We start from the raw sequence: 56231 nt of genomic DNA on the forward strand, positions 1-56231 counted from the left end.
CCACCCTCCCCGAACGTCTCAAACGCTCGCTTGGCACTAACCTCTCAAACGCTCGTACGGCACTAAAGCGCCACTCGCGTGGGGCGAGGCCCCGAGCGCCGCTCGCGTGGGCCGACGGGCCCGGCAAGCCGGGGAGGGAAAATGTCTCGCCGGGAACTTTTTCCGATATCCGTCGTCTTGAGGAACATGAAGCGGCTGCTGGTTCTCGTCGCCCTCGCGCTGACGGCTTGCGGAACGGCGCAGGGCCCGCAAAGCCATGGGGGCGCGGTCCAAGATCAGGTCAGCCTGATTGACGCGCTCCGCAAGACCGTCACCGTCGACATCTCGGGCACAGTCTCGCAGCCGTTCCTCAACCCGCAGTCAGGGACGACCGTCCGCCTCAGCGGCGGCCCATTGACCATCCCGGCCGACCTGCAGCTGTTTGAATACGGGTCGGCTTCGGCGGCCAGCGCGGATGCGAATCGCATCCGCCGCGATGGCAGCGGAACGGCGACCACGCAGATCAGCTGGGTCGCACCGCCCCATTTCTTCCTCAAGGGGCGCGTCTTGGCCCTGTACGTCGGGGGCGATGCCGCCGTTGTGAGTCTCCTGACCAGCGTTCTCGGAACGCAGTTCGCGGGACGCTAGCTTGCGCGCTCGAGCCGGAAGGTCGGGAGGATGAGTCCCCCATCGCCGCCGCATGCGGCGAGCAGCCGCTCAACACCCGCAGCCGGCAGGGGACGCGAGAGGTAGTAGCCCTGCCCGGCCAGGCAGCCCATTTCCCGCAGCGCGGCGAGCTGATCGGCGCGCTCGATCCCGTCCGCGATCGTGATCATGCCCAGCTTGTTGCCCAGCTCGATGACCGCCTGGGCGACGGTGGCGTCGGTCGAGCTGGTGGTCATTCGAGCGACGAATGAATGATCCAGCTTGACGATGTCCACCGGCAGGTCACGCAGCGAGCTCAACGGCGCCGCGTGTGCGCCGAAGTCATCCAGCGCGACACTCACCCCGCGTTCGTGCAGCTCGAGCAGCCGCGATACCGTCGCTCTGCCCTCCAGCGTCGCGCCCTCCGTCAGTTCCAGGATGAGCCGCTCGGGTGGAAAGACGGCCGCGATGCAGGCGTTGGTGACGTCAGCCACGAGGTCGGCCTCCACCAGCCCGTGCTGGCTGATGTTGACACTGATCTGCAGCGCCGGCTCCACCGGATAGGTGAGCTGCCAGTGCTTTCCGTCGGCGCAGGCCTGTCCCAGCACCCACCGTTGCAGGGCGCTGATTATCCCCGTCTCCTCGGCCAGGCCGAGGAAGTCGCCGGGCGACAGCAACCCGCGGCGCGGATGATTCCACCGCACCAAGGCCTCGAAGCCGATGATCGTCCCATCGCCCAGCCGGACCGTCGGCTGGTAGTGGAGCACGAACTGCCGCCGCTCGAGCGCGTGACCCAGGTCCGACTCCAGCTCCATCCGATCGCTGACCGCGGCGTGCTGCTTCGGCTCGTATCGCTCGTACCTCCCTTTCCCGCGCGTCTTGGCAGCATTGAGAGCGAGGTCGGCATTGCGCATCAAATTCTCGGCCGTATCCTCGAGCGCCCCCTGCGCGACGATCCCAATGCTGAGGCGCATGACCATCTCGCGCTCCTCCACCTTGAAGGGAGCGCGGAAGTGCTGGAAGATGCGCTCCGCGAGGTGGGACGGCTGATCGTCGTTGAGAACGGTTTTCATCAAGATCCCGAACTCATCCGCGCCGATGCGCGCCACGACATCGCCCGCCGACACGATCTTTCCCAGGCGCCCCCCCACCATGCCCAGGACGTCGTCGCCGGCGCGGTGCCCGAGGGCATCGTTGACCAGCTTGAAGTCGTCGATGTCGAGGGCCAGCACGGCGATCGCACGTCCGGGTGCGCTTCGCTCGAGCGCCTCGTCGATGAGCTTGCGGAAGGCCATCCGGTTGGGCAGGTTCGTCACCGGGTCGTGGGCGCCCAGGTAGGCAAGGCGATCTTCCATCTCCTTGCGGTCGGTGACGTCGCGGATGTTCAAGACCAGGGCCTGTGAACTCGAACGGTGCAGCAGGTTCGTGATCGTGACCTCGCAGTGGGTCCAGCTCCCCAGCTTGTGCCGGAACCGGCAGTCCACCGCAACCGGGAGCGCCGACGCCGTCAGCGCCTTCTTCAGGCCGCCGGCGAACCCGGCCTGGTCGTCTGGATGCAACAGCGTGCTAAACGGTTGGCCCACCAGCTCGGTCGAGGTATAGGCGAAGAAGCGGTCGATCGACGTACTGACGAAGCGAACCACACCATCGGCATCGGCGAGGACCACGACGTCACCCGAGTTCTGCACCAGCGATCGAAAATGCTCCTCGCTGTCCCGCAACGCGGCCGTTTGCAGTGCCACCTTCTGGCTGAGGGTCTGGTTGTCCGCGATGACGATGAACTGGCGGACGATGACCAGCGCGACGACCACCATCAGGTCCCAGAGCAGCAGCGCCTCCGGCGGTCCGCTGACATTCTTGAGCACGGCGATCACGGCGGCCACCGACACCGGGACATAGGGAAGCACGATCGTCCAGCGGGCGGGCGGCCGATCGTCAGCCCGGGTTGCTGACCCGGCCAGCAGGGCGGCTCGAACTCCGCCGAGCGCCATCAAGAGAAAGCCGGCGACCCAGCCCGTCGCCATGATGGCGGGCGGAGCGTCTCCGGTCACGTTCGTCAGGTACACGGAAGCGCTGTCCGCCAGCAGGTTGGCGAAGATCCCGGTCATCACCAGCAGCAAGGGAAGGCGACCGGCGCCCGCGGTCCGACCCACGAGCAGCAGGGCCATGACCGCCATCACGATGTCGCTGATCGGATAGGCCAGGCCCGTCACGGCGGACGGCCCGACGCCAGTGTGGGCGTGGAAGACGCTCCCCAGCACGGTCGCCCAGCTGATCAGGACCAGGGCCCCGCTAAGGATTGCGCCGTCCAGCAGAAAGGCGAGTCGGGAGGCGGGCCGGTGACGCCCGGGGAACACCGCGATGCCAGCGACCGCGAGCGGCACGGCCGCGAGATGGCCGATGTCCGTGAGTGGCGGGTAGCGGAGCTGCTGTCCAATGAATTCGAAATAGGCGCCCACGCCCTCGCCCGTTGCCCAGGCCAGCGCCCCGGTCCCCAGCAACACCCATGCGAACCGCGAACGGCCGGAATGACGCGTGGCGGCGACCATGCAGGCCACCGCCGCGATCAGCGCGGCGCCAGCTTCCCCGAAGCGGCGGACGGCATCGCTCGCGAGGTCGCCATCGGGCCGCAGCGCCATCCACGCCCCAAAGCCAATCGTTAGCAGGGCAGCAAGGGCCGAGGCCACGAGGAAGTCACGGTTGGCGTGCTGAGCACCGTAGGGTCGCAGCAGGCGATGGCGTGCAGGCATGGATTGGGCCGAGCTCCTTCGGTGTGACGATCCTGTGAAGCAGTTCCTTCCGCCCCGCGCGTCACCACTCGGTGACTGCCGGGAATAGAAGGCGCCGGCTACCTAGGTGGCGGCGGGAATCGCCCCGTCGTTTGCGGGTGGAGGGGCAGAAAAAAACCCCCACCCTTCCTCCCTCCCCCGCATGCCGGGCCCGTCGGCCCACGCGAGCGGCGCTTTAGTGCCAAGCGAGCGTTTGAGACGTTCGGGGAGGATCGGGTGGGGGCTTGGTCTTCTAGTTAGACCTCGGCGCGAACGTTGGTCGCTCGCGGACCCTTGGCACTGGGCTCAGTCGTAAAACTGACCTTGGCGCCGGTATCCAAACGATCGAAATCAACGCTGCCGCTGCGGTGGAAGAAGTAGTCGTTGCCGTCTTCCGCGGTGATAAACCCGAATCCGCGCTCGGCGACGAGCTTCTTGATGGTTCCAGACATTTGGTGTGGACCTCCTTTCCCGAACGTACTGCCTCGCGCTGTCGAGGCCTGTTCGAGCGGGGCCCACGGCGAGCGCACCCCGGACGGATGCACCCTGTCTTCTACCCCGACAACCATCAGTTGAAACTCGCTTTAGGATTTCCCCGGGGCTACAGTCGACTGATGATCACGAATTTCCCCGCATTTGTCGGCATCGCCCTCCTGGTGATCCTCTCGCCTGGCCCGGACACGGCGCTCACGATTCGGAACACGCTCGTCGGCGGCCGCGCCGGGGGGATTGCGACCGCCGCGGGTGTGGTCAGCGGCCTGGCCGCTTGGACCGTCGCCTCCAGTGCGGGGTTGGCCGCCCTCCTGGTCGCGTCGCAACCCCTCTTTCTGGCGATTCGGTTGATCGGCGCTGCCTACCTTATCTTTCTCGGGCTGCAGGCCTTACGGGCTGCCATCTTCCAGCGCCCGCGGCAAGCGGATGGGACGACCGTCGCCCCCCGGGCGCGGCTGCGGCGGATGGTCGCCTACCGGCAGGGGCTGCTCAGCAACCTGAGCAATCCCAAGATCGTCGTCTTCTTCCTCAGCCTGTTTCCCCAGTTCGTGACCCGCGGCCAGGGCGCCTTCGTCAGCCTCCTCCTGCTGGGGCTGATCTTCTGCTCAATCACGCTCGCGTGGCTGACGCTCTACGCGATCGTGGTGGCACGCATCGGCGACTTCCTTCGGCGCGATCGGGTCCGGCGGGCTCTCGAGGCGACCACCGGGCTGGTCCTGGTCGGCCTTGGCTTGAGGCTCGCGACCGAACGGCGCTGATCACGAGCCGTCGCCAGCGCTTACGGTTACGGGAACGGCTTGACAACCATCATGAAGACGATGAGGAGCACGATCACGACGCTGATGATGCCGTACAGTCGCGCCTGGCCCTCAACCTGCCGGTAGGCTGGCGATGATGCGCCTTCTGCCTCGAGCAGCTGGATCTGCCGGTTCGTGACCCGTGAGTAGAAGCCCACGGCGACAACGATCAGGATGACGAAGAGGATCAGTGCGAAAACGATCCAACCCTTGAAGCCCCACTGCCCCACGGCGACGAGGGTTAGGCCGGTTATCAACAAGAGTCCGTAGGCGGGGTTCGCCACCCGGTTATCGATGAACTTGATCCCTCGCAGCGCGAAGGACAGGTGCTGCGGTTCCATCGCGCCCCGCGCGTTCCAGGCCGCATAGGTGATGTTGCTCCCGACGGCGGTGATCGCCAGCAGGACATGAACGAACTTCAGCAGGCTGTACCAGCTCATGATTCCCTCCCTGACTTCGTCTCCGGCCAGTATCCAGCCTCGGCCCCCACCCTGCCCTCCCCCAAAAGGGGAGGGAATAGCCTAGGCGACTCACGCTCGGCCTCCGCCAGAGGGCCCTTTCCCCCTTTCCGAGCGGTGTGCTAAAGTACAGCCGTTCGCCCGGCCTTCGGGTGATCTCGCGTGCGGCCGGCATTCTTCTCTCTCGAACAGGGCCGATGCGTTCAATTCGGTGTTCGAGAGGAGGAGAACGGGCAATGCCAAAAGGCACCGTAAAGAAAATCGTGTCCGACCGCGGATTTGGGTTCATCGCCGCCGATGATGGCAAGGAATACTTCTTCCATCAGAGTGGCGTGGACACCTCGCTGAACTTCGACAGCCTGCGCGGTGGCGAGGCCGTCAGCTTCGACATCGAGCAGAGCCAGAAGGGACCGCGGGCGAATCACGTCCGCGCCGCCTAGCCGGAGCTCGACGTTCGACAGGGGCGCCCTGCGGGGCGCCCTTTTTTTGTGGGATCTGTTGGAAGCTGGTTCTAGGAGGCTATCGCGGAGTCGCGCTGCCGCCACCACACCTCGTTCCGTCGGTACCAATCCACTGTCAGGCGGATCCCGTCGGCGAACGTGATCTGCGGGTCCCAGCCAAGCGGCCGCATCCTTTTCGTGTCCATCGCGTACGACCGGTCAGGTCCGTCCTTCGAGAGGCGCTTGAGGGAGGAGGGCTTGCCGCAGCTCTCGAAGATCGCGTCGGCCAGCTGGCTGTTGCTGACCTGGACCCCGGCTCCGATGTTGTAGACGTTTCCCGGCTCGCCCTTCCACAACACACGCGCGATTCCCGCCACCTGGTCATCGACATGGAGGTAGTCCCGAGTCGCCGAGCCGTGGCCGTCGACGACGACGGGGTGGCCGGTTAGCGCGCTCGTGATTTGGCTGGCAACCGGCTGGGTCACCGGCTGCCGTGGGCCATAGGCCGCGGCACCGCGCGTGATCAGGACCGGGACGCCATAGCCGGCGTAATAGGCGCTGGCCAGGGTCTCGGCGGCGGCCCTTGCCCCGGCCGCCAGAGTTCGCGGGGCGGTCCGATCTACCTCCCGGCTGGGCGCCGACTTGAGGGGCCCGTAGACCTCGCCGGAACTGACCAGCAGAAACCGCTGGTGTTGGAATTTGCGGGCCGCATCGAGCAGCACGGCCGTTCCCTCGATATCCGTACGGGCGAGCGCCGGCCCGTCCGACGCGCTACTCTCGGTGAACTCCTCGCTGGCAACGTTGACGATGGCGTCGGCCGCCTCCGCCAGCCGGTCGACCATCGCCCGATCCCGGACATCGCCCCTGACCAGTTTGAACCGCCGGTCATCGGCGAGGTCGGCCAGGTCCGCCCCGGCACCCGGCCGGCGGACGGCGTCCAGGACGGTGATCAGGATCTCAGGGTCGGCGCGGAGCCGGTCACGCACGAACGTCGACCCGAGGAACCCGGCGCCACCAGCGACCAGGAGGTGGCGGATCCGGAGCTTGCCCACTGCGGGAAAAACGTCGGCGTATCCTCGATCTTGTCCCTCGGGGCCTCCTTCGCGAACCTCCTTCGTTACACTCTCGAAGACATGAGCGCCATCGCGGTTATTGGCACCGGCTACGTTGGATTGACCACCGCCGTCTGCCTGGCGAAGCTGGGTCACCAGGTGGTCGGCGTCGACATCGACGAGGCCAAAGTGGCGCGGCTCCGTTCCGGCGAGCCGACGATCTACGAGCCCGGCCTCGCCGACTTGATGACCGAGACCCTGAAGGGTGGCGGGCTGGTATTTACCAGCGACTACAACGCTGGCATCCCGCACGCCGATTTCGTCTTCATCGCGGTCGGCACGCCGCCGGGCCGTCGGGGCGAGGCCGATCTCGTCTACGTCAAGCAGGCGGCCAAGGCCATCGCGGGCGCGATGAAAAAGACGGTGGTCATCGTCAACAAGAGCACCGTGCCGATTGGAACGGGAAATATCGTCGCCCGGATCGTGGGCGAAAATCTGGGGGACGAGATCCCCTTCAATGTCGTCTCCAACCCCGAGTTTCTTCGTGAAGGCAGTGCCATCCACGACTTCATGCATCCGGATCGGCTGGTCTTTGGCTCCCATGATGAGGGAGCCGCTCGATCGGTCGCCGCCCTCTACAGCAAGCTCGACACCAAGATCCTGATCACGGATCTCCACACCGCCGAGATGATCAAGTACGCGTCGAACGCCTTCCTCGCCACCCGCATCTCCTTCATCAACGAGATGGCCCGCATCTGTGAGCGCGTTGACGCCGATGTCAAGGTGGTCTCCGAGGGGATGGGCATGGACCGCCGCATCGGTCCGCTCTTTCTCGACGCGGGCATCGGCTACGGCGGCTCCTGCTTCCCCAAGGACGTCAAGGCCCTGGCCCGGATGGCCGAGACGATGGGCTACCACCCCGAGCTGCTCGACGCCGTGATGGAGATCAATCTGGACCAGCGGACGCTCGTTGTCGAGAAGCTGCGCGAAGTGCTCGGCGGACTGCGTGGCCAGGTGATCGGCATCCTTGGCCTCGCCTACAAACCGAATACCGACGACGTGCGGGAGGCGCCCGCGATCGATGTCATCGAGAACCTATTGCAGAAAGGGGCCGAGGTCCGCGCCTACGATCCCAAGGCGATGCCTGTCCTGAAGGCCCAGATGAACTCGATCCAGTACTGCAAAGACCCCTATGCCGTGGCGGCGGGCGCCGATGCCTTACTGATCGTGACCGAGTGGGATGAGTTTCGCCAGCTCGACCTCGATCGCATCAAGGGTCTGATGCGACGTCCCGTGATCGTCGACGGCCGCAACATCTTCGACCCGAAGACCATGCGGGATCGCGGCTTCGTCTACCGCGGCGTCGGCCGCTCCTAAGTTGCGTGCGGTCGTCACCGGCGGGGCAGGCTTCCTGGGGTCGCACCTTTGCGAGCGGCTGCTGGCCGACGGGTGGAAGGTCGTCTGCGTCGACAACCTGGTTACCGGCGCAGCTCACAACATTGCGCCCCTCCGCCACCACGCGTCGTTCGAGTTTCTCCAGCACAACGTCAGTGAGCCGCTTTACGTCGAAGGCCCGCTGGACGCAGTGCTGCACTTCGCCTCACCCGCCTCACCGATCGACTACGCCGACCATCCGATTGCGACCTTGAAGGTCGGCACCCTCGGCACCCATAACATGCTGGGGCTGGCGCGGGCTAAGGGTTCGGTCTTCTTCCTGGCCTCCACCTCTGAGGTCTACGGCGACCCCATGGTTCATCCTCAGCCCGAAACCTACTGGGGGAACGTCAACCCGGTCGGCCCGCGCGCAGTCTATGACGAGGCCAAGCGAGCGTCGGAAGCCTTCACGATGGCGTATCACCGCGCCCACGGGATGGACACCCGCATCGTGCGCATCTTCAATACGTACGGGCCTCGTATCCGAATCGACGATGGGCGCGCGGTCCCTAACTTCTTGACCCAAGCGCTGCGCAACCAACCCCTGACGGTCTATGGCGATGGCTCGCAGACCCGCAGCCTCTGCTACGTCGAGGACCTCATCGAGGGCATCGTGCGCCTGCTGGCGACTGACTACGCGCAGCCCGTCAACCTTGGGACCGACCACGAGGTCACGATGCTCCAGCTCGCCACCCGCATCCGGGACTTGAGCGGCAGCTCGAGTCAGGTCGTGTTTAAGCCACTCCCTGAAGACGATCCAAAGCAGCGCCGCCCCGATTTGACCCGCGCCCGCGAGCTCCTCGGCTGGGAACCGCGAACGTCGCTCGACGCCGGCCTCGTCAAGACGATCGCCTACTTCCGCGAACGCCTGGCCAAGGCCTAGCCCTCAGGGAACCGATCCGGGCCCCCAGATGTATAGGGTCTGGAGGTGTGCCGATGAGCCGTCGCCTGATCGTCCTCGTGATCCTCACCGTTTCCATCCTGGCCGCCTGCGGCCGCATCAGTTCCAGCCACCCGGCTGCCGGCGGATACCGGATCTTCCTCGAGAGTGGCTTCTCGAACAATGTTGAGACCGTAAAGGTGCTCGATTCGGGAACCGGGACCGTGGAACGCGAGCTGCCGCTCGGGACCCCGGCTCCCGACTGGTCCCGTTACTACACGGTCAGCCAGCTTTCAGGAGGCGCGCGACTCATGGCGCTCGATCCCGCATCCGGAAGCACGCTGGCTCAGGTGACCGTTCCGGCCGGGTACTCGCTTCCCAACATCGCGTTCCAGGGCCCGACCGCGGGAATCTCGCCAAACGGCCAGTGGCTCACCCTGACCAGCCAGGGTCAAGCCAGCGGCGCGATCACGACCTACTTCCTGGTGGGCTCGAGCTCGCTCACCGATTCATTCAAAAGCATCCAGGTCAACGGCGACTTCGTCTTCGACGCGCTCAGCAATGACGGCAAGAGCCTGTACCTGATCCAGAAGATGACGGATCCGAATCACTACCGGGTGCGACTCTACGACGTCGCCGCGGGATCGCTCACGTCTCAAGTCATCGCTGACAAGCGTGAGGCCAACGAACCGATGAACGGCATCCGCGGCGACAGCGCCGCCGACGCGACGGGCAACTATGTCTACACGGTCTACCTCCGCCAGGCCGGGCCGTTCATTCACGCGCTACCCCTCGGTCAGCAGTTCGCCTGGTGTATCGATCTGCCGTCCAAGGCTCCGAACGACATGGAGAAGCAGTTCCATTGGGCGCTTGCGGTCAGCCGCGACGGCGCCTCCGTCTACGCCGCCAATGCCTCCCTCGGAACGGTGGCGGTGATGGCGACCGGACAACCGCCCAAGATCGTGCATACGGCTTCCGTCGCCTCTAATCCCCCTCCCCCTCAGGGCGAGGGTCAGGGTGGGGGTGTGATCAGTGCCGACGCCAAGGGACCGCGTATCGGTGGGGCTGCGCTCTCGGCCGACGGCCGCACGCTCTACGCCGTCGCGGATCACGGCCTGGTCGCCATCGACACGACGACGCTCAAGGTTCGTGCCCGCTACCTCGAGTCATATCAGCCCGAAACCATGCGGCTGAGCTCCGACGGCAAGTGGCTCTACGCTGCCGAGTCCGGGAACAGCAAGCTCTGGCAGATCGATCCAATCACCGGAGCGGTCGCCGAAGTGAAAGGCGCGTTAAACCCCTGGGCGCTGTTGTGGGCACAGCCTCAGTAGAGTCAAGAACCGCTACGATACGACCCAGCCGTGAAGAGGGGTCTTTACGTTTCGGCTGTGTTGGTGCTTGTCCTGATGAGCGCCTGCGGTCGGCAGGCATCAAACGCCGGCATTAAGCCCGCATCGCCATCCGCATCGGCCAACCCGACCGCCACGCCGACCCAGGGCCCGAGCCAGGCCAGCACGACGACCGCTACACCGGCGCCACAAGGCCTCACGTGCAAGCTACCGGTCGTTACCCAAAACGATGCCGGCTGGGTCACCTTCCCGGGCGGTCGCTACCAGCCCGACCCGAAGGCCAACGTCAGCCTGCCGCACGGCCCTTCGGGTTTCCCACTGTCGAAGAGCTACGACAAGGCGGTCGAGCGTTGGGTACCGGTAACGCGCGATCAAATCTCTCCAGACGGCAAGCACTATGCCTACGCAGATTTACCGGCCGTCGATGCCAGTCCAATTCATGTTGTCGATCTGCCCTCCGGCGCCACGCATGCCTTCAATGCCGGGACACCCCCGACCGACAGCTCGTGGCTCGCCGTGGACTATGAGACGGAGGGCGTGTACCTCGAAGCGCAGCCCAACGGGCCGGCCGGATTGGTGGGCCTCTGGCTGCTCGATCCAGCCAATGGAAGCGTCCGCGCGATTGACACCACACATAGCTGGCAGTACATCAGCGGCGGCGGTGCGTGGGGCACGAGCGAGCCTTTAACGGGCCACGGTCCCGGCCCGGGTAGCCGGCTGCTGCGAATGGACCTCAAGACCGGGGCAATCGTGTCGTGGTACAAGCGCACGGACATCGAGTTCACGGTTGCCGGGGCTGACGGTTCGGGACATCCGATCCTTACGGTGTGGAAGTACCAGACCCCGCAACTCCTCCTGATCGGCGGCGCCAATTCCGCGACCATCCTCCTCACGGCGCCCGGGTCCGCGGTTCCCTCGCTGAGCAACTACATTCACCCGGTTACCGATGCCCGCGGCATCTGGCTTGGCGATGCCGCCGGCAGCATCTCGCTCTACACTCCAGCGACCGGCATCAAGAAGCTGGCACAGGTCGCCTCAGGGGACGTCGCGCCCGCGGGCGGCTGCCACTAGCCCCCACCCTGCCCTCCCCCCTAATGGCGCAGGTCTCCGGCAACACCGATCCGAATGCGGGGTTCAATGCCGCGTATGTGCAGATGGGCTACGGAGGCTCGGGCGGCGGCGCTGCCTGCTTCACCTACCTGTTCCACGATGCAACCGGCTGGCACCTCTATCCGCCCATCATCTGTGGTCAACAGGGCGGCCTCAACCCAATCCTCGGTTACGACGATCAGGTCCAGGTGACGGGCAGCTGCGCAAACATCCGCCAGCAGGCCAGCATCAGTGCAAGGTCGTAGCCTGCCTCACGAACGGAACGACCGTCCATATCGACACGACCCCGCCCCGATACGTCGACGGTCACATCTGGTGGAGCGTCAACAACGGGCAGGGGTTCATGGCCCACGACGTCCTAATTCGTTAGCAGGGACTCAGCCGAGCTCCCCCGCGAGCGGGGGACGGTAACAAACGTCTCCCTACTCGAGGTAGTCTTTCAGCTTCTTGCTGCGGCTCGGGTGGCGAAGCTTGCGCAGCGCCTTCGCCTCGATCTGACGGATTCGTTCGCGGGTGACACCGAGCCGCTGCCCCACTTCTTCCAGCGTTCGCTCATTGCCCTCCAAGAGTCCGAATCGAAGCTGCAATACCCGCCGCTCGCGCGCCGAGAGGGTGTCAAGAATGAGATCCACCTCGTTTCGCAACATCGTCAGGGCGGCCGCGTCAGCCGGCGAGGTCGCCTCCCCGTCCTGAACAAAGTCGCCCAGGTTCGAGTCGTCTTCTTCGCCGATGGGCGCCTCGAGGGAAACGGGGTTCTGCGATATCCGCTCGATTTCCCTGACCCGATCGGCGCTGATCTCCAACTCCCTGCCGATTTCCTCGTCGGTAGGCTCTCGCCCGAGGTCTTGCTGCAGCTGCCTTCTCGAGCGGCCCAGCTTGTTGATCAACTCGACCACATGGACGGGAACGCGGATGGTGCGCGCCTGATCGGCGATCGCCCGGGTGATCGCCTGCCGGATCCACCATGTCGCATAGGTTGAGAACTTGAAGCCGCGGTGGTAGTCGAACTTTTCGACCGCACGCATCAGACCGAGGTTGCCTTCCTGGATCAAGTCGAGCAGCGACATGCCGCGCCCGGCGTACTTCTTGGCGATGGCCACCACGAGGCGAAGGTTGGCTTCTGCCAGCCGATCTTTGGCGTCGACATCGCGAGCCTCGATCGCCTTTGCCAGGGTAACTTCCTGCTCGGCCTTGAGCAGAGCGAACTGGCCAATCTCTTTCAGGTACATCCGGACCGGATCGTCGATCGCAGCGGAGTCCATCTCCGCGGCCTCGGCCATCAGGTCGTCATCCAGCTCTGCACCTTGCAGATCCTTCTCGCCATCAGCGATTGGGATCCCCATTTGCTGGAAGACCTCGGAGACCTGAATCAGCTCCTCGGGATCAAGCTGTGCGCCGGACAAGCCGGCGAGGATGTCGTCCGGACTCAGGCGCCCCTGATCCTTGCCCTTGATGATCAAGGCCTCGGCGGCCAGGACGATCGGGTCGACGCCGCCATGCGGCTTCACGCCCACGCCTCCCCTGCTCTCTTCTTACTCGAGGTAGTCTTTCAGCTTCTTGCTGCGGCTCGGGTGCCGCAGTTTGCGCAGCGCCTTCGCCTCGATCTGGCGGATGCGCTCCCGGGTAACTCCGAACCTCTTCCCCACTTCTTCCAGCGTCCGCTGGTGCCCATCGATCAAGCCAAAGCGCAGCTGCAGCACGCGCCGCTCGCGCGGTGTCAGGGTGTCGAGGATGTCTTCCACCTCCGTCCGCAACATCGTCAGCGAGGCGGCATCCGAGGGCGAGGTCGCTTCCTTGTCCTCGACGAAATCGCCCAGGTGCGAATCCTCCTCTTCGCCGATCGGGGTTTCGAGCGAGACCGGGTCCTGCGAGACCTTCACGATCTCCCGCACTTTCTCGGCCGAGATGCCCATCTCGTCGCCGATCTCCTGGTCGGTGGGTTCGCGGCCCAGTTCCTGCAGCAGGCGGCGGGAGACCCGGACCAGCTTGTTGATCGTCTCCACCATGTGCACCGGAATGCGGATGGTGCGCGCCTGGTCGGCGATGGCGCGGGTGATCGCCTGCCGGATCCACCAGGTGGCGTAGGTCGAGAACTTGTATCCCTTGTGGTAATCGAACTTCTCGACCGCCCGGATCAGGCCCATGTTGCCTTCCTGGATCAAGTCGAGGAAGGACATGCCGCGGCCGATGTACTTCTTTGCGATCGAGACCACCAGCCGGAGGTTGGCCTCGGTCAGCTTGTGCTTGGCGTCGTCGTCGCCGGCCTCGATCGCCTTGGCCAGCGTCACCTCCTGCTCCGCCTTGAGCAGTGCCACCCGCCCAATCTCCTTGAGATACATCCGGACCGGGTCATCGAGCGAGACCGAGTCCATCGCTTCGATCGTGGCAATCAGGTCATCGTCGATCTCGACGACTTCCTCTAAGTCCTTCTCGCCGTCCGAGACCTCGATCCCCATGTCCCGGAACACGTTGAAGATCCGGAACAGCTGGTCAGGGTCGAGCTCGACGTCGGGGAAGCCCGCGAGGATGTCGTCGGGGCTGAGGAATCCCTGTTCCTTACCTTTGACAATCAGGGCCTCGGCGGCCAGGACCATCGGGTCTTCTGAGCGCTTCGGCTTCCCACCCCCGGGCGGCGGCGCCTTCTTGGTCGTGGGCGCGTCTTTGAGGTTAGCCCTGGCCATTTCTCAAGTCTTTAAGTGCATCGAGTTGGTGGGCCAAGTGGTCATTCTCCTGCATGAGAGTAACGAGCCGAGACTCATCTCCCGCCGCGCGCGCTGCACGCATGTCAGCCACTAAAGCTTTCAACCGTCGTTGGGCGGCGTTTATTTTAAGTGTTTGGAGACATTGCTCCAGGCTCTGCCTCAGGGCAGCCTCTGAGCCGCTGTCCAGCTCGGGGTATTTGGCCATGGCGACCGCCGAAATCAGCCCCTGCTCGTCTGCCGCGAACTCGGAGAGGTGGTCGGTGGGACGAACCGTTGCTTCGGCTTCAACCATCTGTTGCAGCCTAGCGAAAACCCGCTCGTAGGCCGGTGCGGAGAAACTGACCGCCTGCAACTCGCCGGCGACCTCCGCAACCAGGTCGGGCCGCTCGATCAGGAGCCCCAGGAGGTATCCCTCGTCCTTCGTTGCCTGGGTCGCGCCATTTCCCTCAGCGGCAAAGCCCCCAAGCACACTCGGCCGATTTCCCTCGCCCGCTCGCGGGGGAGGGCCAGGGTGAGGGCCGCCTTTTCCGGACTTCAAGGCCTGGACGTCGCGAAGCAGGGCGGCTGGCTCAATGCGCAGCCATCCTGCGGCCTGCTGGGCGTAGATTTCCAGCACCGACGCCTCCGGGATCTTGGCCAGCACAGGAATCACCAATTCTGCCCCCCGGCGTCGCTCGCGCGCGTCGGTGAGATCGAGATTCGCCAGCGCCTGGCGCAGCAGGTACTCCCATTCCGGAAGAGCGTGCTCCCGCAGGTTCGCCCAGCCGTCGGGATGGGCCCGCAGGTAGTCGTCCGGATCCTTGCCCTGCGGCACCCGAACAACCTTTATATATACGCCCGATTTCGATGCCAGCTCGATCGCCCGCTGGGTGGCGTTCAGCCCGGCGTCGTCGCGGTCGAAGGCCAGCAGGAGTTCCTGGGTTTCCCGCTTGAGGAGCCGCACCTGGTGCTCGCCGAGGGCGGTCCCCGAGGTGGTGACCACGTTCGTCACATTCGCCTGCCAGGCGGTGATGGCGTCGAAGTAGCCTTCCATCAGGACGGCGTGCTTCAGCTCGTGGATCGACTTGCGCGCCCGGTGCAGGTTGAAGAGGGTCCGCCCCTTGTCGTAGAGGGCGGTCTGCGACGTATTCAGGTACTTGGGCTGGGCGGTGTCATCGATCACCCGGCCGCCGAAGGCGACCAGCTCGCCATGCTCGTCGTGGATCGGAATGATGATCCGCTGCCGGAAGCGGTCCCAGAGCTCCCCTCCCCCGTCGGGCTTGATCGCCAGGCCCGCCTCCATCATCTCGCCGTCGGCCGCGCCATGCTTGCGGAGGAAGCGGACCAGGTTGTCCTTTCGCTGCCCCGCCGGCGCGAAGCCAAGCTGGAACTCGGTCATCGACGCCCGGGTGACCCCGCGCGACTCCAGCTGGATCAACGCCCGCTGCCCGGCCGGGTTCTCGAGCAGGATGTGATGGAAATACTGAGCGGCCAGCCCGTTCAGCCGAGCAATGGTCCGTTTGAGCTCACGCTGCCGCCCGGCGCCGGGCGACTCCTCGAGGACGACGCCGGTCTTCTCGGCGAGCAGCCGCAAAGCGCCGCGGAAGTCGACATGCTCGATGTCCTGGATGAAGGTGAAGTGGTCGCCCCCCTTCTGGCAGCCGTAGCAATGCCAGAGCTGCTTTTCGGGCGAGACGTATAAGGATGGGGTCTTCTCCTGGTGGAAGGGGCAGAGCCCCTTCAGGTCGCGCCCGGCCTTTTGCAGCCGCAAGTGTTCCGAGATGAGGTCCACCAGGTCAAGGCGATCCTTGATCTCCTGGACGGCATCCTGTTTCACCGACGGCATCGCCAAAGCTTAGTTTTTCTCCCTTCCCCCTTGCGGGGGAGGGACGGGGTGGGGGTGCGCTAGCGTGGGGCGATAACCGGAAGACCGAGCGTTTGGGCAGCAGCGCTTATGCGAGCGTCGTATGTCACGACCTCGGCAACCATCCGGTCGATGACCCTGCGACCGTGGAGCGGCACGATCCGCGCGACGGGCCGACCCCATTCGGTCACCTCGATCGTTTCCCCTTCGATCACGCGTCGGATCGGATTACTGGCATTCTGGCGTAACTCGCGGATCTCCGCTTTGATCATGGACGACGTATGTAGCACATAGGCGTGAACTGAGATGCAGCAATTCGATTCAGGCGGCGTAGGATGGCCTAACCAGGAGGTGGTAACGATGGCGAAATTTGCGCTACTTGGCGGCTATACGGCGGAAGCGTGGTCCAAGATGATCGACAACCCTGGCGACCGAACCGCCGCCGTGAGCAAAGCACTCGAGGCACTGGGCGGTAAGCTCGAATCGTTTTACTGGAGCTTCGGTGACGACGACTTCCTTGGGATTATCGAGGTGCCCGACGATACCGCAGCGGCAGCGTTCTCGGTCGCGGTTGGAAGCAGCGGGACGCTTCGGAACGTGCGGACGATCAAGTTGATCTCGCTTGACGAAGGCCGGAAAGTCCTCGAAAAGGCGAAGGCGACGAAGGCCGCCTACTCGCCGCCTGGAGCACGCCAGGCGGCGGGCGTTCGGTAAACCACAGGCCGCAAACGCGCAGGGCGGTCAGGCTGGCCGCCCTCTCCCCTCCCATTCCGCCAAAGAAGTTGCCCCTTTAGGCCCCCGTCAGGCTACGTTGAGGGCAGCGACTTTACTGAGAGCGCATTTTGGGCGTGGGAATTAAGGAGGGCTGGATGAAGCGTTTGGTCTTAATTGGATCGGCGATCGCCGCATTGGCGTTGGGCTCGGTCGCGGCCTACGCCACCGCAAACTCCTAGCCCCGCGCGACATATATAGGGGATGAGAATCGAGCCCGCACGCCCCCTTGAACCGGTCGCGCTTACCCACCGCGAGTTCCTGGTCGAGGTCTACGGGCCCCTATTCGGGGCGATCGGGCGGTTGGCTCTGCCCGCTCCGGTTCGACTGAGTGATTTTGTCAACGAGCGAGAGGGCTTCCTGCGATTGACCGATGTGGAGCTCACGACCCATGGCGCGGTGTCGGCGGCGACCCAGAAGGGTCCGATGACCGAATACCTGATCAACAAGACGGGGATCGAGTTGATCTGCCAGCCACCGGCGGAAGCGATCGAACGCCGTTCCGAGGTCGACAAGGACCACGGCAGCTCCCTCTGGCAGGCGTTGAACAAGATGGCCGTCAACGCGAACTTCGATCTACGGGTGCCGAAAGAGCGCCATTACGTCCAGGTCCATACCCACCGTTTCACCGTGGGCGCCTACCTTCACCTGGCGCAGGGCGCCTCACTCGACGCGGTCCTCTCGCACCTTCCCACGAAATTCGTCGCGGTGACGGACGCCACGGCCACGTTCCTCGGCGGCACCGGCGAGCCCACCACCATCGAGCGCAAGCTGATGCTGGTGAATCGCGACCACATCCTGTTGGTCGCTCCCCGCGGCGACTAGTACCCTGTCCGTGTGAACGATTCCAAGCGGATGCAGGCAACGGCGCGGGTCTGGCTCAACGGCATCGCGCGCCACCTGGAAGATCTCCGTACTGATAGCTACGAGGGCGCCGTCGGACCCGAGCGCGAAACACGCTACCGCACAGCCTTCGACCTGTTGTCTACCGTCGCCACCGGCGTCCTGGCCGACATCTCGATTCAGCCACCCGGTCCAGAGGGTCACGGTGGGCTGATCGGATCCTGGTGTTGAGCTGGCCGGCACTCCGCCAGGCGAGGAGTCGGCTCACAGGGAAAGCACTATTGCCAGTCACGATCAGCGCGGTGTGGCCGGCGGGCTTTGTCCATCCGCACCTGGTTTCGGGAGGGGCCGTCAACCCGCGCGCCGCGTCGCTCACCGCGTGGCCGATGCAGATCGCGTCGGCAGAGGATGTCGACCTGGCGCGTGGTTTCCGCCGGAGCCTGATCGTCCCCTCCCCCATTCTCGAGCCCCCAGCCCACCCCTGTTGACACGCTAAGACCATTGTGCTAATTTGCTAGCACATTGGCACTAATCGCGTTCCACCTGGATCCGAACTCGGGCGTTTCCTTTTACGTCCAGCTGATGCAGCAGGTCCGGCAGGCGCTGCTCTTTGGAATCCTGAAATCGGGCGACCAGCTGCCTACCGTCAAAGAGGTGGTCGCCCAGGTCGCGCTCAACCCGAACACCGTGCTGCGCGCCTATCGCGACCTGGAGCATGAAGGACTCGTGGTGAGCCGTCCCGGACTCGGCACATTCGTCGCCGCCAAAGTGCCGCCTGCCCTCGCCCAATCAAGCTACCGCTCGCTTCGAGCTGAGCTCGAGCGATGGATTCGTAAGGCGCACGAGGCTGGGCTCGACGACGACACCCTCGCCGCCCTCGTCGCGCACGTGCTTCACGCAAAAACCAGGGAGGGCGTCGCATGATCGCGCCAATCGAAGCCACCGGGTTGGGCAAGCGATTCGGACGCACGTGGGCGCTGCGTGACTGCTCAATCCGGGTACCCGCCGGAAAGATCGCGGGGCTGGTGGGTCCGAACGGCGCCGGCAAAACGACCTTCCTCCACCTCGCCGCCGGTCTGCTCAGGCCGAGCAGCGGTGAGATCACAGTGTTCGGCCGATCGCCGCAGTCACAGCTGCTGCTCCTGCTCGACCGGGTCGGCTTCGTGGCCCAGGACACGCCGCTCTACGCTGGATTTTCTGTCGCCGACATGCTCCGCTTCGGCCAGAAGCTGAACCGGCGCTGGGATCCGGCGGCGGCTGAGACGCGATTGCGGAGTCTCGACATCCCCTTCGACAAGCGAATCAGCCACCTATCGGGCGGGCAGCGATCGCAGGTCGCGCTTGCCCTCGCCCTGGGCAAGCACCCCGAGTTGCTCCTCCTGGATGAGCCGGTGGCGAGGCTTGACCCGCTGGCTCGACGTGAATTCATGCAGCGGCTCACCGAGGCCGTGGCCGAGGAAGGGAGCACGGTGCTGCTCTCATCGCACGTGATGGCCGACCTGGAACGAGTGTGCGACTACCTGATCATCATCGCGGCTGGGCAGGTCCAGGTCGCCGGCGACATCGAGGCGCTGCTCGCCTCGCATCATCTCCTCGTCGGGCCGCGGGTCAGCGATGACGTCCGGCTGAGCGGCGCGCAACTCATCAAAGCCCACCACACCGAGCGGCAGTCGTCGCTCTGGATCCGAGGAAGGGTACCGGGGCTCGGCGCGGGCTGGCGCGAAGAGCCGCTGCCGCTCGAGGAACTGGTGATCACGTATCTGTCAGCGCCCCAGGCCGGAACGCTGCCGAGGCCCGAGCTCGAGCAGGCGGCATCATGACCTGGGTCACCTGGAGACAGCACCGGCTGGAGGCACTGTGGGCGCTCGTCCTCGCAGGGTTGGTTGGGGCGTTCACGGCCTACGCCGCCTACCAGCTCTGGGTTGCCGCCCCGAACTGCCCGAGAACCGTTGGGTCCGGCCTCTGTCTGTCCGGCGACATCTTCGGCCAGATCGCCCAGTCCATCATGCGGTTCAACCTTTTCCAATACGGCCTCGTCGTGCTCCCCGCGTTGGCCGGCGCGTTCATCGGTGCGCCGCTCGTCGCGCGGGAGATCGAGAACGGCACCCAGCACCTGGCCTGGACGCAGGGCGTCACGCGGACGCGTTGGCTGCTCACGAAGCTGGTGCTTGTCGTTGTCCCCCTGCTGGCGCTGGCGGCACTGGTTGGCTACCTCGAAGTTGTGTTCCTCAATGTCCAGGGGCCCCAGGTCAACCGCTGGAACGTCTTCGATCAGCAGACCCCGGTGGTCCCCGCCGCGACGTTCTTGGCGCTCGCGCTTGGTGTGGCATTTGGCGCCGTGATCGGCCGGTCGGTCCCGGCGATGGCGGCAACGCTGGTGAGCTTCGTCGTCGTCCGGGTTGGCATCGGCGAGTTGGTGCGCAGCCACTACATCGCCCCCGTCATGAAAACCACGCATGATCTGTCCGCGCTTGGCAGTCAGGCGGATCCCACGGCGTGGTGGCTTGGTTTCCCGGATTATTACGACTCGTCCGGACACCTCCTTGGCAATCTCGTCGGTCCAGGCACTGGCCAGCCGAGTTACGTGGTTCAGTACTTCCAGCCGGGCGATCGGTTCTGGGCGTTTCAGACGATCGAGGCGGCGATCCTTACCGGCATGGCATTGCTGATTCTGGGGTTCGCCGTCTATTGGGTGACGCGGCGCGCGACCTGAGGTCGGGCGCTATAGGGAGCGGAGCAGGTAGTCGGTCGGCCCGAGCGTAAAACCTCGTTGCCGCAATTCTTCTTCGGATCGGCTGGACACGAGGAGTACGGGAACGCCCGATAGCAGAGGATCCGCGCGGAGGCGCTGGAGGTCGCGAAATTGGGCTCCGCTCCCAGCACCCACGTCGAGCAACACCATGTCGGGTCTCCAGCCAGCTGCGTGTGCCGTGGAGTCACCAACGTCGGCGATCGTGCTCACGCGGTAGCCGTCCATCTCCAGCTTCATCCGGTACATCTCGGCGATGTCGGTGTCGCCGGCGATCAGCAGTACGTCACTGCTGTCTTCGTACCAGTCTGCAACGGCGTCGATCACATTTCCATGGTGCTCAACCGGAGTGAGATGGGCGTAAGAGGAGCCTAGAAATCCGTTAAGAGAAAATCTCCCTCCCCCGTTTGCGGGGGAGGGTAGGGTGGAGGCGCTGTAGCATGCTGCTCAATGGCCGGGTCGATTGGCGACCCCAAGCGCGATCCAACCTTCACCGGACTCATTGCGCTGGCGGGCGCGCTCGCCGGCGTTCTTCTCTGGCTCCTGACCTTTGTGCTCACCCGCTCGCGCATCTCTGGCGACGGCTGGTCGCTCTCGGGCAACGGCGCGCTGATCATTCCATTCGGCGTCGGCCCTGCCGTGGTCGCCGGCGGCTGGGCCGCCATCATCCTTCGCATGCGCGGACATCCGCGCCGGCTCCAACTCGGCATCGGGAGCGGCCTGATCGGCCTGGCGCTCACGGCGGGCAGCCTCCTCTCCCTCATCGCCTTCGGACCACGCGCACGCGACGCCGGCGCGACGGCCTCCCTCTTCTTCGGCTTCCTGCTCTATGGCTGGCTGCTAGCGAGCGCGATCGTCGCGGCCATGATCCCGGCACCGGACCCCGAACGGCACGGTCCACCCTTCTGGTGCATGGCCGCCATCGTTCTGCTGCCGGTCACGTTGATCGCCGGCTGCGCGGCTGGCTCCGGACTCCTCCCGGCATGATTCGCTCGGCCCTCACAAGATCGGGTCTACGGTCCAGGTGCCTGTACAGGATCCGGCGGCCGCAATGCCCTGACACGCGAACTCGACCTTCGAAGCGCTACTGACCGCCACCGTGGCTGATGTCCCCGGGCGCGCGGTTGCCAAACCTTTTTGCAAGCCTTTGCTGTCGGAGGGGACCCCGACAATCATGCATTTCCCAGTGTTCTTGATGGTTATTCTCACTGCAATGTCCTGCCCGTCGACACTTTGCCATAATCCTGCGTCGCTATTGCCGCACGTTGTATCGATTTCACCGGTGCCGCCTCTATCCTTGGCGCTGCTCGGGGCCAGGCCTATCCGATAGAACGGCGGGCGCGCGCCATACGGGATCGCCCAGGGCGGCTCAGGTTCCTTACGCCTGCCATCGAGGAACCATTCCCAGTTGAAGTCCCCATACTTCCTTTGCGAGATCGCGACAAATATCAGGAGAAAAACGAAGTAGGCGAAAAATCCTATTGCAAGCCCAACCCCATATGCGCCGAAGAGATTTGTGCCGGGCTTGAATAAGGCAAGCACCGCGGCCCCACCGAGCGCGCCAATCAACGTCACAATGTCGGAAAGTTGGATGTCTCCGCTGCGATAACGGTTGATGTAGTAGACGAACCACCCGATCACGACACCAAAAGCTCCGGCACCCCATAGAGTCAAAGCATCCGTCACGAGACGTCACCCCCTTCCCGTTTCACGGGCCAAACTGTTCTGCCAGATTGCGTGAGCCCCGGCGGCCAAAGTAGCGGCAACCGCGCAGACAAATACAGAAATCCACCCGCTGAATAACTCCACGCTAGCCGCGACCACAGCGCTGGCTGCGAACACTCTGAACCACGAATGGATCGGCCGATGGAGCCCGCGCAGACGCGTGGCAACGAGCCAGCCCCAAACTAACCCGATGCCCAATGACCCCGAGATGGCCATGATGTCGGGGGCCACTCGATCCGATTGCCTCCCCAGAATCCGACTCTCCCGCGTTTGTGTGGCCAATCTAGCAGTGGCCCCGCCACCTGTCAACATTCGGCCGTTCCGTCGCGAGCCGCGACGGCTATGTCTCTTGGAGATACATCCCGGCCACCCGTGTTCCGACTTGCCGTACCACATCGAGAATCAGGTTGACGTCAGCTTCGGTGGTGCGCCAGTTGAGGATGACGGGCCGGAACCCGATCGGTCCGCCGAAACTGGTCGTGGAGCCGATATACACCCTGCCGTCGTCCATAATCGCTTCGCCGACACGTGTGTTGAGCTCGTCGAGACGGGATTCCTGTACACCGCTCGGCTTGTAGCGAAACAGGACGGCGTTGAGCGGCGTCGGGGCTAATCGCTCCATGTCCGGTGCGGCGTCGACCTGTATAGCAAGATGCTGCGCGAGTTCGAGATGGCGCTCGACCATCGTGCGATAGCCGTTCCGACCGTACGCCTTGAGCGTTGCCCAAACCGTGAGCGCACGGGCACGCCTGGAGTTTTCCGGGGACCGCGACGAGAAGTCAAGCCTGGTCTCACCGATGAAGGCGTGGCCGACGCGGAAAGCTCCCTCCAGAAACTCCGCCTGACGGACAAACACGAAACCGCAGTCATATGGCACGTTCAGCCACTTGTGGCAATCGGACGCCACTGAATCGGCTTCCTCGATTCCGTCAGTCAGCAGTGCCGCCCGTGGAGTCAGTCGCGCGAAGAGGCCAAACGCACCGTCCACATGCAGCCATGCCCCGTGGCGCTGGCATAGATCCGCCATCTCTCGGATGGGATCGAAGAGTCCGGTGTTGACTTCGCCGGCGTTCGCAATGACGATCGCCGGTTCCCCTCCTAAGGCCTTGAGCGCGGCCTGCAACCGCTCGATATCAAGGGCGCCCGTTCCATCGCGCGCCAGGATGGTGATTCGCCGTCTCCCGACACCGAGCATTGCCAGAACCTTGATGGTCGTCGGGTGGATCCATCCGCTAGTAAAGATGGGGACGGGCTCAAGGCCAGCCAGTCCATCCTCGTCGACGTCAACCCCATGTCGGGCGCCCCACCAGCGTCGACTCGCTGCTAGTCCAGCGTACGTTGCCATCGTCGCGCCTGACGTCAGAACTCCGGCCCATTGCGCCGGGAGTCTGAGGAGATCCTTGAGCCAATTCAGGCTGACCTCCTCGAGCTGACACGCAAGCGGTGAATTGGCCCAGAATCGCGCGTTCTGATCGAAGGCTGAGGTCAGCCAATCAGCGCCCAGTGCCGCCGCCGTGCTTCCGCCGGTCGCCCAGTGGAAGAAGCGCGGCCCGGCGGAGCGTAAGGCCGCCACCGAGCCGATTTCGGCGAGCTCGTTCAGCACCGCAACAGCGCCAACGCCATTCTCCGGAAGAGGGACGTCGAAGGCGGTCGCGGTCGAGTCGGCGCCGGCAAGGCGAACCGGGTCACGGTCGATGCCGGAAAGGAAGCGCATGGCCGAGTCGGCGGCGAGCCGCAGGGCCGGCTCGAGCTCCGCGCGGCGCGCCAGGGGATCGGAATCCAACATTGCGGGTCGGATGCTACTGCCGTCGATTCTCAATGTCAATGTCGTCGTCGCGCGGGCCATGGTGACGTTGCCGTGACGTCCTCGGGACGCGCGGAAGATGCGTCGAATACGGGTCTCTGCTGTGCTGTCCGCATGATGGTGGTGAGTCGGTCATTGGCGGGCCCAGTCGACCTCGCTCAATGCAGCCGGGCAGAGCTTCTCGCCCTACTTCCGCAGATTGGCGGCACTCCGTTAGTCCCGGTGAAGGTCCTGATTCCGGAGGCGCGCTGGATCCTGCTTAAGTTGGAAGGCGCAAACCCGGGCGGCTCGCTGAAGGATCGGATCGCACGGTTCATGATCGACCAGCTTCGCGGCCGCCAGCAACTTCCTCGCGGAGCCACCCTCGTCGACTCGACATCAGGCAATTTCGGCATCGCCTTGGCCTGGCTTGCCCGAGCCCAGGGCTTTCGGTTCATTGCCGTGAGTGATCCCAAACTGACCAGCGAGAATGCACAGCGGCTCAAGGATCTGGACGCGCACGTAGAGATTGTCCAGGAGAGGGACACTGCTGGAGGGTGGCTGCTTACGCGTATTGGTCGAGCACGCGAGATCGCTCAGACCGAAGGCGCGGTGTGGGTCAATCAATACTCCAATCGGGACAACCCTCGCGCCCATTACCTCGAGACCGGCCCCGAGCTGCTACGGCAGGTCACGCCACCACTCCAGGCCGTCTTCGTCCCTGCATCGACGGGCGGAACGCTAGCTGGGCTGGGGGCCTTCCTGAAGCGTCACAGCCCACAGACGAGGGTCATCGCGGTCGACGGCGAAGGATCTTCGCTGTTTGGCGGTTGCCTCGGACCACGCGCCGTCAACGGGCTCGGTTCGAGCCGCAGGTCGGAATTCCTGAGTCTGGATCTCTATGACGATGTTGTGAGAGTCGGTGGCCAGGAGGCCTTTGATTATTGTCGCGATCTCCGTCGATCCACGGGCATTGAGGTCGGGGGGTCAGCCGGGGCCGCCGTCGCCGCATGCGTCGCTTATCTGCAGCTGCACTCAGAGATATCCACGGCAGTCTGTATCTGCCCGGACCACGGTGCGAACTATCGATCGAGCATCTTCAACGACGAATGGATGAAGCAACAGGGATACGAGACTCGCTCGGCGACGCTAGTCGCCAGCTGAGGGCGAGGCGCGCGCAGGCGCCCTAGCCGGCTCCTTCCGGAGCTACTGGTCCATCGCCTCGGCCCACTGCAACGAGGTAAAGCGAAACCTCCTCAACGCCGTCGACGTTAAGCAGGGCGTCCAGTTCATCGTCGACGAAGCCTCCGACCGCAAATGCTGCCAGGCCCAGGGAGTGCGCCGTCAGCAAGAGATTTTGGGCGATGTGTCCGGCTTCGAAAAGCGTGAATCGATATCCGCGCTCACCGTACTTGAGGCGGCTCTTTGCCGAGATTCCGGTCATTGCAACGACGGCTCCGGCCCCCGCCAGTTCGTCGAGAAAGGTGATCCGACGAAGTGCCGCAAGCGGGCTCGACGTGGACAGAACCTCCAACCGCCCCCGGAACGAGTCGTAGTGGTAAGTGCCCCGTTCGAGTCCTTGCACCTCCACGGCTAGCAAATACAGCTCGACCGGATACAGGGCGCCCGCGGACGGTGAGGCCCGGAGAGGCTGTTCTCGAGCGCCGTCGACGGTGATCCACCCCGTTATGCCAGCCGCGAAATGCAGCAACTTGGCCACCTCGCCAAGGCTCAGCGACCCTCTGGTAAACGTCCGGATCGATCTTCGGGTCAACATCGCTTCGTCGAAATCACGCTCGGCGCGGGGGAAGTCCATGGGGAGGGACACGGTGGGAGCCGACGGGTACCGCTTATGCCCCCGGGTCAACAACTGGTGAACGTACGGGCTCGCCGAAGCCGCGATGATGCGTTCTATGAAGACGAGGTCTGAGCGGCGCTGCTTCGAGTTCTCGTGAAAGAGCTCACTTGCGCCACCGTCCTCGTTGGCGTCCAATATTGGATCGGCTGACATGCGACCTTCCTTCTCAGGGATACGGGTGGGGATCGGGATTGAAGGAGGCTAGATCGCCTTTAGCTGGGTAGCCCAGCTTTCGCGGAACCTCGCGCAGCCGGCTGCCGCCCAGGAAGCGATGGGTATGGTCGCCTTCGAGGGACTGGGCCAGTGGTACGAACGTCTTCACGACTCGGAAGCCGAGCTCGCCCACATCGTCGGTGGTCAAATCGACGGCCAACACTTCGCATCCTTGTGACTCGACCAGGTTCAGCGACAGGGCTAAATCGGCACGCCGGTTTCCCGTGGAGCGGTTCGGAATGTCCATGAACGAAATGCGGTCCACGCCGTCAAGTAGGAATCGAATCGAAGGCAGCATGTCGCCATACCCGTAAAGGAAGACGTGCTGTTCGAAGTCGGTGATATTGCCGTAGTCGCTATCAATCATCAGCAGTTCCCCGGACCTGCCCATGAACTTTGCCCACTCCCTGGTCTGTGCGGCTTCGACGAGGGCCTTTAGCGCCGCACGTTCAGGGTCGAGGTGAGAAGCGCCGCCGGAGCAGATCATCGGCGGTTGCCTGCTCGTGTCGACCACGATGCACAGAATGCTGGGGATGCCAAAGTCCGTCGCCAGCGAGTGCAGGCTGTACTGCAAATAGGGGCGTGCAAAATGCTCCTCGAACGCACGCCCCACGACTTCGCTCGACTGAATGTCGATTTGCGGGACGCCGAGTTGATTCAGCCAGGTGATGCTAAAGGCGTCACGCTCGACGATTTCAAACAGGCCGCGGAGTAAGGCGTCACCCCAGGAACTCCCGGTCGCCTGACCAGTCGAAATGCTTGGCGCGATGGTGCGTTCGCCTTCATCCCGAAAAAAGGGAAAGTAAGGGATGTAGCACATGCAGGCCGGTAGCAGCATCGGTTCCTTTTTCGTCACGGCTACTCCCCATGTCCAGCACAGCTGGGTCTCTTCGGTAAACCAGTCGTAGCGGACGTGCGAACGCTGCTCAGCGTGGAAGAGGGCCACCTCTTTTGGGTGCAGCGCACGGGCAACCTGGCTGACCTGGCCATAGGACCCTAGCCGAAGGTCGTCCTTGAAGTAAATGCTGCAGCAATATCGTTCCAGGGCTTCCCCAACGGCGGCAAGGTACGCGTGTTCGCGGGTCAAGCCGGCGCCGCCATTGTTGTCGACGCATCGGAGGGGGAGGTATTTGCCCGTGTCGGCCATCTTGGCCGCATAGTTGAATATTTCCGGCTCACCGGGCTCGACCGGGATTTCAGACAACCAACGAATAATTCCCGTCTCGCTGTCGATGGCTCGCTTCGGGTTGACTCGGTTAGGCGTTCGCGTCAATCCGGCGTCTCATCCAAAAGCCAGGTATTGATGCTTGGTCGGCCTTGCTGCGCACGCCCGCAATCGGAACACCGCGGGACTCTCAAAACCGGATGCTGTCGCATCTCATAGCTGAGGAGTTCGAACGTCAACACGGCGCCGTGCGTCAAGGGCCGGCTAAAGCCGGTCAGGAGCTTTAACACCTCGACCACCATCAGTTGGTCCCCGAGGGTGGCGTTCAGGCTGATGGGTCCGAGCCTTTGATCGACGTCATACCGATCCGTCATCGGCCATTGGTCGGTATCGATGAGCGTGTTGCCCATCTTGCGCAACTCGTAGCACCGGAAACAGGCGGTCTCATGTGGAAGTACGGTAGGGCCGAGTTCGATGCGGAATCCGAGGGTCCGACAACTCGTCCATCTCACGTGCTGCCGAAGGCAGAGACGGTTGAAATCGCGGTAACGAATCGGGTCAAAGACATCTTCGCAGAGCACGACGAGGTCCACGTTCGCGGGAAGCGCCGGTGCATTGTTGGTTGCGTCAGCGTCGGCGACCGCAAACTGGACCAGACTGTTGCGTTCTGCGAACTGAGACTGTAGAGCCAGCGCGCGGACGGCCCCCAGGTGGGCCGCTGTGTATGGCGTACTGACGAGGTCGCGAGCTGTGACCCGGCCGTTATCGCTTCCCACGATGTGGCCCACCCCGATTGCCGCGAGAGCCTGGGCCAGCCTCGACCCGAGTCGTCCCAGCCCGACAAGCAGGACCGTGGCGTCCCTCAATCTGCGCTGCAAGGCAAAGGCTGTCGCGGATCGAGTTTGGGGGATGGAGGGAACCGCCGCGCCCATCGGGGTGAAATGAGAGAGGAACGTCACCTGCTCGCCGTAGGCGTCCATCTCGGCCGCCGAAAACAGGTCTCTCCGTCCACGCGAGCGTTCGATCAGTCCGCGTTCCTCGAGATCGTGAACCAGGTCAAGCGTTGCCTGGCGGTGGCCTTCGCCAACTCTTTTCAGAATTCCTTTCAGTGATTTTCCCGAGCGCAGAAGGGGGAAAATCAGGTCGAGAACGCCATCGGCGCCGTTGCTCCCCTTGATGCGAACGCTTTCGGTTAGCGAAAGCAACTGATAGTCATTTGAGGCGAGCCGGACCGCGTGAAATCGGTCAGCGAGCTTCAGCATCGGCGCCGCCGCACGTCAGTGAGATCAGGCCACGTGGCCCGAGTAGTAGCTCGGATTTACCCACGTGTTTGATACCGCCGAGCAGGAACTACAACTACCCCAGCAGCAGCAACAGCAGCAGCAGCAAGATGTCCCCGGGGACGACGTCAACCCTTGCAACCGCATGAACTGAAGTTCGGCAATCGAGCTGACGACCGGGGCATTGTGAAGGAACTGTGCAATCTGGTCTGGTGTGTGGACGGCAGCCGAGTACTGATCTACCAGCAAAGCTCGCAACGCATCGTTGGAGATGCTGCTCGAGATATCGATCGTAATGTTTCGCGGCCCAGGCTCCCGCACTTTCCGCTCCACCAGCCGCCCGGGCCCGTGTTTGGTCAAGTCTTGGGCGGCAAAACGCCTAACCGCCAGCTTGCCTTGCATGAAGTCGATCGTGACGAAGTTCACGATCTTTGTGCCCGCCAGCTCAACGACCACACCACTCGCCGGTTCGCCCTCTGAAAATCCGACCGCCCCTACGACCTTGGCATTGGGATCGGGGGAACTGTACGGAACGACGCAAATTATTTGTGGGCGCCCCAAAACCTTGCTGAAGGGCGCGTAGGTACGAGCGCGGTTGGCCATGCGGAGAAGGCCGCGCTGGCGCATCGCGGCATCGATCTCGGTCGCGCCTCGGGCTTTAACAAATTGCTTACGCGCGGCTATTTGGGACTCCTCGAGTCCATAGGCTCGGACCGCGACATGTCCCTGATACGCCGCCGCCACTAGCCTCTGCTCGATCGAGCGGAGTACTTCCATCTCGTTTCTCGCTCGGTCCATCGGTCCCTGGACGTCCTCTGCCATGTCTTCTTCCTCCAGCAAGCATCCCGACGTTCGACGGAACTCTCGCGCTTTTAACAGCACTGCTAACAGGTCCGACGTCACCGCTCTGTCAATCAGCCGTCACGCTACACCTCGCTCTCGCGTCGTATTGCGTTTCGTGACGGATAGAAAACGGGCCCGCAACGGCTCTCTGACGCACCGGTGACGGCGGTGCTTGCAAGCTCTGCGTCACCGGGCTGCCCAACGAGGGCGGCCGGAGTTCTGCGTCGGCGCGGCTGTGTCGCCCGAAGGAAGCCGGGTGTAGGAGGGTCGGAATGCCACCGTTGAGAACACGCTTTGTCCCCCTGACTGGCAGCGGCAGTCTCGCTGTACCAGGCGCTCGCGTGGTCGGTACTCCCCGACTACAAAACGTTATTAGCGTTTCGCTTGTCCTGCGGCCCCGTACCAGTGAGGGGCTGCCATCAGTCTCGGCGATCGGTGCGAGGCGACCCCGCTTCCGCCGGTATCTAACCCGCCAGGAATATGCGACGAACTACGGCGCCCACCCGGGGGATATCCTCCGCGTCGAACGGTTCGCACACCGCTTCGGTCTAACCGTTGTCCAACGGAGCATCGCGCGTCGCACCGTCGTGCTGTCCGGGCCGATCAGCGCCATGATCGATGCGTTCCAGACCCCACTCGTTCTTTACCAGCTACCGGATGGCCGGATTTACCGCGGCCGCACCGGTCAGATATATCTGCCGGCCGGGCTGGCAGATGTTGTCGTCGCTGTCCTGGGCCTGGACAATCGGCCAGCGGCCAGGCCGCACTACCGCGTGATTGCTAGGGTGCCACGACCACGCCGCCGCGGGAAGTGGGTCTTCCCTCGTGCCCCCGGCGTCTCCTACTACCCGACTGAAGTTGCGAAGCTCTACAACTTTCCAGTCGGCACCGGGCAGGGCCAAACCATCGCGATCATCGAATTGGGAGGAGGATACCGGGCCGCTGATCTCACCGCCTACTTCAAAAAACTGGGCCTGCAGGCCCCAACCGTCGTCCCGATTTCGGTAGACGGAGGAGCAAATAAGCCCACCGGAAATCCGGGTGGGCCCGACAGTGAAGTCATGCTCGATATCGAGGTGGCGGGTGCCGTCGCCCCGAAAGCGAAAATCGCGGTCTATTTCGCCCCGAACACAGACCAGGGATTCCTCGACGCCATCACCACGGCCGTTCATGACGCAACCAATAAGCCGTCGATCGTTTCAATCAGCTGGGGACAGGCAGAGTCGGGCTGGACAGCCCAGTCTCTGAAGGCGTACGACCAGGCCTTTCAGGCGGCAGCCGCGCTGGGCGTCAGCATTTTCTGCGCCGCCGGCGACAACGGGTCGGGGGACGCCATCGGCGATGGGCTTGCCCATGCCGACTTCCCGGCATCCAGTCCGCATGTGTTCGGTTGCGGCGGGACCACCTTGCTTCGGAGCGGCACTACGATTCAGAGCGAAGTCGTCTGGAACGCGGGTGCTGGATCCGGCGCAACCGGCGGCGGCGTAAGCACGACGTTTGGTCTCCCGGCCTGGCAGGCAACAGCAAACGTGCCGCCCTCGGTGAATCCTGGACACAAGATCGGGCGAGGTGTACCCGACGTGTCGGGCAATGCTGATCCAGCCACCGGGTACAAAGTCCGCGTCGACGGTGTAGACAGTGTTGTCGGCGGGACCAGCGCCGTCGCCCCATTGTGGGCTGGCCTGATCGCTCGCATCAATCAGAGTCTCGGCACGAGCGCGGGCTTCTTCAACCCGCTCGTCTACGGGCTTAAGGCGCCTCGCCCCGGATTCCGCGACATCACCAAGGGCAACAACGGTGCCTATCGAGCACGGCTGGGCTGGGATGCATGTACCGGCCTGGGGAGTCCCCGCGGGGTCGGGTTGTTGAATGTCCTAAAGGGCGGTGGTGGCCCTCCTGTCAAGCCTCCGGTCAAGCCTCCGGTCAAGCCACCGGTGAAACCCCCGGTCAAGCCGCCGGTCAAGCCGCCGGTCAAGCCACCGGTGAAACCCCCCGTCAAGCCACCAGTGAAACCTCCTGTCAAACCTCCCGTCAAACCGCCGGTGAAACCGCCGGTCCAGCCACCGGTGAAACCTCCCGTCAAGCCACCGGTGAAACCTCCTGTCAAGCCACCCGTCGAGCCCCCGGTCGAACCCCCGGTCGAACCCCCGGTCGAACCCCCGGTCGAGCCTCCGGTCGAACCGCCCGTCGAGCCTCCGGTCGAACCGCCCGTCGAGCCACCGGTCGAACCGCCAGTCGAACCGCCAGTCGAACCCCCGGTCGAGCCGCCGGTCGAGCCGCCCGTTGAGCCACCGGTCGAACCGCCCGTCGAGCCACCGGTCGCACCTCCGGTCGAGCCACCCGTTGAGCCGCCGGTCGCACCGCCGGTCGAGCCGCCCGTCGAGCCGCCCGTCGAGCCGCCGGTCGCACCTCCGGTCGAGCCGCCGGTCGAGCCACCGGTCGCACCTCCGGTCGAGCCCCCCGTTGAGCCTCCGGTCACGCCGCCGGTGGAGCCACCGGGCGAGTTGATCAAGAAGCGCCGCCGGCCGGGCGTTTGGCCCCTGCGCCGGCAAGGGGGTGGTGGACTCCGGCCCTGAGAACATCAAAGCCGAGGGGCATGCGGGAATGAGCGGGTGAGCATCCACGCTCTGCAATTGGAGGTACGTTGGGACCTGCGGCAACGTACCCAATCAGAGTCACCGGGGTTGCCCAAATCGCTGGTGGCCGCCATTCGCGGCTCATCGCATGCCCCAAATCCCGTCCAGCTGGCCTTAGACCGTTTCACGCTCCGCCTTCAGTCGGGCCCATTTGAGCTCCGGGAGACCGAGATAGGCATCGGTCTCGACGCGTTGATTCGCTGGTCTCGCGAGGTTGACCGTAACCTGCCACAGCCATCAACGCATCCCGCGACCACGCACCTGTTCTTCTTTATGAGCGGGCTGCGCCCGGACTGGGCGATGCTGCGCGCCGTGACCGAGCTGATGGCGCCGTCACTGTTGCTCCTTCTGGGGCGCCCAGCGGGCGGGCGGCTTCGACTCAGGTTAGAGTCGGATGTGATCCACGTGAGCATTCCATACCTGCTGAACCCCTCAGCAGCTCGGTTGACCATTCCGATCATGACCGGCATGCTCACCGCCTTGCTTCGCGATGGAGGGCGCGGGATCTGGCCCCGAAGTCTGATCCGGCATCCCGACCTGGTCGTCGCCGCCAGCCGGTCCCTGTCGCTGCCGCAACGACGGAAAGCGGAGGAGCCGGTCCTGACGGACGGCCGTGAAACGCGACTGAGCGGTGTCACGGCCGACGGCAGATTGGTGAAGGTCTACGCCCAGCAGTCACTGACGGTTCTTTACCTGTATGCCGAGCCCGACGTGCAACGACTGCTTCCCGCCAGGCTCAGATCTCGTGTCAGGAGGGCCGTCACCGGGGAAACCGGTTTGTCCCTCGAAAACAGCCACGCCGAGATGGGCAAAGGCGCACTGGCGGCTCTGGCCGCGATGCGGGCTTCAGGCGACGACGGTCGGAGCGATGTCGTAACCCGCTCGACTCTAGCCCGGCACCTGATCCTGGCCGTTATTCAGACAGGTCCAGAGCCCGTACCCGCTGACGTATGGACGGCTCGTGCCATGGCCAGGCAATTCTCAGTCGAGGTCGTGCTCTGTCCCTGGTACGGTCTGGAGTTCTGCGATCGTGCCGTGTACATCACTGGACCGGTTCGACGCGTCACACCGACCGGTGTCGACCCCGCGCTTATCCCCCGAACACAGGCGAGGGAGGTCGACATGCTCTTCTTCGTCGGTGCGTCCGGTGGTGAGCTCGCCGGGACGTACCCGGCAGAGCGCAATGCTCTTCAAAAACTTGCGTCGCTTGGGGTCCAAACCGACAACGTATCGCGCTACTTCCTCGTTGACCGCTTGATGGCCGAGGCCTCGCGTCGGTGCGTGGTCACCAATGCGATTGGGCCAAGGCTCTGGGGCCCCAAGCATGAGCTCGAACTCCGGCTCCGAAGCTACTCTCGGGGAACCGGACGTCGATTGTCTCGCCCCGAGACGTTGATCGCGGAACGAGCGCAGCTGCCGACCGTACTAAAGAGCTTCGCGCGGCGCGGGATCGATTGCATTGTTAAGCCTGCGTTCGGCGCGTGGGGGGCCGGCTCACAAGCGTTGAGACCGGACTCCCCGTGGCAACCGATCTCCGACGCGAAGCAATTCGTCGTCCAGCAGCTGGTCCCTCGTCCAGTCCTTCTCGGCAGTCGGAAGATCGACCTCCGCTGCCATGTCTTGATTGACGTCGACAGCCGGGAGCGATGCAAGTTGATTGCTCCAGTACTAGTTCGACGCGCCGGGACCACGTATGTCCGCGGTGACGATGATGCAGAGATCAACAATCTCACGTACCAGCGCCAGCGCGGATTGCATTCGTCAATCCTGCCCATCGATCAGATGATCGGAATCCCGGAGCCGACTCGACGGGCCATCATGCGTGGCCTCGAAACACTGGCCGCAGACCTCGTTGATGCCTACTTCTTCTGGGCGCGGTCTATCCGGGCCAGCCACCCAGAGTGGATCGTGCCACGGCGGGTGCTCGTCTGGGGAATCGATGTCGGCATCTCACGCAGCCGCCAGGGGATCGCCCTCCTGCTGCTGGAAAACAACACACGGCCACAGCTACTGCGAAACGCGGCGAGCTGTGATCGTGCCATGGCGGCAATGCTGCTCTCAAATTATCTACCAAGCGCGGTCCGGTGCCGCCTCGACTCGGTCCATCTACGGCAGAGCTAAAAGGAGGTCGTGAACATGGCTGATGTGGAACGACGCATCACGGCGAGGAGTCAACGCCCGCCGATCACCGCCCCGGCTTTGAAGACCGGAGCAACGCTGTTGGCACCGGCGATTCGTGAGCAACTGGCTAGGTACGGCTACTATTCGCTGACCAACGTCCTGACCGATGAAGTGGCTCGTCACATCACCAACGAAGCCCAGCGGCAGCAAGCAAGCGCGACTCGAACCGTATCGACGTGGTTCGGCATCTCGCGTGAGGGAAAGTATTTCGCAAGCCCAATGCGCTTCAGGTCCAGCCGGCCAGGCCGATATCTCAACTACTTGCATCGTCATCCTCAAACGCTGCGATTGGTCCAAGCAATCGCCGGCCAACCGATGAGGCCGTCGCAAGCGTCGTTCATGTATTACAGGGACGGGAGTCGCGTGGGCCTCCATACGGAAGTTCCAGGATGCCAGCTGGTCTTGTTGGTCAGCGTCATTGGATCCGTTCCCCCGCTGCTGGTGTACCCCCAGATGAGAGGCATGACGCTGGAACAGCTGGTGGCGAGGGCAAAAGCCACCGGGGGTGCCCCACCCGGCGGCGTCCCGCTCAGAATACCCCGGCGTGGGTTCGCGATTCTGCGTGGGCGTAAGACTCCCCACCGGCGTCCGGTCGTCCACACACAGGGGGAAACCATCGGCCTGGCGACGCTGTGTTATGTGGCGGGAACCGGAGGCACGCTCGCACGCGGTGTGCAGCGACTGGCCGGACACGGTTAGCGACGGTCGATGCCGATGGCAATGACACTTCGTGCTCGGTGGAAACTGAGTGAATGGAATGAGGTTCGGGGGCAAGAGTTGCTGGCAAACGTCCGGGCTTTACTGCTTGAGTCGAACGCTCCCGACACGGTGCAGGCGGTAGTCGGCGCGTCGGAAACCATTCTTGAGGTCGGGCCCCGCGGCTTGAACCAACGCGGCATGACGTCGTGTCTCAAGGATTTGTACCGATGGCGCCAGCGGGTGGCGGCAGCGCTCACAGAGGCCGAGGTCGCCACGGAGACGATGGACCTGTACCTCGAGACCGGTGTGCCGATGGCTGCAAGGACCCTCAGTGCAGTAGCAGAGCTGATCGGTCCGTCGCTTCTCATCCTCATTGGTAGAGCGGGTGGGGAGCCGATCTGGATCGAAGGCGAGGATAGTGTAGTGCGACTTAGCGTCCCGCACGCGCTCGAGGAAAACGTCGCGGCTTGCGCCGTCCCCGTCATCAGCGGCCTACTGATGGCCCTCCTTCGGGACGAGCGGAGGGGGGTTATCCCCGCGACCATTCTCCGGCACCCTGAGCTTGTGCTGCGGACCCCGCGCCAAACGCAAATCGGGATCCCGCAGTCGACCGGACACACCGCCGTTCTCCCAAACGGGCGGCTCTCGTGGGTGGCCGCACAAAGCATGAGTGGGCAACGGCTCATGATTTACGCACAGTCGTCACTAACGGCCTTGTACCTTTACGCCCTCCCAGAAGTTCGCACCTTGACCGCCGAAGCAACGGGGCCAGTCAGGAAGGCTGTTCTTGGCGAGTCTTCACTGCCGATCGACAGGTCGCTTGCTGAACCCAGCATGACCCACACCAGTGGCCGACCGCTCGAAACCGAGGGCATCCACCTTGCATCTCGTTCTCGGAAGCTGTTAGTAGCCGTGGTCGAAACCGAACTTCGGCCGCGAGCGAGCTCGGTGCGAATCGCCACGGCCATCGCCCGTCATCCGGCAGCGGATGTCGTCATCTGCCCCTGGCATCAGGTGCACCTCGAGTCCGACGCTGTGCGGCTCGGCGGCGACCTGATCTCGGTTTCGGCGCAAGGGGCCGCCCTCGGTCGCGCACCGGGCGACTCGGCCCGACCGGCCGACGCGTTGTTCTTCTACGGCACATCAACATCGGGGCGACTAGTGCCGATGGCGCCGGCGGCGCGGGCTGCGCTCGAGCGCCTTACCCGGATTGGGTATTCGAATGGCGACATGGATCATCGCGGTGTCGTCCAGCGGATCCTCCACGCGGCATCTGAACGAGGAGTGGTAACCAATGGCGTCGGGCTCCAAGGCTGGTGGGCGATCAAAGACCACCTAGAGCTCATGCTTAGGGCGTATACGCGCGCGACCGGGCGTCGGGTGGCTCGTCCCGAAACCATCATCGCCGCTCCGCCGCAGCTTCCGACCATACTGAAGCACTTTGCGCGGCGTGGTGTCGACTGTATCGTCAAGCCGGCCGACGGCACCCAGGGGGAGGGTCTGACAGTGGTAAGGCCCGACAGCCCAGCGGTCGCGACCGAACCAAATGTCTACGTGGTCGTGCAGGAATTGATGCCGGCCCCGTTCCTGGTCAGGGGACACAAAATCGACCTGCGCTGCTACGTCTTGATCGATGTTGACAGCGAAATGAACTCCAAGAGGCTTCCACTCGTGCTGGTCCGAAGGGCCGGCGTTCCCTATCGACGGGGCCGCCAGGAGGCTGAGATCGCCAACCTCACGTACCAGCGGCATCTTGGCCTTCCAGTCGAAATAATGCCGCTCCATCTAATGGAGGAGATCCCCGGGCGCATCAAATTGGACATTCTCGATCGCCTGGACGAGCTGCTCGCAGAGCTGGTACGAGCCCATTTCTGGTGGGTCAGGGCGATGGGAGCGCAATACGCAAACCCCAATCCACATAACCGCGTGATGGTCTGGGGCGTGGATGTCCTGGTCGGCTACTCCGCTCGCGGCGTGAGGCTCCTCCTCCTCGAAAACAACGTGTACCCTCAGCTGTTTCGCGATTCCGAGATTTGTGACTCCGCTGTGCAGGACATGTTTTGCCACGATTACGTTCCTGCAGTCATTCGAGCTCTTGGTCGCGACCCCAGCAGTCGACTTGGTCAGCCGTTCGATGACAAGGGACAACTGCGACCGACTCTGGCAGCAATCACCGCGTGATCATTTACCGTCTTGACAGTTAGGACGACTTCGTCTGCCGTCAGGCCGTGGCCACGAACTCCTCAAGACCCTGTCTGATTATTGAACAGACGTTATCGATACTTGACGTGGTTGCCACAACGGTTTCAGGTGCTGCAATGTCCCGAACCTTAGTAATGCGAGTGCGAAGTGTTCGACCACTTCCAGCGTCCTCTAACCACGCGCGCACAACAAATACCGCTGTTCGGTCTTGAGGCAAAGTTGTCATATCCACGCATAATAGACGCCGTCTGTTATGGCTGCGTCGCCAGACCGTCTATGAGTTCTCTCATCAAAGGGGATGGTTGCAGACCTAACTCATCGTAGAGCAGTTGTCGGTATGAGTGGTATTGGCGGAGTGCTGCGGCAACATTTCCATTAGCTAAATGGGCCTTTACCAGCTGCCGCTGCGCGCTCTCACGCAAGGGCTCCACAGCCACCGCCGCAAGCCCTATCTCGACCGACTCGGCCAGCCGACCCACCGCCATCGCCCGCTCGGCGAGGATTTCAAGCGCCTGCAGGCGAAGCTGCCGGTACCGCTCACGCTCGACGATGATCCATTCGTCGTACCAGTCGGGGAGAATATCCACTGACAGCGCCTGATGATCCAGGGCGAGCGGCTCTGATACTGAGCCCCCGATCAGAGTGTGAGCTTGGCTGCTGACTTCATGGACGTCAACCGTGACGTCGCGGGCAAGGCCAAGGTGCGTCGCACTGACGTCGGCGACCGGACAGCCGACCTGGTGAACCCTCCATAGCGCCGAACGTAGATTCGCCATTGCTCTTACTTCTCTAGTGTCGGGCCATAAGACACCGGCGACGTAAACCCGCAACATCTGTCGCTTCTGCAGACCGAGAAATGCGATCAGCCGCTGGGCGCCGGCAGGTAGTTCGATAGGTCGGTCGTCTTGCCGTAAGTCGAATGTTCCGATGAGGTGCAGGGAAATGCTGGCAGCAGGCCCGAAACCCGCGGCCCCTGTGGAGTTAGTGCGACGACGCTTGGCAGCGAGAGACATTGCCCCCCCGGCAATCCAGCCGCCGTTTGCAAGACGATAGCTTAGGTGGCTGGCTAAACGCGGAACCTAAAAGACTGCTTGACCCTTCCTGGAACGAAAGTCGGCTGTTGTCCAACATTTAACCGCTGACACGCTCACGCGTCAACAATGTTTGGGCGCATGACGCTCCACCCAGAAAATACGTAAGCCAAACTACGGCACCATCTGAGCCGAGTCAGGGCGATTGCGGAGCCAGGCAGCAACCGCTGCTGTGCGCTTGTGAAACCCGTGTTGTAAGAAGAGCCGGTCCAAATGGGACTGGATGGTCCTGGGCGAAACGCCGAGCCGAGAGCCAATCTCCTTATCCGACAGACCCGAGGCGACCAGCGCCAGGATCTGTTCCTGCCGCCGCGTTAACCGCAGGGTCTTCAACGTTGTCGGCTCGGTCATTCTCGCCCCGCCTGCTTCCTCAGTTCATTCGCGTCGGCGCGCCATCCGCAGACTGGAGGTCACACCGTCGAACTCACGGGCGTATGCCATCCGCATGAATGTCAGGGCACCGGCGGCGTCGCCACGTTCACGCAAGACATCGCTGTATCGGGCGCACGTTTCCGCCATCTCGGCGACCGCGCCCCGAGCCCGGAGAATGTCGAAGGCGCGCCGAAATACCCGATCGGCGGCAGCGTGCCGGCCCTGGCGGCTGGCCGCCGCCCCCTCGAGCGCGAGGGCTCGGGCATGAAAGATGTGGTTACCGCACCGCGCGGCAGCCTCGCCTGCCTCACGCGCCATTGCGAAGGCCTCGTTGAATCGACCATCGGCCAGCGCATACCGCGCGAGCTCGGCGGCAGCTGCAGCAACGGCGACGTGCTCCTTCGTCTGGCGGCCGCGCTCGAGGCACTGCAGCTGCAAGCGACGGGCCTCCTTCACGTTTCCCTGGGCGTAGTAGACGTCGCCCAGGTTGTTCAGAATCCGGTTGGCGATCAGTTCGTGCCCGAGGCGGCGATGGATCGCCAGCGCCTGGTCGGAGTGACGCATCGCTGCTGGTAGCTGGCCGGTCGCCCGAGCCGTGATGCCGAGGGCCATGTGGGCGTTCGCCATGCGGAGCAGGTTCTCCCCGTCTGTTGCTGCCACCAGGGCCTGCTCGAAGTAGTTGACCGCCTGGTCGGTCTTTCCCAATCGGAACCAGGCGTTGGCGATGTTGGTCAGCACCCTGGCCTTCACGTCGAGATCTGGATGGCGGACTCGGTCCAGCCACTGCAGCGCTCGCAGGCTGGCCTCGACCGACGGATTGAACAGCTCCTGCTCCCCAAACGCCGCTCCGATCTCGGCATAAATGGCGGCATTCAGTCCTGCGTCGTCGGCGGGGGCCATGGCGGCCGCCTCCTGGAGCGAGCGCAGGCCACTCGAGCTTCGCCCCACGCCGAGCAGCGCCAAACCGCGCAGCCTTCGGGCATCAGCCCGCTCGTCGGCAGCGAGCTCATCCTCGACAACTTCGTCAAGGAGGCTGAGGGCTCGGCGGGGTTCGCCGGCCTTGATGGCCAGTTCAGCCGCCTTCATAACGTAGCCCGAATTTGCCGGGGCCGGGCCTTCCACGAAGTAGGCCAGCGGGAGACCGAGGCGATCAGCAAGCAAGCGCAGCCGCGGCAGTGACGGGTTGGTCTGGTTGCGCTCCACCTGGCTGATGAAGCCCTTTGTGGCGATGCCGGCGGCGAGTCGCTCCTGGGTCAGACCCCGGGCGGTCCGGGCGGCCTTGAGGCGTTCGCCAATAGAGTTCATAGTCCCTCCCTTCGTTTAGTCCGCCTAAACAGGTACTCACCGCTATATTGACAGCAATTGGGGCCGGTGGTACGTTGGCCGCGCTGTAACCACCGACCCTTTCGGCGTATTGGGAGGAGAAGACCATGCAACGCCTGTTAATGCTTCTGGGTGCGATCGCCGCTTTTGTGCTCACGACGGCGGACATCATGCCGGGCTGGAAATAGCCCGGAGAAGCAGCGGGCAGGGGCGGCCCCCCTCGTCGAAGCAGGGGGCGCCTATCGCCCGCCGGAGCGAGGGGGATGGCGAGCGCGACAAACGACACGGGGGATGTTCTCGATGCGATCCAGCTCGGCTGGTCGATGGCCGAGTTGCGGGCCCGATACTGGATCGCGCACGGTGCGAAGCCGAGGTCCGCATCGGGCGCCCCGCCGCGTGATGGCATCCCGGAAAACCTCCTGCCGTGTGATAGCCGCCATTCTTTCCGGGTTCAGTGAGCGGTTCGCCCAGGACATCATCGCCAGGGTGCCTTTCGGGCGGACCGACAAGCCAACAGGTCCCGGCACCTCCTCCTAGTTGCGAGAGATCAGGGAATGGAAGAGCACGGTCGCCTCAAGCTCGTCGCCGACGTCGCGCTGTTTTCGGGAGATCGTGTCCTGCTCGTGAAATACAAGGACACCTATAAGTACGATCAGCAGGCCGGCTGGTTCTTGCCGGACGACTACCTGCGCCGGCTCGAACACCCGGAGGACGCTGCCCTCCGGATCCTGAAGGACCAGGTTGGCCTGGACACGGTCCGCATCGATCTTCGGTTGATCGAGTCATTCGAAGGCAACAAGGCCTGGCACCTGGTCTTTCACTTCGCCGCCACGCTCCGCGATGGGTCCGCCCCCACGGCGGGCACCAACACGGCGGCCATGGGGTGGTTCAGCGTGGACCATCTGCCCGACCGCGCCGACATCGCCCACGAAGGGTGGGCTCTCGACGTCCTGGCCAGCCTGGCGAAACCACCCGAGGCAAGCGCGCACATCCGGTCCGTCGTCTCCTGAGGCTGCCCTCCCCCAGCAGCTGGAGGGAAATGTGGAGCGGAAAGGCTCATGATTGACCCAGGGCTGACGTGAACGAGAACCTGAGCCTTGGCCGCATCGCCGGCATCCACGTAGGGCTGAACTGGAGCCTGCTCGTCATTGCCTTCCTGATCGCTTCGAGCCTCGCCACCAACCTGCTGCCGTCGGCGGCGCCCGGCCAGACCTCCAGCGCCTACTGGACCGCCGGCATCATCTCGGCCTTCGTCTACCTGGCCTGCCTGCTTGCCCATGAGCTCGCTCACTCCATCGTTGCCATGCGACGCGGCGTGCGGGTCGACGGGATCACGCTCTGGCTGTTTGGCGGCGTCTCCCGGTTCAGCAGCGAGAGCGCGTCGCCGGGCGCGCAGGCGTGGATCACGTTCGTGGGCCCCCTTACGAGCCTGCTGCTGGGTGTAGCGTTTTTCCTGGCTTCGGTCGCGATCGGCGGTGGGGCCAGCAACCCAGGTCTGCTGGCCGCCACCCTGTCCTGGCTCGGCTACATCAACTTCCTGCTCGGCGTCTTCAACCTGCTGCCCGCCTTCCCGCTGGACGGTGGGCGGATCCTGCAATCGCTGATCTGGGCGCGCACCCGGGATCGCCTGCGAGCAACCCGGATCGCCGCCCGCATCGGCATGGCCTTCGCGTTCCTGTTGATCGCCTACGGCCTGATCACGTTCTTCGCCACGGGCAGCTTCATCGGTGCGGTCTGGTCGGTCTTCCTTGGGTGGTTCCTCTTAAGCGCGGCCCGGGCCGAGGAGGTCGGCGGCCTGATCCGCCAGGCGCTCTCCGGGATCACCGTCGCCGAGGTGATGACGCCCGACCCTGTCCACGCTCCCGACAACATCACGGTCGAAGAGGCGCTGCATGGCTACATCCTGGCCTCACGGCACTCGACCTTTCCAACCCAGGATGCCGCCGGCCGGCTGAGCGGGCTCTTGACGCTGACCGCGCTCAAGAACGTCGCACCGACCGCCCGTACGACCACCCTTATCAACGAGATCATCTGCCCGCTCGAGCGGGTGTCCAAGGTCAGCCCCGCCGACCCCGCCACCAACCTGCTCGATGTGTCGGAGGGCTGCAGCGAAGGTCGCACGCTGGTCGTCGATAACGGCCGGCTGGTCGGCATCGTCTCCCCCAGCGACATCAATCGGATGCTGCAGAGGTCGATAGCGCGTCGCGGCCAAGGGGCCCCCACCCTCCCCTCCCCAGTCAGCGCGGAAAGGACATGACATCTGTCCACCAGGTTCGCCGGATAGCGCTGACGCTACCCGAAGCCACCGAGCAGGACCACCACGGCCGGCCGTCCTTTCGGGTGGGCGGGAAAATCTTCGCGACCCTGTGGGACCCGGAACACGTCAACGTCATGCTCGACCTGCACCGGATCCGGATCGCGGTGAACGAGCACCCGCGCGCGTGCCGGGAGTTCTGGTGGGGGAAACAGATCCGCGCCGTCCAGCTGACGCTGCCCCTTGCTGATGCCGGGGTAGTTCGGGAGTTGCTAACAGAGGCCTGGCGACTGAAAGCGGACGGGAAATGGTTGCCACCATAATCATCACATCGGTTCTCACCACTGTCTGGGTCCTGCTTGCGGGCTACCGACTCTACAGGCTCGGTCAGCACTGATCCCGTCGTAGGGCCGGACATTTGACTCCATTGTTTCGGTTGCGCAGAATTGATCGCATGTCGCAACAAGAGGTTGACGAGTATCTGGCGAATCTCGATGAGCCCAAACGGACCACCCTGCAACAGCTGCGGCAGACCATTCGCAACATCGTTCCCGAAGCGGAAGAGGGCATCGCATATGGGATGCCGGCGTACCGACTCCGGGGCAAGGTCATAGCTGGATTCGCCGCGTTCAAGAACCACCTGAGCTACCTGCCGCACAGTGGTTCCGTATTAGCCGAAATACCTGATGAGGTCGCCGGGTACGTGACGTCCAAGGGTGCGTTGCAGTTTCCGATCGAGCGGCCACTCCCAAAGGCTCTCGTCAAGAAGCTAATCAACATCCGTCTCAGGCAGGTAGGTCAGCGCTAATCGGACGGATTCGAGTCCGAGGGTTCGTACCGGCTAGCCTGCAGCCTAAACTCGACCTCGATGGAGGCGACGACCCGGTACGCGAAGAGTGGTGATGTCAACATCGCCTACCAGGTGGTCGGCCAGGGACCGATCGACCTCGTGGTGGTCTGGGGCTGGACGTCGCATCTCGAAGTCCTCTGGGACGACCCAGATATCGCCGAGCTCTTGTCTCGTCTGGCCTCCTTCTCGCGCCTGCTCCTCTTCGACAAACGCGGGACCGGGATGTCCGACCGGGTCCCGGAGGCCGAGCTGCCGACCCTGGAGCAACGGATGGACGACGTTCGCGCTGTGATGGATGCCGCGGGATCCGAGCGGGCTGCCTTGCTCGGGATCTCGGAAGGCGGGCCCATGAGTGTGATGTTCGCCGCCACCTACCCCGATCGAACCACGGCACTAGTCCTGTGCGGGTCATGGTCGACCTGGGTCAAGAGGCCCGACTACCCCTGGGCTCCCACGGTTGAGCAGCATGAACGCGCCATGCAGATGATGCAGGCTCACGACCCGGCGAAGCCCTTCAACCTCGAGCACTTCGCGCCAAGCAAGGCGCACGACGAGGAGTTCGGAAGACGCTTTGCCCGGTACGGCCGGCTCGGTGCCAGCCCGGGGGCCGCACTCGCCCTATACCGCATGAACATCCAGATCGATGTCCGGCCCATCCTGGACAGCATCCATGTCCCGACGCTGGTTCTGCAGCGGTCAGGCGATCGCATCACCTACGCGCAGGCCGGCCGCTACCTTGCCGAGCACATCGCCGGGGCCAAATACGTGGAACTGCCGGGCACCGACCACCTGGTCTGGGTGGGAGACCGGGAGGCGATTCTCGGGGAAATCGAGGAGTTCCTCACCGGGATCCGCCACGCCCCGGAGACGGATCGTGTGCTGGCCACAATCGTCTTCACCGACATCGTCGACTCGACCGCGCGAGCCACCGCGCTCGGCGACAAGGCCTGGAAGGATTTGCTGGCGCGCCACGACAGCGCGATCCGGCGGCAGATCGTGCGCTTCCGCGGTCGAGAGGTCAAGACCCAGGGCGACGCATTCGTCATCACCTTCGACGGGCCGGCTCGCGCCGTCCGCTGCGCCCAGGCGATCATCGACGACGTGCGACAGCTTGGGCTTGCGGTCCGGATCGGAATGCATGCGGGTGAAATCACGCTACTCACAAACGACATTGGCGGCATTGCAGTGCACATCGCGGCGAGAGTGTCTGCGATGGCCGGAGCGAACGAGACGCTGGTCTCCGGCACCGTAAGGGATCTCGTTGCCGGGTCCGGTATTACGTTCGTGGACCGGGGCGTCCACTCACTGAAGGGACTGCCAGAGGCCCGGCGCATCTACGCTGTCGGCCACGCCTGAGCATGGCGCGCCAGGATTTCACAGCCCCTGGCCCCCACCCTGCCCTCCCCCCGCACGCGGGATAGCGGGAATCGGGGCCTTCTCCTCCAGCACGTAGGCCAGGGCCTCGTCGATCGTCATGTAAGCCGCGTCCGGAGCGCTGTGGGCGCACCTTACCCTTTGGGCGCGGCGGCGAGCGGCTGATGCGCGGAGGCCCATGAGGCGATTTGGGTTCGCGAGTTGAACCCCAGTTTGTTCAGGATGTTCACGATGTGCGATTCGGCGGTCCGCTCGGAGATGACCAGCTTGCCCGCGATCTGCTTGTTGGTCAGTCCTTCGGCGACGAGCCGCGCGATCTCTTGTTCCCGGTTGGTTAGTTGGATGGGCGCCTCAGGGATCGCGGCCGGTTGCGGTTCGTCTGAATTCTTCCGGCCGAGCGCGTAGGCGACCGCCTCGTCAACCGGGAATGCTCGGCCGAGCTCGAACGCCGCCGCGAAAGCACGCTCCCCCAACTGTTCCTTCGCGGACGACGCAGAACGCTCATGTTGCGCTTGAAACTGTGCCAGCAGGGGCGTGGCGACCGACTGGCGCAAACGCTCGGCACAGCCCAACAACGTCGCCGCGCGCTCGTAGGCGGAACTCCCCGCAGACATCCAGGCGAGAGTCTCGACGACGATCGCAAGGCCGAGGCGATCGCCGAGCGCGTGCTGGCAGGCGCCCGCCTCCTGCGCTTGGACTTCTGCTCGTTCGAGGTCACCCTGTTGCCACCTGGCCTGCGAGAGGAAATTGAGGACGTACCCTCGGGCCCAGAGCTCACCCAATTTCACGCTGATCCCGTCAGCCTCATCACCCAGTTTGATGACGCCATCCAGGTCACCAACAGCGAGCCGGATGCCGCAAACGATGGTCATCGCCCCAAGGACGAGTCGTTGGACCTGCATTTCTCTCGCCAGAGAGAGTGCGGACTCGGCGAGCTCGACGGCCTCGGCGGTTTTGCCCTCGACCCCCCGTGAGATGGCGAGATACATAAGAGACCAGGCAACCACTTCGGAGTCTCCGAGCAGTCGACCGATGCGAAGACTTTCTCCGCTCATCACTCCGGCTCCGGCATAGTCGTTCTGGGCAGGGGCCAGGGTTGCGGCCACCCAGAGTAGTTGCGCACGGGAAAGGCTGTCATCAGGGGTTCGTTCGAGCAGGTTGACGAGCACCCGCCTGGCATCGGTTATCGGTCCGCGAGAGAGCCAATACGGGAACAGGTGGCGGCAGATCTCGGCGCCCTTCCCAGCTTCGCCGGGCTGCCTCAGACAAAAGTCGAGTGCGGCCCAGAGGTTGTCCCGCTCGACGTAGATTCGGCTGAACATCGCCGCCTGGTGCGAGTCCCAGGCCCCGACAGCGCCGGCCAGCCCCAGGATCCAATCACGGTGGCGAGCCTGCAGTTCGACCTCGTCGCCAAGCTCGCGAAGGCGCTGGCGCCCATGCTGGCGCAGCGTCTCGAGCAGCTGATAACGGCCCGAGCGCGTGCTCAACTCCCGCTTCAGGAGCGACTTCTCGACCAGTGCGCCCAGCAGTCCCACAATCCGCTCCGGAGGAAGGTCCGGACCCGAACAGACCAGGAGCGCCGCCTCCTGGTCGAAACTCCCGGCGAAGACCGACAGGCGTGCCCACAGCCGGCGCTCGTGCTCGTCGAGCAACCGATAGCTCCATTCAATCGTCGCGTCCAGCGTCTGTTGCCGTGGATCGGCCGCGCGGTCTGTTCCGCCAAGCACTGATGGCTCGCGGTCCAGCGCCTGGTTCAGCTCGTTCACGCTGAGGCCCTCCAGGCGCCCCGCCGCAAGTTCGAGCGCCAGTGGAATCCCATCCAGGCGGCGGCACAGACGGAGCACGTCCGCCGCGTTGCTCTCATCCACGCGAAAGTTGACCAGCACCGCCGTGGCCCGCTCGGCGAGCAGCGCTACCGCCTCGAAATTCTGTATCAGCCGGGCTTTTGGAGTGTCCGCCTCAGGCAGGGTGAGCGACGGCACCCGCATCCGGACCTCCCCGGAGACGCCGATCGCCTGGCGGCTCGTGGCCAGCACTCGCAGCTGCGGGCACGACTTGAGCAACGTGCTGGCGAGCACCGCGCAGGTGTCAAGCAGGTGCTCGCAGTTATCGAGGATCAACAGCAGGTGCTTTTCCCCCAGGTAGTCGGTCAAGGCCGAAAGCGACCAACCAGCGGAACGATCCTGGAGACCGAGGGCGTGAAAGACGGCCTGGGTCACCAAAGGCGGGTCTTCGATCGCCGCCAGCTCGACCAGCCAGACGCCGTCGGGGAACGCGCGCGCCAGTTCGGTCGCGGCACGCAGCGCGAGCCTCGTCTTGCCGACGCCGCCCGGTCCAGTCAGCGTCACCAGCCGTGAGGCGCGCAGCCGCTCTTTGATCTCGGCGAGCTCGCGGCGACGTCCGACGAAACTCGTCAGTTCCGCCGGGACGTTGTGCAAGCCGCGCCCCGAGCGCTGAGTGCGCATTCCACCCCTCTCTGTAGGCCATCCACGATAGACCTTTTGCCAAAGATCAGTACCGGTCTACGTACTTCTCCGGGTTTTCGCTCGGGCAATCGCCTCTAGCGTGGTGCACACGGAATTCACCAACTCGAAGGAGGCGACATCGATGAAGCAAGAAAGGACGACCGGAATGGAGCCCGGGTCGGGAGTGGGATCGGATGATCGCCCCCTCGACCAGCACTTCAGCGATCTGATCGAAACCGTCTGGGCCTGCGAGCGCCAGTGGACGGTCGACGACCGCGTCGACGCTGCCATCAAGTACGGACGCCAGTAGCGCCCAAAAGGAGAAGGGACCAATGTCAACCGTGAGCAAAACCGTCCGACCGGCCCTCCGCATCGGCGGCATCGGCCTCGCCACCGTCGCGGCGCTCATCGCATTCTCCCTCGTGGTCGGAGCCCTCGCCGTCGGTGCCCTCCTCGCGACCGGAACCCTGCAGCACAACAGCCACGGCTGGACCTTCCGAGCCGGCGCGGCGGATACCAAGCTGTCCAGCGAGGCGTACGATCCCAGGACCTACTCGCTGCTCGTGCAGCGCGGAACCGGAACCCAGGAGACCGCGTCCCTCACCGCCGCCGGGCCGTGGAGCCTGACCTGGGCCTACGACTGCCCGACCAACGCCGGCGCGATCAGCGTCGTCGCCCGCTCGGATCAGGGCGTGTCGTATTCGGCCGGCACCCTCTCCGGCACCAGCCATGGCGCCGGACAATCGAACGTCCTGCCGGCCGGTAGCTACGCGCTGCAGATTGCGACCGGTTCGCAGTGCACCTGGAGCGTCGGCGCTCGACCGAATCACTAGGAGAAAGGAAGAAACACATGGCAACCACAATGGAACGCCCGGCCGTCAACGACGTCGGCACGCTGCTGCGCGCCGACTCGATTTCCAAGGTCATCGGGACCAATGGCACGAAGACCACCATCCTCGATGGCATCTCGTTCACGGTGCCGTCGCGCAGCCTTTTTGCGATCAACGGTCCGTCGGGCAGTGGCAAATCGACGCTGCTCAACATCCTCACGGGCATCGATCGCGCGTCGTCTGGCCACATCATCTTCAGCGGCCAGGAGATCCGCAAGATGAGCGAGAACCAGCTCGCCCGCTGGCGCGGCAAGAACGTCGGCATCGTCTTCCAGTTCTTCCAGCTGCTGCCGACGCTCACAGCGCGAGAGAACATCGAGCTCGCCCTCGAGCTCGGCGGCAACGTCCCCAAGAAGCAGTGGAAGGCGCGGATCCAGGCTTGCCTGACGCAAGTCGGCCTCAATGACTACGCCCGCCGTCTTCCCAGCCAGCTCTCCGGGGGCCAGCAGCAGCGGGTCGCGATCGCCCGCGCGCTCGCCAACGACCCGCCCGTCCTCGTGGCGGACGAGCCGACCGGCAACCTCGACTCCAAGACGGCGCATCAGGTCTTCGACTTGCTGCAAGAGCTGACCGAGCGCGGCAAGTCCGTCATTTACGTGACGCATGACCGAGACCTGGCCGCGCGCGCCAGCCATCGCATCGATCTCCTCGACGGCCGTATCGTCGCCTCGAGCGCCGGGAGCACGGAGCTGCGGGCATGAGCGCGCTCCGAACAAAGGCGATCAAAGACGTCACCCGCCGCAAGCTCCGGACGGGCCTCACCGTCGCCGGCATCGCCATCGGCGTGTTGGGCCTGACCGCGGTTGGCATTGCCTCGAGCCAGCTCAAGGCAACCCTGCAATCGACCAACGAGACCAGCGGCCTACCCGACATCCAGTTCATCACCGCGCCGGCGAGCGCGTCGGCGGTGGACGCCCTGAACGGGCAGCCCAACGTGAAAGTCGCGCAAGCGCAAACCTACGTTGCCGGTCGCTGGTCCACGACAACCGGCCACGCGACCCTCAACGTCGTTGGTCTTTCCAACTTCAACGACCACGAGTTCAACAAGTTCTCGGTGACCGCCGGTCAACTCCCCGGCCCGAACGAAATCCTGATGGAGGCCGGCGATCGTTCACTGAAAAGCTTCAACGTCGGCGATCGGATCCAGTTGCAGGTCAGCGGCTCGCCAACCTCATTGCGGGTGTCGGGAATCGCCCAAACCCCGGGGGTGGCGTCGGCCTCCTTCAACGGACGCGGCTTTGCCTATATGCGGCAGGACGACCTGCAGTCGCTCTATAAGGTCGCCGGGCCGAATGTGTTCAACGTCCGGCTGAACGACTTCGGGCAGCGGGCGGCGAGCGCGAAGCAACTTGCCCAGGCGTTGCAGGCCAACAACGTCGTCGTGCTGCAGAGCACGGTCGGACATGACATCACCGGCGGCCAGGGCTCCTTGCTGGACGGCATTTTCATCATCATGAACGTGCTGTCGCTGATCGCCCTGCTCCTGAGCGTCTTCTTGCTGCTGAGCACGATCACCACCCTGCTGGCCGAACAGGTCCCGGTCATCGGCACCATGAAGGCGATCGGCGCCAGCCGCGCCCAGGTGATGCGCAATTACCTCGCGGGCGTCGCCATCTACGGCATCGCGGGAACCGTCATCGGCTTCGGCCTCGGGCTGCTGGCCGGCGCCTTGATCGTCGGCTCGTTTGGCAGCTTGCTCGGGCTCTATGCCGGAGCCCTGGTGATTCCTCCCGCGCTCGTGGTCGAAGCGATCGCGGTCGGGGTCGGCGTGCCGCTGCTGGCCGCCTTGATTCCGCTCTATGCCGGCACCCGAATCACCGTGAAGCAGGCGCTCAGCGGCTATGGGGTCGAGAACCGCGCCAGCCGTCACGGCGGCGCGTGGTCGCGAACGGTCGCCTCGGCGTTCGGCTTCCTGCCGCAGACCCTGCAGTTCGGCGCGCGCAATCTCTTCCGGCGGCGCCTCCGCGCGCTGCTGACCGTGATGGCGCTGGCCGTATCCGGCGCGGCATTCCTGGCGGTACAGACGACGAGCGCGTCCTTCGACAACGTCCTCAAGCTCGTGTTCGACAACTACCACGCCGATGTGTGGGCGAGTCTCACCAATCCTCAACCGCTGGACTCGGTGCAACCGCTGGTTGCGTCGGTCCCGGGCGTGAGTCAAGTCGATCCCGGCAGCTTCACCAACGTTCAGACCAAGTGGGGACAGGCGGAGATCGTTGGGTTGTCGCCGGATAGCCTCGTCTACCGTCAGAAGGTGCTCCAGGGCCGCTGGTTCACCGCGAATGACCAGGGCGCGGTCCTGATCAACGAAGCCGTCGCCGAGAAGACCGGGCTCAAGGTTGGAGACTCGATCAGCTTCCACAACGACCTCTATTCCGGACACTGGCACATCATCGGCGTGGCGCGCGACTACAACAACCCGCTTGGGCTCGGCATCATGCTGGCCCCGCTGACCCAGGTGAATGCTTTTCAGCATCTCCCATCAACCTTCGTCCAGGCGATGCTGATCACCTCGACGAGCAGCGCGCAGGCTGACATCGACAACCTGTCAAAGCGGCTGGACGACACGCTGGCGCAGGCGGGATTGCAGGCGTCGGTGACGACGACGGCGGCAGGGATCGCCGCGAACCAGTCCGCGTTCCTGATCCTCTACGTGCTCTTCTACAGTGTCGTCGCCATCGTGGCGCTGGTGGGAGCGATCGGTTTGTTCAATGCGCTGGCGATGGGCGTCCTCGAGCGCCGACGCGAGATCGGCATCCTACGCTCGATGGGCGCCACCGGCCGCAAGGTCGCCCAGGTCTTCCTCGCCGAGGGCATCGGTCTCGGGGTGGTGGGCTGGCTCGCCGGTATCGTGATCGGCATCCCGGCCGCCTACGGGTTCATCGCGCTGCTGAGCTCGGTGCTCCTGCGGGTGCCCTTCACCTTCAACCCGATGAGCCTGGTCGTGATGCTCGCCTTCATCGTGGTGGTGGCAGCGGTCGCTAGCCTCGGACCGGTCTGGGCCGCGTCCCGGATCAAGATTGCGCAGACGCTGAGGTATGAGTGACCATGGCCACCTACCTCGTCGAGCGAAACCTTCCGGGCCTGACCAACAAGCACCTGATCGCGCTGCAACACGCGCTGACCGAAGCGAGTCGGAGGCTGAGTGCCTCCGGCTCGCCCGTCCGCTATCGCGGCAGCACCTTCCTGCCGGCGCGGTCGCGCTGCTTCTGCATCTTCGAGGCGTCGGGGATCGCGCTTGTCAAAGCCGTCAACGAGACCGCCCAGGTTCCGTTCGTCGCCATCGACGAGGCGATTGAGCTCGCAGGCTACGACGCCGACTCGAAAAGCAAAACACTGAGGAGAACGAAATGATACGTCGCCCAATGATCGCGTTCTTCGTCTTCGCGTACGCGTTGACCTGGATCCCGACCGCGCTGATCCTGCTCGCCACCCAGTTCGGGATTCTCGCCGCGAACGCCCCGGTAGCCAGCGTTGCCGGTCGGCTCATTAGTTTCGGACCTGCGATCGCCGCGCTCATCGTGACCGCAGTGGTAGCCGGACGCGTCGGCGTTGGTCAGCTACTGCGACGCGTGGTGCAGGGCCGCGTCGGGCTCCGCTGGTACCTCATCGTCCTCGCCGGCGTGCCGGCGGCCTTTCTGCTTGGCGCGAGCCTCCTATTTGGCGGAGCGCCGTTCCGGGCATCGGCCGGCCAGTGGCAAACGGCGTTGATCCTCTACCTCCCGACCGTCGTGGTTGCGGCGCTCACGACCGGTCTTGGCGAGGAGATGGGCTGGCGGGGTTTCGCGCTGCCGCGTCTCCAGCTTCGATATGGGCCGTTGGTTGCCACACTCATCCTCGGGATCCTTTGGGGTCTGTGGCACGCGCCCAACATCGTTTTCCAGCACATGGGTCCGCAAACGTTCGGCTTGTTCCTTCTGGAAACCCTGGGTGACGCGTTCATTTTGACCTGGGTCTACAACAACACACGCGGCAGTCTCCTCCTCGTGATCCTGCTGCACGCCGTCCAGGACAAGACCTTCGGCATCCTGGGACTGCTCATGCCGAGCATGACCATCGACCAGGGCTACCTTCTATTCATCGTCGTGGACAGTGTCGCGCTCCTGGTCATCCTTGCCCTGACCCGTGGCACGCTCTCGTACGACGCGCGTCGCATCGGCCGGTCGTCCGCTCCCGACCTCGAGCCCGCGATCCAGCGGAGCGCCAGGCGATGACCCAGGAGATCAACGCGGAGCCCATCGTTATCAGTACCACGGGCCTGGCCAAGGCACATAAAGGCGTTCCGGCGCTCAAGGGGATCGACCTTACGGTGCGGCAGCATTCGATCTTCGGCTTCCTCGGCCCGAACGGTGCGGGAAAGACGACCACGATCAAGCTGCTGCTGGGTCTGGCGCGACCGACCGGTGGAAGTGCGACGGTCTTTGGCCTCGACGTTGTCAAAGACTCGATTGCCATCCGCCGGCGCGTCGGATACCTGGCGCAGGACCCTCGATTCTACGACAAGATGACCGCGCGCGAGACCCTGCGCTTCAGCGCCAGCTTCTTCTATACCGGCCCACGCGACGGCATCGAACGGCGCATCGAGGAGACCCTCGACCTGGTTAGTCTCGCTGACAAAGCGGACCGTCCGACGAAAGGCTTCTCGGGCGGTGAGCGCCAGCGGCTTGGTATCGCCCAGGCCCAGATCAACCATCCGGACCTGCTCATCCTCGATGAGCCGGCGGCCGCGCTCGACCCGATGGGCCGCCGCGATGTGCTCCTGGTGATGGAGCGACTGCGGCAGCATACGACGATCTTCTACTCGACCCACATCCTCGACGATGTCCAGCGGGTGAGTGACGCGGTCGCCATCCTCAATCACGGCGCGCTGGTCGCCCAGGCTCCAATCGAGGAATTGCTGCGTGGGAGCGGCGGCACGTCGTTCAGCGTGTCGCTGCGCGGTGACGCCGAAGGGGTTCGTCAGCGACTCCAGGAGCAGGCGTGGGTGTCTGCACTCACGTTCAGCGAGGCGAATGGGAGCCGTCACCTGGAGGTTGCCGTCCGCGATGAGGCAGCCGCGGAATCCCAGTTGCTGCGGCTGGTGATGGCGGACCCAGCCGTCACCGTCCTCGACTTCGGCCGTACTCGACACAATCTCGAAGAGGTCTTCGTCGACCTCGTGCAAGGAGACAAACATGGTCGCTGAAATGGCGTTTCAACCGACTCGTGGTCACGGGTGGCCAACCGGACTCGGCACGCTGCTGCGTCACGAGATGCAGGCGTTCTGGGGCAGCCGGTCGTGGTGGGTGCAGGTACTGGTTTGGACCGTCTTTGTCCAGGGACTGCTGCTCAACTCCCTCGCGCAAGCCCACGGTGGTGCACCGGGGACCGAATTCGCCTCGGTGGCGATGGGAACCTTCGGCGTCTTCGGGGTGATTGTCCTCACCCACAATGCCATCGTTGGGGAAAAGCAGTCCGGAACCGCCGCCTGGATCATGTCGAAGCCCGTCTCGCGCACCGCCTTCGTCCTGGCGAGGTTTCTCGGGGCAATCGGCGGCTACGTCGCGGTCGTGATTGCGATCGAAGGCGCCGTCGCCTACGCTGTCCTGACGCTTTCGGGACACCCCGTCGCGGCTCCGACCTACGTGGGCGCCATGGCCGCGGGGGCAATCTACCTTCTTTTCTTTGTCGCCCTCTTACTCTTCCTCGGGACCCTCTTCAACGCCCGGGGACCGGTTCTGGCGATTCCGCTGGTAGCGATCCTGCTGGGACAGCTCTTCCACCTCGACCTATCGAACATCGCGGCGGCGCTTCTTCCGGCCGGGCATTCCGCGATCAGTGTTTCGGCCAACTCCGGAGGCTCGATCGCGACGGCGGCTCTCGCGGTCAGTGCTATCTACGTGGTCCTGACCATCGGCCTGCTCGCCGGCGCCATCCTGCGCTTCAGCCGGGAGGAGTTCTGAGATGACGACCTTGATCAAGACCGCACTGACCGCGCTGGCCGCGCTCATGCTGAGTGGCTGCGGAGCTCTCGCGTCCACTGGCAGCACGCCCTCGGCGGCGGCGACGCCGACGCCAGCCACGCCAACCGTGGCAGCCCTGACTGCGGTGGCCGAGCAAATGTTCCCGAGGCATCCGATCTACCCCATTTACGTCGAGTGCATCAACTTCAAGGAAAACGGCCGCGCGCAGCCGGGCACCCAGGACTACAGCACCTGCCCGTTGACCGACGCGATGCGCGCTCGGCTGGCCCAAACCAACGCCCATCTCTGCTGCGAGCAGAATCCGACGACGACCCGGGACATCCAGGTGGTGCCGAAACCGGGTGGGGGATTGATCACCGTCAAGATGTTCGAGGGAAACGAGACGGTCGAGCTGGTTGTCGTGTCCATCGACGGGAAGCTGCTGGTGAGCGACGAACCGGCAAAAGGGAGTATCGAGTCGGGCACGATCGTCTTCCAGGAGAAACCGACGCCAACGCCCATTACGGTCCCGCCAACCTCGTCAGGCACGACCCGCGTCCTCAATGTCCCGTGGTACCACCAGGCGTTTGAGCTGAGTTGCGAGGAAGCGTCCCTGCGGATGGCCCTCGCCTCCGAAGGCATTGCGACCACCGATGCCGCCGTGCTCAACATCATCGGCAGCGATTTGCGGCCGGCCTACGTCGACAGCACCGGTCTGCATTGGGGCGATCCCTTCGCCACCTTCGTGGGCAACGTCAACGGGAGCGAGATCGCCCTGACGGGCTACGGCACCTACTACCCGACGATCGCGCACGCCGCGACCGTGCTCGGAGGCCATGTGCTCCGAGCGGGACAAAATATTGCCCCATCGGAGGTGTACGCCGCAGTCCTGGCGGGCCATCCGGTGGTGGCGTGGGTCACCTACAAGTGGGTCATCCAGCATCGGAAGGATTACGTCGCTTTCGACGGCAAGACGATCACCTATGCCGGGCCGGGCGAGCACGCGGTCGTGGTGATCGGCGTGACGCCCACTCGGGTCTTGATCAACAACCCGTGGTCCGGTCCGGAGTGGATCGCCAAAAGCACCTTCGAGCCGGTTTACGCCACCTACGACGACATGGCTGTCGTCATCGCCTGAAGGAGGATGCATGCGTGGTGAATTTGCAAATGCGCAACGCACGAGTCGCTGACACCGATATCGTCTATCGGCTCCGGCCACCTCATCCAGCTGGAGAAGCCAGAATTAACACTGGGAACGATCCGCCACCAGATCGAGGCCATCCGCGCGGCAGCTCCAGCGCATAGCCCCTCCCCCACCGGACTCTTAGGCCGCGACCAGCGTGTCCGCCCATCGCCAACTCAAAGCTGAACCCCGCTCCTCGAAGGGTGACAGAATGGAGGTTCACCCTGTGCGCCCCGTTGGGCCGAGGTGACTTTGCGTCAGCTTCGTGGAACCTGAGGAGGCAATCTATGGCTGAAACCAAAACTGCGATCGCGAACAAGCCAACCTGGGTCGATCTCGCGACGACCGACGCGGCGGCGTCGCGCGAGTTCTACTCGAAGGTGTTTGGCTGGAAAATCGAGGTCAACCCCGATCCGCAGTACGGCGGGTACGGGATGGCCGAAGTCGGCGGCAAACGGGTGGCGGGGATTGGTCCCAAGATGACACCCGAAGCACCGACCGCCTGGTCGGTCTATATCAGCACCGATGATGCGGATGCCCTGGCGAAAAAGGTGCAGGCCGCCGGCGGCAAGGTCCTTGCGCCGCCCTTCGACGTCGGAGACCAGGGCCGCATGGCCACCTTCGCGGATCCGAGCGGCGCGGTCATTGCTGCCTGGCAGGCCGGTGCCATGAATTCGCCGATGCCCGTGGGCGAGGCGAACACGTTCGGATGGGCCGAGCTCAACGCGCGCGGCGTCGACAAGGCGATCCCCTTCTATCAGAAGGTCTTCGGCTGGACCGTCAAGACCAGCGATATGGGCCCGGATTCGCCACCGTACAACGAGTTCCAGCTCGGCGGCGAGAGCATCGCCGGCGGAACCGAAATGAACAAGATGGCGCCGGCCCAGATGCCCAGCTACTGGCTGGTCTATTTCACGGTCGCCGACGTCGACAAGTCGTTCAAGGCGGCGACGCAGGCCGGCGCGCGCGAGATGCTCGCGCCGATGGATTTCCCGGGCGGCCGTTTTGCGATCGTCAGCGACCCGCAGGGCGCAGCCTTCGGGATTCTCAAGATGGCGCCGGCGCCAGCCTAGACAAGACTCACCGATGCGGGCCGGCCCGGTTGCCGGCCCGCCCTCGCCTAAGCAGACTGGCCTGCTTAACAAGGTCAACCTGGTGTGGGTGCAACTCAAAACGTGTCATCATGCCGAGGATCCGAGGCCTCTACTTCCCGATCAGGACCTCGGTGGCCTTGATGATCACGGTGACCTTATCGCCGGTCATGAGCTTTAGCCGCTTGAGCGACGCGTCGGTGATCGCGGCCACCACGGTGCCGGCCTGGACCTTGACCTCGACCTCGGCCATGACGGTACCCGACTTGAGCCGAACGACCTCACCCTGGAGCTGATTGCGAGCACTTAGTTCCACGTTGTCTCCTCCTGTGCTGATGGGCGCTAGCTGCCCTGGTTGATGATGACTGGAAGTGTCCAACTCGATGGTCACGCGGGGTAGACGCCGACGTCGGTCGCCTTGAACGAGAGCCAGACCTCACCTCCTTCCACGAGATCCAGGTCGCGTAGCGCGGAAGGGGTGACCTCCGCGACCAATGGG

57 protein-coding genes (1 of these 57 running past the window's edge) are annotated in these 56231 nt (G+C 64.1%); 36 read left to right on the forward strand and 21 right to left on the reverse strand.

What is annotated here, in order from left to right; translation table 11 throughout:
- Positions 1 to 186 precede the first annotated feature (186 nt).
- A complete protein-coding gene (locus tag VHK65_13240) occupies positions 187 to 627 on the forward strand; it encodes a hypothetical protein (protein HVS07110.1) in 441 nt (146 codons plus the stop codon).
- On the opposite strand, the gene VHK65_13245 is transcribed toward VHK65_13240, so the two are convergent.
- Positions 624 to 3374 (reverse strand): EAL domain-containing protein, encoded by a 2751-nt coding sequence (locus VHK65_13245; GenBank protein HVS07111.1) that lies wholly within the window; start codon positions 3372 to 3374, stop codon positions 624 to 626. The genes VHK65_13240 and VHK65_13245 overlap by 4 nt on opposite strands.
- A gap of 275 nt (positions 3375 to 3649) precedes the next feature.
- Positions 3650 to 3844 carry a cold shock domain-containing protein gene (locus VHK65_13250; GenBank protein HVS07112.1) on the reverse strand — a complete coding sequence of 65 codons (195 nt, stop codon included), beginning with the start codon at positions 3842 to 3844 and terminating at the stop codon, positions 3650 to 3652.
- Positions 3845 to 4006: 162 nt separating this feature from the next.
- Between VHK65_13250 and VHK65_13255 the strand changes: the two genes are divergently transcribed.
- The gene (locus VHK65_13255) at positions 4007 to 4642 is read left to right on the forward strand and encodes a LysE family translocator (GenBank protein ID HVS07113.1); all 636 of its coding nucleotides are present in this window, start codon (positions 4007 to 4009) and stop codon (positions 4640 to 4642) included.
- Between the two features lie 26 nt (positions 4643 to 4668).
- Here VHK65_13255 and VHK65_13260 read toward each other — a convergent pair whose 3' ends face one another.
- Positions 4669 to 5121 (reverse strand): DUF2269 family protein, encoded by a 453-nt coding sequence (locus VHK65_13260; GenBank protein ID HVS07114.1) that lies wholly within the window; start codon positions 5119 to 5121, stop codon positions 4669 to 4671.
- Positions 5122 to 5375: 254 nt separating this feature from the next.
- Here VHK65_13260 and VHK65_13265 point away from each other — a divergent pair, with 254 nt between their 5' ends.
- Complete coding sequence (locus VHK65_13265; protein ID HVS07115.1) at positions 5376 to 5579, forward strand: cold shock domain-containing protein; 204 nt, start codon at positions 5376 to 5378, stop codon at positions 5577 to 5579.
- A gap of 71 nt (positions 5580 to 5650) precedes the next feature.
- On the opposite strand, the gene VHK65_13270 is transcribed toward VHK65_13265, so the two are convergent.
- A complete protein-coding gene (locus VHK65_13270) occupies positions 5651 to 6631 on the reverse strand; it encodes a GDP-mannose 4,6-dehydratase (protein HVS07116.1) in 981 nt (326 codons plus the stop codon).
- An 81-nt stretch (positions 6632 to 6712) separates the two neighbouring features.
- Between VHK65_13270 and VHK65_13275 the strand changes: the two genes are divergently transcribed.
- The 5 genes from VHK65_13275 to VHK65_13295 are packed head-to-tail and all read left to right on the forward strand — an operon-like array spanning position 6713 to position 11649.
- Positions 6713 to 8008 (forward strand): UDP-glucose/GDP-mannose dehydrogenase family protein, encoded by a 1296-nt coding sequence (locus tag VHK65_13275; protein HVS07117.1) that lies wholly within the window; start codon positions 6713 to 6715, stop codon positions 8006 to 8008.
- Between the two features lies 1 nt (position 8009).
- A complete protein-coding gene (locus tag VHK65_13280) occupies positions 8010 to 8948 on the forward strand; it encodes a UDP-glucuronic acid decarboxylase family protein (GenBank protein ID HVS07118.1) in 939 nt (312 codons plus the stop codon).
- Positions 8949 to 9001: 53 nt separating this feature from the next.
- A complete protein-coding gene (locus VHK65_13285) occupies positions 9002 to 10276 on the forward strand; it encodes a hypothetical protein (GenBank protein ID HVS07119.1) in 1275 nt (424 codons plus the stop codon).
- Positions 10277 to 10333: 57 nt separating this feature from the next.
- Positions 10334 to 11365 carry a hypothetical protein gene (locus VHK65_13290; GenBank protein ID HVS07120.1) on the forward strand — a complete coding sequence of 344 codons (1032 nt, stop codon included), beginning with the start codon at positions 10334 to 10336 and terminating at the stop codon, positions 11363 to 11365.
- A gap of 23 nt (positions 11366 to 11388) precedes the next feature.
- Complete coding sequence (locus VHK65_13295) at positions 11389 to 11649, forward strand: hypothetical protein (protein HVS07121.1); 261 nt, start codon at positions 11389 to 11391, stop codon at positions 11647 to 11649.
- Between the two features lie 177 nt (positions 11650 to 11826).
- On the opposite strand, the gene rpoD (VHK65_13300) is transcribed toward VHK65_13295, so the two are convergent.
- The 4 genes from rpoD (VHK65_13300) to VHK65_13315 all read right to left on the reverse strand — a co-directional run bounded on the left by rpoD (VHK65_13300) (position 11827) and on the right by VHK65_13315 (position 16221).
- Positions 11827 to 12918 (reverse strand): RNA polymerase sigma factor RpoD, encoded by a 1092-nt coding sequence (rpoD, locus tag VHK65_13300; protein HVS07122.1) that lies wholly within the window; start codon positions 12916 to 12918, stop codon positions 11827 to 11829.
- 18 nt (positions 12919 to 12936) lie between these two features.
- On the reverse strand, positions 12937 to 13998 hold the full coding sequence (gene rpoD, locus VHK65_13305; protein ID HVS07123.1) for an RNA polymerase sigma factor RpoD: 1062 nt from the start codon (positions 13996 to 13998) through the stop codon (positions 12937 to 12939).
- Between the two features lie 73 nt (positions 13999 to 14071).
- Positions 14072 to 15931, reverse strand: a complete 1860-nt coding sequence (gene dnaG, locus VHK65_13310; GenBank protein HVS07124.1) for a DNA primase — start codon at positions 15929 to 15931, stop codon at positions 14072 to 14074.
- A gap of 59 nt (positions 15932 to 15990) precedes the next feature.
- Complete coding sequence (locus VHK65_13315; protein ID HVS07125.1) at positions 15991 to 16221, reverse strand: type II toxin-antitoxin system prevent-host-death family antitoxin; 231 nt, start codon at positions 16219 to 16221, stop codon at positions 15991 to 15993.
- Between the two features lie 88 nt (positions 16222 to 16309).
- Here VHK65_13315 and VHK65_13320 point away from each other — a divergent pair, with 88 nt between their 5' ends.
- The 7 genes from VHK65_13320 to VHK65_13350 all read left to right on the forward strand — a co-directional run bounded on the left by VHK65_13320 (position 16310) and on the right by VHK65_13350 (position 20276).
- Complete coding sequence (locus VHK65_13320) at positions 16310 to 16663, forward strand: GYD domain-containing protein (GenBank protein ID HVS07126.1); 354 nt, start codon at positions 16310 to 16312, stop codon at positions 16661 to 16663.
- 261 nt (positions 16664 to 16924) lie between these two features.
- The gene (locus VHK65_13325; GenBank protein ID HVS07127.1) at positions 16925 to 17545 is read left to right on the forward strand and encodes a hypothetical protein; all 621 of its coding nucleotides are present in this window, start codon (positions 16925 to 16927) and stop codon (positions 17543 to 17545) included.
- A gap of 12 nt (positions 17546 to 17557) precedes the next feature.
- A complete protein-coding gene (locus VHK65_13330; protein ID HVS07128.1) occupies positions 17558 to 17794 on the forward strand; it encodes a hypothetical protein in 237 nt (78 codons plus the stop codon).
- Positions 17795 to 17844: 50 nt separating this feature from the next.
- Positions 17845 to 18051 (forward strand): hypothetical protein, encoded by a 207-nt coding sequence (locus tag VHK65_13335; protein HVS07129.1) that lies wholly within the window; start codon positions 17845 to 17847, stop codon positions 18049 to 18051.
- A gap of 94 nt (positions 18052 to 18145) precedes the next feature.
- The gene (locus tag VHK65_13340; GenBank protein ID HVS07130.1) at positions 18146 to 18487 is read left to right on the forward strand and encodes a GntR family transcriptional regulator; all 342 of its coding nucleotides are present in this window, start codon (positions 18146 to 18148) and stop codon (positions 18485 to 18487) included.
- The gene (locus tag VHK65_13345; GenBank protein ID HVS07131.1) at positions 18484 to 19383 is read left to right on the forward strand and encodes an ABC transporter ATP-binding protein; all 900 of its coding nucleotides are present in this window, start codon (positions 18484 to 18486) and stop codon (positions 19381 to 19383) included. The genes VHK65_13340 and VHK65_13345 overlap by 4 nt, the downstream gene beginning before the upstream one ends.
- Positions 19380 to 20276: an ABC transporter permease subunit gene (locus VHK65_13350; protein HVS07132.1), complete on the forward strand. Its 897-nt coding sequence runs from the start codon at positions 19380 to 19382 to the stop codon at positions 20274 to 20276. The genes VHK65_13345 and VHK65_13350 overlap by 4 nt, the downstream gene beginning before the upstream one ends.
- A 9-nt stretch (positions 20277 to 20285) precedes the next feature.
- Here the strand turns inward: VHK65_13350 and VHK65_13355 are convergent, their stop codons facing one another.
- Entirely contained in the window at positions 20286 to 20639 is a 354-nt protein-coding gene (locus tag VHK65_13355; protein HVS07133.1) for a response regulator, read from the reverse strand.
- Positions 20640 to 20762: 123 nt separating this feature from the next.
- Between VHK65_13355 and VHK65_13360 the strand changes: the two genes are divergently transcribed.
- Positions 20763 to 21299, forward strand: a complete 537-nt coding sequence (locus VHK65_13360; protein ID HVS07134.1) for a hypothetical protein — start codon at positions 20763 to 20765, stop codon at positions 21297 to 21299.
- 12 nt (positions 21300 to 21311) lie between these two features.
- Here VHK65_13360 and VHK65_13365 read toward each other — a convergent pair whose 3' ends face one another.
- On the reverse strand, positions 21312 to 21998 hold the full coding sequence (locus tag VHK65_13365) for a hypothetical protein (GenBank protein HVS07135.1): 687 nt from the start codon (positions 21996 to 21998) through the stop codon (positions 21312 to 21314).
- A 379-nt stretch (positions 21999 to 22377) separates the two neighbouring features.
- Positions 22378 to 23823: an aminotransferase class V-fold PLP-dependent enzyme gene (locus VHK65_13370; protein ID HVS07136.1), complete on the reverse strand. Its 1446-nt coding sequence runs from the start codon at positions 23821 to 23823 to the stop codon at positions 22378 to 22380.
- A 135-nt stretch (positions 23824 to 23958) separates the two neighbouring features.
- On the opposite strand from VHK65_13370, the gene VHK65_13375 reads away from it, so the two are divergent.
- Positions 23959 to 24984: a pyridoxal-phosphate dependent enzyme gene (locus tag VHK65_13375; GenBank protein HVS07137.1), complete on the forward strand. Its 1026-nt coding sequence runs from the start codon at positions 23959 to 23961 to the stop codon at positions 24982 to 24984.
- 22 nt (positions 24985 to 25006) lie between these two features.
- On the opposite strand, the gene VHK65_13380 is transcribed toward VHK65_13375, so the two are convergent.
- The 4 genes from VHK65_13380 to VHK65_13395 are packed head-to-tail and all read right to left on the reverse strand — an operon-like array spanning position 25007 to position 29239.
- Positions 25007 to 25831, reverse strand: coding sequence for a SagB/ThcOx family dehydrogenase (locus tag VHK65_13380; protein HVS07138.1), 825 nt, complete (start codon positions 25829 to 25831; stop codon positions 25007 to 25009).
- Positions 25832 to 25844: 13 nt separating this feature from the next.
- Positions 25845 to 27164, reverse strand: coding sequence for a YcaO-like family protein (locus VHK65_13385; GenBank protein ID HVS07139.1), 1320 nt, complete (start codon positions 27162 to 27164; stop codon positions 25845 to 25847).
- A complete protein-coding gene (locus tag VHK65_13390) occupies positions 27161 to 28318 on the reverse strand; it encodes a TOMM precursor leader peptide-binding protein (protein ID HVS07140.1) in 1158 nt (385 codons plus the stop codon). Before VHK65_13390 ends, VHK65_13385 begins: the two co-directional genes overlap by 4 nt.
- 24 nt (positions 28319 to 28342) lie before the next feature.
- Positions 28343 to 29239, reverse strand: coding sequence for a hypothetical protein (locus VHK65_13395; protein HVS07141.1), 897 nt, complete (start codon positions 29237 to 29239; stop codon positions 28343 to 28345).
- A 212-nt stretch (positions 29240 to 29451) separates the two neighbouring features.
- On the opposite strand from VHK65_13395, the gene VHK65_13400 reads away from it, so the two are divergent.
- The 4 genes from VHK65_13400 to VHK65_13415 all read left to right on the forward strand — a co-directional run bounded on the left by VHK65_13400 (position 29452) and on the right by VHK65_13415 (position 36876).
- The gene (locus VHK65_13400) at positions 29452 to 31755 is read left to right on the forward strand and encodes a S53 family peptidase (GenBank protein HVS07142.1); all 2304 of its coding nucleotides are present in this window, start codon (positions 29452 to 29454) and stop codon (positions 31753 to 31755) included.
- Positions 31756 to 31791: 36 nt separating this feature from the next.
- Positions 31792 to 33936, forward strand: a complete 2145-nt coding sequence (locus VHK65_13405; protein HVS07143.1) for a hypothetical protein — start codon at positions 31792 to 31794, stop codon at positions 33934 to 33936.
- Positions 33937 to 33951: 15 nt separating this feature from the next.
- Positions 33952 to 34695, forward strand: coding sequence for a hypothetical protein (locus VHK65_13410; GenBank protein ID HVS07144.1), 744 nt, complete (start codon positions 33952 to 33954; stop codon positions 34693 to 34695).
- Positions 34696 to 34773: 78 nt separating this feature from the next.
- Positions 34774 to 36876 carry a hypothetical protein gene (locus VHK65_13415; protein ID HVS07145.1) on the forward strand — a complete coding sequence of 701 codons (2103 nt, stop codon included), beginning with the start codon at positions 34774 to 34776 and terminating at the stop codon, positions 36874 to 36876.
- 272 nt (positions 36877 to 37148) lie between these two features.
- Here the strand turns inward: VHK65_13415 and VHK65_13420 are convergent, their stop codons facing one another.
- The 3 genes from VHK65_13420 to VHK65_13430 all read right to left on the reverse strand — a co-directional run bounded on the left by VHK65_13420 (position 37149) and on the right by VHK65_13430 (position 39665).
- Entirely contained in the window at positions 37149 to 37673 is a 525-nt protein-coding gene (locus VHK65_13420; protein ID HVS07146.1) for a bacterial transcriptional activator domain-containing protein, read from the reverse strand.
- 429 nt (positions 37674 to 38102) lie between these two features.
- The gene (locus VHK65_13425) at positions 38103 to 38339 is read right to left on the reverse strand and encodes a helix-turn-helix transcriptional regulator (GenBank protein ID HVS07147.1); all 237 of its coding nucleotides are present in this window, start codon (positions 38337 to 38339) and stop codon (positions 38103 to 38105) included.
- A 24-nt stretch (positions 38340 to 38363) separates the two neighbouring features.
- Entirely contained in the window at positions 38364 to 39665 is a 1302-nt protein-coding gene (locus VHK65_13430) for a tetratricopeptide repeat protein (GenBank protein HVS07148.1), read from the reverse strand.
- 572 nt (positions 39666 to 40237) lie between these two features.
- On the opposite strand from VHK65_13430, the gene VHK65_13435 reads away from it, so the two are divergent.
- The 5 genes from VHK65_13435 (at position 40238) to VHK65_13455 (ending at position 44143) form a co-directional block, all read left to right on the forward strand.
- Positions 40238 to 40693, forward strand: coding sequence for an NUDIX domain-containing protein (locus VHK65_13435; protein ID HVS07149.1), 456 nt, complete (start codon positions 40238 to 40240; stop codon positions 40691 to 40693).
- A gap of 68 nt (positions 40694 to 40761) precedes the next feature.
- Complete coding sequence (locus VHK65_13440; protein HVS07150.1) at positions 40762 to 41940, forward strand: site-2 protease family protein; 1179 nt, start codon at positions 40762 to 40764, stop codon at positions 41938 to 41940.
- Positions 41937 to 42260 carry an MmcQ/YjbR family DNA-binding protein gene (locus VHK65_13445; GenBank protein HVS07151.1) on the forward strand — a complete coding sequence of 108 codons (324 nt, stop codon included), beginning with the start codon at positions 41937 to 41939 and terminating at the stop codon, positions 42258 to 42260. The genes VHK65_13440 and VHK65_13445 overlap by 4 nt, the downstream gene beginning before the upstream one ends.
- Before the next feature lie 131 nt (positions 42261 to 42391).
- Positions 42392 to 42745 (forward strand): DUF1801 domain-containing protein, encoded by a 354-nt coding sequence (locus VHK65_13450; GenBank protein ID HVS07152.1) that lies wholly within the window; start codon positions 42392 to 42394, stop codon positions 42743 to 42745.
- Between the two features lie 60 nt (positions 42746 to 42805).
- A complete protein-coding gene (locus VHK65_13455; GenBank protein ID HVS07153.1) occupies positions 42806 to 44143 on the forward strand; it encodes an adenylate/guanylate cyclase domain-containing protein in 1338 nt (445 codons plus the stop codon).
- A gap of 152 nt (positions 44144 to 44295) precedes the next feature.
- Here VHK65_13455 and VHK65_13460 read toward each other — a convergent pair whose 3' ends face one another.
- Entirely contained in the window at positions 44296 to 46626 is a 2331-nt protein-coding gene (locus VHK65_13460; protein ID HVS07154.1) for a LuxR C-terminal-related transcriptional regulator, read from the reverse strand.
- 142 nt (positions 46627 to 46768) lie between these two features.
- On the opposite strand from VHK65_13460, the gene VHK65_13465 reads away from it, so the two are divergent.
- The 10 genes from VHK65_13465 to VHK65_13510 all read left to right on the forward strand — a co-directional run bounded on the left by VHK65_13465 (position 46769) and on the right by VHK65_13510 (position 55714).
- Positions 46769 to 46936 (forward strand): hypothetical protein, encoded by a 168-nt coding sequence (locus VHK65_13465; GenBank protein ID HVS07155.1) that lies wholly within the window; start codon positions 46769 to 46771, stop codon positions 46934 to 46936.
- A gap of 31 nt (positions 46937 to 46967) precedes the next feature.
- Positions 46968 to 47459: a hypothetical protein gene (locus tag VHK65_13470; GenBank protein HVS07156.1), complete on the forward strand. Its 492-nt coding sequence runs from the start codon at positions 46968 to 46970 to the stop codon at positions 47457 to 47459.
- A gap of 17 nt (positions 47460 to 47476) precedes the next feature.
- Positions 47477 to 48217 carry an ABC transporter ATP-binding protein gene (locus VHK65_13475; GenBank protein HVS07157.1) on the forward strand — a complete coding sequence of 247 codons (741 nt, stop codon included), beginning with the start codon at positions 47477 to 47479 and terminating at the stop codon, positions 48215 to 48217.
- Complete coding sequence (locus tag VHK65_13480) at positions 48214 to 50562, forward strand: FtsX-like permease family protein (protein ID HVS07158.1); 2349 nt, start codon at positions 48214 to 48216, stop codon at positions 50560 to 50562. Before VHK65_13475 ends, VHK65_13480 begins: the two co-directional genes overlap by 4 nt.
- A 2-nt stretch (positions 50563 to 50564) precedes the next feature.
- On the forward strand, positions 50565 to 50870 hold the full coding sequence (locus VHK65_13485) for a nickel-binding protein (GenBank protein ID HVS07159.1): 306 nt from the start codon (positions 50565 to 50567) through the stop codon (positions 50868 to 50870).
- The gene (locus VHK65_13490) at positions 50867 to 51730 is read left to right on the forward strand and encodes a type II CAAX endopeptidase family protein (GenBank protein HVS07160.1); all 864 of its coding nucleotides are present in this window, start codon (positions 50867 to 50869) and stop codon (positions 51728 to 51730) included. Before VHK65_13485 ends, VHK65_13490 begins: the two co-directional genes overlap by 4 nt.
- Positions 51727 to 52701 carry an ABC transporter ATP-binding protein gene (locus VHK65_13495; GenBank protein HVS07161.1) on the forward strand — a complete coding sequence of 325 codons (975 nt, stop codon included), beginning with the start codon at positions 51727 to 51729 and terminating at the stop codon, positions 52699 to 52701. Before VHK65_13490 ends, VHK65_13495 begins: the two co-directional genes overlap by 4 nt.
- Positions 52691 to 53458, forward strand: a complete 768-nt coding sequence (locus tag VHK65_13500) for an ABC transporter permease (protein HVS07162.1) — start codon at positions 52691 to 52693, stop codon at positions 53456 to 53458. Before VHK65_13495 ends, VHK65_13500 begins: the two co-directional genes overlap by 11 nt.
- 1 nt (position 53459) lies before the next feature.
- The gene (locus VHK65_13505; GenBank protein ID HVS07163.1) at positions 53460 to 54596 is read left to right on the forward strand and encodes a C39 family peptidase; all 1137 of its coding nucleotides are present in this window, start codon (positions 53460 to 53462) and stop codon (positions 54594 to 54596) included.
- Positions 54597 to 54928: 332 nt separating this feature from the next.
- On the forward strand, positions 54929 to 55714 hold the full coding sequence (locus VHK65_13510; GenBank protein HVS07164.1) for a VOC family protein: 786 nt from the start codon (positions 54929 to 54931) through the stop codon (positions 55712 to 55714).
- Between the two features lie 130 nt (positions 55715 to 55844).
- Here the strand turns inward: VHK65_13510 and VHK65_13515 are convergent, their stop codons facing one another.
- Together VHK65_13515 and VHK65_13520 are read right to left on the reverse strand one after the other, a co-directional pair.
- Positions 55845 to 56048, reverse strand: coding sequence for a TOBE domain-containing protein (locus tag VHK65_13515; GenBank protein HVS07165.1), 204 nt, complete (start codon positions 56046 to 56048; stop codon positions 55845 to 55847).
- A gap of 71 nt (positions 56049 to 56119) precedes the next feature.
- Positions 56120 to 56231 carry the 3' end of an ABC transporter ATP-binding protein gene (locus VHK65_13520; protein ID HVS07166.1) on the reverse strand. It continues 941 nt past the right edge of the window, so only the last 112 of its 1053 coding nucleotides appear in the window; its start codon lies off the right edge, out of view — the gene reads right to left on this strand; the stop codon is at positions 56120 to 56122.

Source organism: Candidatus Dormiibacterota bacterium, assembly GCA_035544955.1.
Classification (GTDB): Bacteria; Chloroflexota; Dormibacteria; order CF-121; family CF-121; genus CF-13.

Coding starts and splice junctions, on each gene's coding strand:
- VHK65_13240 (HVS07110.1), top strand. CDS start 187: ATGAAGCGGCTGCTGGTTCTCGTCGCCCTCGCGCTGACGGCTTGCGGA.
- VHK65_13245 (HVS07111.1), bottom strand. CDS start 3,374: ATGCCTGCACGCCATCGCCTGCTGCGACCCTACGGTGCTCAGCACGCC.
- VHK65_13250 (HVS07112.1), bottom strand. CDS start 3,844: ATGTCTGGAACCATCAAGAAGCTCGTCGCCGAGCGCGGATTCGGGTTT.
- VHK65_13255 (HVS07113.1), top strand. CDS start 4,007: ATGATCACGAATTTCCCCGCATTTGTCGGCATCGCCCTCCTGGTGATC.
- VHK65_13260 (HVS07114.1), bottom strand. CDS start 5,121: ATGAGCTGGTACAGCCTGCTGAAGTTCGTTCATGTCCTGCTGGCGATC.
- VHK65_13265 (HVS07115.1), top strand. CDS start 5,376: ATGCCAAAAGGCACCGTAAAGAAAATCGTGTCCGACCGCGGATTTGGG.
- VHK65_13275 (HVS07117.1), top strand. CDS start 6,713: ATGAGCGCCATCGCGGTTATTGGCACCGGCTACGTTGGATTGACCACC.
- VHK65_13285 (HVS07119.1), top strand. CDS start 9,002: ATGAGCCGTCGCCTGATCGTCCTCGTGATCCTCACCGTTTCCATCCTG.
- VHK65_13295 (HVS07121.1), top strand. CDS start 11,389: ATGGCGCAGGTCTCCGGCAACACCGATCCGAATGCGGGGTTCAATGCC.
- rpoD (HVS07123.1), bottom strand. CDS start 13,998: ATGGTCCTGGCCGCCGAGGCCCTGATTGTCAAAGGTAAGGAACAGGGA.
- dnaG (HVS07124.1), bottom strand. CDS start 15,931: ATGCCGTCGGTGAAACAGGATGCCGTCCAGGAGATCAAGGATCGCCTT.
- VHK65_13315 (HVS07125.1), bottom strand. CDS start 16,221: ATGATCAAAGCGGAGATCCGCGAGTTACGCCAGAATGCCAGTAATCCG.
- VHK65_13320 (HVS07126.1), top strand. CDS start 16,310: ATGGCGAAATTTGCGCTACTTGGCGGCTATACGGCGGAAGCGTGGTCC.
- VHK65_13325 (HVS07127.1), top strand. CDS start 16,925: ATGAGAATCGAGCCCGCACGCCCCCTTGAACCGGTCGCGCTTACCCAC.
- VHK65_13340 (HVS07130.1), top strand. CDS start 18,146: ATGCAGCAGGTCCGGCAGGCGCTGCTCTTTGGAATCCTGAAATCGGGC.
- VHK65_13345 (HVS07131.1), top strand. CDS start 18,484: ATGATCGCGCCAATCGAAGCCACCGGGTTGGGCAAGCGATTCGGACGC.
- VHK65_13350 (HVS07132.1), top strand. CDS start 19,380: ATGACCTGGGTCACCTGGAGACAGCACCGGCTGGAGGCACTGTGGGCG.
- VHK65_13360 (HVS07134.1), top strand. CDS start 20,763: ATGGCCGGGTCGATTGGCGACCCCAAGCGCGATCCAACCTTCACCGGA.
- VHK65_13370 (HVS07136.1), bottom strand. CDS start 23,823: ATGTTGGATTCCGATCCCCTGGCGCGCCGCGCGGAGCTCGAGCCGGCC.
- VHK65_13375 (HVS07137.1), top strand. CDS start 23,959: ATGGTGGTGAGTCGGTCATTGGCGGGCCCAGTCGACCTCGCTCAATGC.
- VHK65_13380 (HVS07138.1), bottom strand. CDS start 25,831: ATGTCAGCCGATCCAATATTGGACGCCAACGAGGACGGTGGCGCAAGT.
- VHK65_13390 (HVS07140.1), bottom strand. CDS start 28,318: ATGCTGAAGCTCGCTGACCGATTTCACGCGGTCCGGCTCGCCTCAAAT.
- VHK65_13400 (HVS07142.1), top strand. CDS start 29,452: ATGCCACCGTTGAGAACACGCTTTGTCCCCCTGACTGGCAGCGGCAGT.
- VHK65_13410 (HVS07144.1), top strand. CDS start 33,952: ATGGCTGATGTGGAACGACGCATCACGGCGAGGAGTCAACGCCCGCCG.
- VHK65_13420 (HVS07146.1), bottom strand. CDS start 37,673: ATGGCGAATCTACGTTCGGCGCTATGGAGGGTTCACCAGGTCGGCTGT.
- VHK65_13425 (HVS07147.1), bottom strand. CDS start 38,339: ATGACCGAGCCGACAACGTTGAAGACCCTGCGGTTAACGCGGCGGCAG.
- VHK65_13430 (HVS07148.1), bottom strand. CDS start 39,665: ATGAACTCTATTGGCGAACGCCTCAAGGCCGCCCGGACCGCCCGGGGT.
- VHK65_13435 (HVS07149.1), top strand. CDS start 40,238: ATGGAAGAGCACGGTCGCCTCAAGCTCGTCGCCGACGTCGCGCTGTTT.
- VHK65_13445 (HVS07151.1), top strand. CDS start 41,937: ATGACATCTGTCCACCAGGTTCGCCGGATAGCGCTGACGCTACCCGAA.
- VHK65_13450 (HVS07152.1), top strand. CDS start 42,392: ATGTCGCAACAAGAGGTTGACGAGTATCTGGCGAATCTCGATGAGCCC.
- VHK65_13455 (HVS07153.1), top strand. CDS start 42,806: ATGGAGGCGACGACCCGGTACGCGAAGAGTGGTGATGTCAACATCGCC.
- VHK65_13460 (HVS07154.1), bottom strand. CDS start 46,626: ATGCGCACTCAGCGCTCGGGGCGCGGCTTGCACAACGTCCCGGCGGAA.
- VHK65_13465 (HVS07155.1), top strand. CDS start 46,769: ATGAAGCAAGAAAGGACGACCGGAATGGAGCCCGGGTCGGGAGTGGGA.
- VHK65_13475 (HVS07157.1), top strand. CDS start 47,477: ATGGCAACCACAATGGAACGCCCGGCCGTCAACGACGTCGGCACGCTG.
- VHK65_13480 (HVS07158.1), top strand. CDS start 48,214: ATGAGCGCGCTCCGAACAAAGGCGATCAAAGACGTCACCCGCCGCAAG.
- VHK65_13485 (HVS07159.1), top strand. CDS start 50,565: ATGGCCACCTACCTCGTCGAGCGAAACCTTCCGGGCCTGACCAACAAG.
- VHK65_13490 (HVS07160.1), top strand. CDS start 50,867: ATGATACGTCGCCCAATGATCGCGTTCTTCGTCTTCGCGTACGCGTTG.
- VHK65_13495 (HVS07161.1), top strand. CDS start 51,727: ATGACCCAGGAGATCAACGCGGAGCCCATCGTTATCAGTACCACGGGC.
- VHK65_13500 (HVS07162.1), top strand. CDS start 52,691: ATGGTCGCTGAAATGGCGTTTCAACCGACTCGTGGTCACGGGTGGCCA.
- VHK65_13505 (HVS07163.1), top strand. CDS start 53,460: ATGACGACCTTGATCAAGACCGCACTGACCGCGCTGGCCGCGCTCATG.
- VHK65_13510 (HVS07164.1), top strand. CDS start 54,929: ATGGCTGAAACCAAAACTGCGATCGCGAACAAGCCAACCTGGGTCGAT.